Below are 57,671 nucleotides of genomic sequence, written 5' to 3' on the forward strand. Positions count from 1 at the left end.
ATCTTGCCGACATTCAATACTATAACATCTGTTTTTTGCTTTGTCAAATTTTTTTATTAAAAAATTTAAAAAAGCCCATTTTTGGGCTTTTGTTATAGTTTGTAATGATGTTTTATTATTTTTAGGTTTTCTTTTATTTCCTCTGTTAGGTCATCATAGGTTAGTAGCTCTTCAATGTCTTCCTTGGCTTTTTCTGTGTTTCCTACTACCAGATTTATTTGTATCTTGTTGTAGGTCATTCTGGGATCTTGAGGATATTTTTTTAGTCCCTCTCCTATGACTTTTAATGCTTCAAACTCGTTTTTATTTAGGTATAGGCTTATAGCATAGTCATTATAAAGTTCTCTAAAGTCTGCATTTAATTCAAGAGATTGTTCAAATGCCATGATCGAATTTTCATAGTTGCCAAGATTTTGATAGGCCACTCCTAAATAGTAATAGGCGTCTGCTCTTTTTGTTTTTGATAAAAGTTTGGTTAAGGTTCTTACAGCTTCATTATAATTGCTTTTTCCTATATAATATAGGGCTTGTTCAATTTCTGCATTATCATCTATTGATATTAGCTTATTTCTTATATCATTTTTCGCTATTTCATCATCTGTCAGTCTTAATGCATTGTTATAGTAAGACCTTGCTTTGATGTATTCGCCTAGGTTTGAGTATATATTTCCAAGTTCGTAGTAAGATAATTTAAATTTTTCATCATTCTTTAGGATTTCTTGGAGTATCCTTAGGGCTTCCTTTACAAAGTCATTTTGATATTGGCCATCATCTTCATAGGCTAAGGGCCAAAGTAGTCTGGCGTATAAATAGGCGTTGTATTTATTTGCTGAATCTAAAATATAACCAGCTCTTGCTAGTAAGAGTGCCTTAGTTTTATCACTTTCTTCGCAGTATACAGACTTATTTGCTGTGTAATCACCTATATTTTTCAAATATTTTTTGAGTACTTTTTCATATTCTTTTCTATATAAAAAGTTCGGATCAATTGCTAAGTTTATTAGCATGGCTTCTAGAATAATTTCTAAATTTATCTCATTTTTAAAGTCACCTGTCTTGATTCCTTCTTTCATATCTTCCACATATATAGGTAGGGATATGCCTTTGAGTTCCTCGTTCAGACTATCTTCCCTTAGCTCAATATAAGCAAGCCTATCAGTGTATTTTATGAAATAACCATCTAAGCTACCCATTAGCACCACCCCATGAATTTTCTTTGCCTGTAGGAATGTTTATTTAGATGTTTAAATAAGATTCCCCTAAAGAGCATGAAACCAGTATGGACAAGGGCAATTATTAGACAAGCTATTATTTTTTCCCTTCCCATTGGTTGGCCTATGGCAAATTTCAAACTTAGATAAAACTCCACTCCAATGAAAATCAAACTATAAAGTCCGTAGTGAAGCGGATTATTTTTTACAAAGTTTACTGATTCAATGATTGCATTTACACCACTTCTACCATTTAGATATATTTGTTCATATATTGATGATAGAAGAATTTGTATAAGAACAACAACAAAAATCCTCGCTTGGACTGGGAAATTTACCAAAAGTAGGTTGGTAAACATCTCTAATAGGTAAACCCAAAACATGGTTTCTATCATTGGTCCAAAAAAATTCCCCACCGAATTTTCAAGAGAAGATTTGCCAGTATTTCCGAATTTTACAACAGATACCAAGCTTTGAACAACAAAACAAGATATGATTACCCCGATAAAATAATTAATAATGCCACCTATGGTGCCAGCGATGACACCAAGGTTGAATTCATTATTTTCAAAAATTGTATTTATGAGGACGAAGATAAAGACCATATAAGACTTGTTAATCTTTTTTATAGTTTCCTTGAAAGCTATTTTAGATACACCTAAGAAGTCTTTAAATTTGTTCATTTACATCTTCTCCACAGTTTTTATTCCTAATAGTCCTAGTCCTGTTTTTATTACTACTGATGTTGCGTAGGCAAGAGCTAATCTTTCTTCCTTTAATTTTTCGTCTTCTACCATAATCTTAGAAGAATTGTAGAATTTATTAAAACTCTTTGCTATATCTGTTAGGTGTCTAGTAACTAAGGATGGCTCGTATTTTTCTTTAGCCTTTACAACTACATCTTCAAAACCAGCTAGCTTTTTAACAAGGCTAAATTCTTCATCACTGGTTATTTTTTCAATTGCCAATGGTTTGATTTCACCTAGCCCTGCTTTTCTTAGGACAGATTTTGCTCTAGCATAGGTGTATTGAACATAAGGGCCTGTTTCCCCGTCAAAGTTTAGGACTTCATCCCAATCAAAAACATAGTCTTTTATCCTGTTGTTATATAATTCTTGGAATTTAACGGCGCCGATACCAACTATTCTTGATACCTCGCCAATATCATCTACTGTGTCCTCACGATTTTCCATGATTTCACGAGTTTTTTCAATTGCCTTATTTAACACATCTTCAAGAAATACTACCTGGCCCTTCCTTGTAGATAGGGTTTGGTCTTTTAGACTTACCATACCGAAGGAGATGTGCTTGCATCCTTTATAGAGGTCGTAGCCCATTAGTTCAAGTATTCTCCATAGTTGTTGGAAGTGGAGATTTTGTTGGGTAGCTACAACATAGAGGTTTTCGTCAAAATTGTATTCTTTTTTCCTATTTATGGCTGTAGCTATATCTCTTGTGATATAGGCAGATGAGCCGTTTGATTTTATTATTATTGATGGTGGTAGGTCAAATTGAGCAAGGTCTATAATTTGTGCCCCATCAGATTCTACTAGGAGTTTTTTTTCTTTTAATTCCTCTAAAATCTCTGGCATATATTTTGAATAATAGGCTTCACCCTTGTAATTATCAAATTCTATATCAAGAAGTTTATAAACCCTGTCAAATTCATTGAAGGAAATTTCCTTAAACCAAGACCAAAGTCTAGTTGCTTCTTCTTCGCCTTCCTCTAGATTTTTAAATTCCTTACGAGCTACTTCCATCATTTCTTCATTCTCACTTGCTTCAGTATTATATCTTACATAAAGATTTAAAAGCTCTTTGATTGGATTGGCATTTAATTTCTCATCATCACCCCAAAGTTTGTAGGCTGCAATCATGGTTCCAAACTGAGTGCCATAGTCACCGATATAGTTGGTAGCTATTGTATTGTAACCTAAAAATTCGTGGATATTTCTTAGAGCATCACCGATTACGGTTGATCTTATGTGACCAATATGGAATGGTTTAGCTATATTTACAGAAGAAAATTCTACTATGGCAGTTTTGCCCTTGCCCATGTCGGATTTGCCGTAATTTTCTTTTTTGTCAATAATTGCGTTTATAACGTCATTTTCAAATTTTTTCCTATCTAAGAAAAAGTTTATATAAGGTCCAACATTTTTTATTTCAGAAAAATCATCAATGACCAAAGTAGAAGCCAATTCTGCTGCTATTTGAGCTGGATTTTTTCTTAATGTTTTTGCTAGTTGAAAGCATGGGAAAGAATAATCCCCCATGTTTTCTTGAGGTGGAATTTCAATAAGCTGGTATATATCTTCACTTGATATACCTATACCTTGGCTGTCTAATTTTTTAGCAATAATTTCTTTATAATCTTTCATTTTTCCTCCTTAGGAAAACTTAACAATGGTAACTCCGTAACCACCTTCTTCATCATCTCCAAACCTGTAAGATTTAACTCTCTTATCGGTTTTTAAATTTTCACTTACACCCTTAATTAAGGCGCCAGTGCCCTTACCGTGGATGATTTTTGCTTGGTCAAGTCCTGCGAGCATAGCATCGTCTAGATATTTATCAAGATTTCTCATGGCTTCGTCATATCTTTGCCCTCTTAAATCTAAGCTTGCAGAAATATTCATAGCCTTTTTTACACTATACACCTTCTTGATGTTTTTCTCAGTTTGGTTCACGCCTTCAATTTTCTTTACATTCTTGATATTTGAATCCATCTTAAGGATTCCCATCTGAACTTTTATGTTGCCCTTTGAATCTGGCCCTTCTATTACTTCTGCCTTTTCATTTAAGCCTGCAACTATGATCATATCTCCAACTTTCAACTCATCTGGTGCATCCTTTGCCCTCGTTTGCCCAAACCTGTCTTCTTCTCTTTCTATATAAGAATCCTTAAATTTATTCCTAATCTTATTTAAGGACCTATCAATGTCGCGAGTGTTGGCGTTTTTAGACCTCTTAGCTTCTTTAAGCATAGCTTGGCTTTCCTTGTTGGCCTTATCGAGAATTTCATTCGCTCTCTCTTCTGCCTTTTTTATAATTTCCGCTTTAGCCTCATCTATTTCCTTGGACTTATTCCTTAGTTTGTCCTTGATAGACTGGATTTCTCGCCTATAAGCTTCAATTTCCTTATTTTTGGCTTCCATCTGATACTTGTCATCTTCGATTTGCTCTAAGATTTTATTGAAATTTTTAGTATCGTCACTAATTAAGTCTTTGGCTTTTTTCAAAATTTCTTCTGACAAACCGAGTCTTTTAGAAATTTCGAAGGCATTTGACTTACCAGGTGTGCCTATCTCTAGCTTGTAAGTTGGGGAAAGAGTGTTGACATTAAACTCAACAGATGCATTCATCACCCTATTATTTTCCATAGCATAATATTTTAGCTCGCTATAATGGGTTGTAGCAAAGGTCATCACCTCCTTCTCAGTCAAATGAGATAGAATTGAAATCGCAAGAGCTGCTCCTTCTATAGGATCAGTTCCCGATCCAATTTCATCAAGCAAAACTAAAGAATTACTAGTCACCCTGTTTAAGATATCAACGATATTGGTTAGAGATGCAGAAAAAGTCGAAAGGCTCATTTCAATTGACTGCTTATCACCTATGTCTAAAAATACATCATCAAAAACATTTACAGTAGATCCTTCATCTGCTGGTATGAAAAGAGCAGTCTGAGCCATAAGGGTAATAAGTCCTACAGTTTTTAAGGAAACTGTCTTGCCACCTGTGTTGGGTCCTGTGATGATTAAAGTTGTGTAATCGCCTCCAATCGCCACATCTATTGGCACAACCTTACCTGGCAATAGTGGGTGGATGGCTGACTTTATATTAATAATTTTTTGCTGGTTGAGTTTTGGCAGAGAATAGTCATTTTCAAGGCCAAATTTCGCCTTAGCTTGGAGAAAATCAATCCTTGCTATTATTTTTTGGTTTTCTAAGATTTCTACATCAAATTTTTGTGCCAGCCTTGATAACCTATCAAGAATCCTTCTAATCTCGGCATCTTCTTTTAATTCCAAGTCCTTGTATTGGTTGTTTAACTCAACTATGGCTGAGGGTTCGATAAATAAAGTATTCCCTGAGGCAGACTTGTCGTGGACAATACCGTTTATCACTGAGCGCTTGTTAGTTTTTATCGGCACAACATACCTGCCGTCTCTTACAGAAACTACCTTGTCTTGGAGGGCATCCTCATATTTTGAAGAAGTCACGTAGGAATTAAGTTTATTTTTGATTTCTTCTTCCTTACGTCTAAGGCTCCTTCTGATTGCCAAAAGTTCCCTTGAGGCATTATCAGCAATATCTTCTTCATTTAAAATCGACCTATCAATTTCTTCTTTAAGAAAATCATTGGTAGTAATCCTGTCAAAAAGATCTGCAATATAAGAATCGTCAATATTTTTGCTATAGTCTTTTAAATATTCTGAAACTCTTAAGAGACCTAAAATTTTCAAAAGATCGGAAGGCTCGAGAATCCCGTTTCTCCTGATATAGCCAACAATCTCTTTAAAATCATAAAGCCCAAATATATCAATGTTGCCATTTCTAGCAATAACCTTAGCCATGGCCCCTGTTTTTTCCAGTTCATCTTCCAAATAACCTACATCTGTGGATGGCTTTAGGTCTAAGATTTGTTTTTTGACCAGGCTCGAGCGTGCCATTTTTGAAAGCTTTTCTAATATTTTATTGTATTCTAAAACTTCTAGGCTTTTTGCCTGCATTAAATAACTCCTCTTTCGTAATTTAGCTTATCTTTATAAGATTTTTTTTGATAAATCCTTAGGTCCTCATCGGAAAAAACCGAAACTAACCTTGAAACATTCTCATTAAATAGCTTTTCATCAAAGCCAGCTGGATATGCCGGGTAAATTTTTGTTAAGGAATTTCTTCTAACAAGTTTCATCCTATCTCCATTTACAGATACGAATTCACTTTCCCTAAATTTACAAGTTTCACATCCCTTAAGCCCACAATTTTTGATGGTTGAAAAAGGACAATGGACCATATTCATTAGTTCAATCCTTCCGAAACTTAGGGCTTCAACTTCGTATCTATCCGAATTTTCATTTATATTTTCAAGCGTATTTTCAACTGAAGACTCGATTTTTTCTGCAAAGGTAGAGTAAAAATCAAAGGCATAGGAATTCATTACATTTAAGTACCTGCCAATCCTAATTTTTATACCAGCATTTTTAAAATCATCTATAAAGTCTAAGTCCCTATAATTATTAAAAATCACTCCCTTAATTTCATTGATCTTCAGATAGGCAATCAAGTCCTTAATTTCATAATCCATATGACTATCAAGGTTTAAATACAAATCGAAACCCCTATATTTTATGTCGTAGTCTTTTATGTAGACCTTATCAAAACCTCGAAGAAGGTCCGGATTGATATTATTAGTCATAAGTTCAATATTTTTCTCTGAACTTTTTGCGCTTGGGTCAGCAAGCTTTGGTTTGACGATTTTTACAGGTTTTCTTTTGTATTTACCAGCAATTTTTTCTTTCAATAGGTTAATAGCATCTCGCCTTAATTTGTTTATAGTTTTTTTGCTTAGGAAAATCCCCTCATCAATTTTTATTTCAATGTCAACTGGCTTAAAAATTTCATCTTTAAACCTATCAAGATTATCCCTAATGCTAAGCTCATCAAGTGAAACCTTTAAAGCAGGCTCTATTGGATTTTCGTCATAAGCTGAGGCTTCTATATCTTTGTAGGTTATTTTTAGCCTTGGCTTTTGCCAAATTCTTCCCTCAAAGTAAAGGTTAACTGGTAAAGATTTATAAGAAGCTAGACCATTTTCCAAATCATCTTTGATATTTTCTGCGTTTAGCATGAGGATTTGAGAATTTATTTTTGCGTCCCTATACTTATCTAAAAAAATTAACTCACCTTTTTTGAAATCTTTAGTCAAAGTTAAAGGCAACTTCTTGCACCTGTCTGTTATAACTTCAAGATTATCTCCCTTGTGAAGGTCAGAATTGGCTCTAAAGGCTTTTTTGTTGTCAATTAACTCAACAATCCCAACAGTCCTATGTTTAGTATCGCCTTCTTTTATAATATAGTCTCTTTTTTGACCGAAAATGAAACCCTTAGTATAGCCCCTATTTGAAATATCTCTGAGTTTTTCTCTGTCATAAAAATTAGCATTCACTTTTTTCTTATAGGCTACAACTGAGTTATAAACATATTCGGCACTCTTCATCCTGCCTTCTATTTTTAGGCAGTCAATACCGAGATTTATAAGCTCGTCAAGATTATCGATGACATTTAAGTCCTTCATATTTAGGTAATAATCATCACCATAAATTTTCCCATCATTAATCAATTGATATTTTTGCCTACAAGGTCCAGCACACCTGCCCCTATTGGCAGACCTTCCACCGAAATAGGAACTCATCAAACATTCCCCAGAATAAGAAACGCAAAGTGACCCATGGACAAAAACTTCCTTTTCACAAGGAAATTTGGCTATTTTTCTTATTTCTTCTATTGGTGTCTCACGTGCGATGACAATTCTTTTAAAACCTAAGTCCATAAGAGCCTTAGCCCCATGATAATCTCTTACTGCCATCTGGGTGGAAGCGTGGAAGTCAAGGCCTGGCATTTGGTCCTTGACAATAGAATAAAAACCCATATCCTGGATCAAAATCCCATCTACTCCATACTTGTAAAGCCTTTCTAAATAGGAAATAGCCTTGTCTATTTCAGAATCTTTGATTAGGGTATTCATAGTTATAAAAACTTTCCTATCAAAATAATGGATATAAGCTATGACTTCCTCAATATTATCGAGGGTGAAATTTTCCGCATAGGCTCTAGCGCCGAAATCATCAAGGGCCAGATAAAAAGCATCTGCCCCTGCAGCGATTCCCGCATAAAGCATATCCATATTGCCCACTGGAGCTAGAATTTCAGGATTATTCATCAATTTTTCCCTTCAAAATTTCATTCTCCTTAGTTAGATCCATAACTTGTTTTTGGAGGGCCTTGATTTTTTCCCTTAGTTTATTGGCATCATTTTCTGCTTTTGAAAGATTTAAAATCTCTGCATCCTTTTCTTGGAGGAGAATTTTTAAATCCTTAAGCTCTGCCTTCTTATCTTCAAGGTCTTCTTTATAAGTCCCATACTCGCTTTTAAAAGTTTCTAACTCATTTTTTACAGCCGGATAAGCTTCTATAGCTTCTTTGTTTTCCTCGCAATATTCTTTGAAAGATTCCTTATCTTTAAAATATTCGTCAGCTATATTTAGGCTTGCCAAAATTAGCTGCCTATCAAAAGTGAGCTTATCAGATTTCACATCTTTAATCTTGCCGTCAACATAAGCTGCTATTTTTTCTATACTCTCTTTTGATTCTTTGCTAACAAGAGGATATTTCACACCGTCAATTTTAACTTCAAGTCTAATTTCGCTCACTTTTATCTCCTATCCACGTAATACTATGTTTTTCGCCTTTAATTCTTCAAGGATACTAGCTTCTACTCCCTTGATATCTTCTTCTTTTAGGGTCCTATCAGCTTTTCTATACCAAACCCTGTAAGAAAGTGATTTTTGATCGCAAGCTATGCCCTTACCTGTATAGATGTCAAATAATTCTATCTTATAAAGGAGGTCGCCAGCCTTTGCCTTTATTATTTCTTCAATAAAAGCTGATTCTAAATCCCTATCTGCTACAAAAGAATAATCACGTTCTATAGCAGGGAATTTCGGAATTTGCTTGTATTTTTTATCGGTAATTCTAAATTCTGCAATCTTGCTTAAATTAATTTCTAAGATGATTGCTCCCTTGTTTATATTATACTCTTCACGAACTTCATAAGAAATCTCACCTATCACACCGATTTTTTCGCCAGCAAAATAGATATCTGCGCACCTGCCTGCGTGGAAGGCGTATAGATTTTCATTAGCCTTATAAGAAAAACCAGTAAAACCTGTATTTCTCATTGCTTCTGTGAAGAAATCCTTCATATCATAGAAGGAATAATCGCCATAGAGTCCCATGGTTAGGGTGAGATTTTCTTTTGGAAGCTGGTCTGTTGTTTTCTCAAAAGTCCTGTCTAGTTCGAAAAATCTCATGTCTTTTTGACCGTACTTGATATTTTTTGCTATAACATCAAGCATATTAGCAATTTGAGTTGTCCTCATTACAGAGAAATCTTCGCCAAGTGGATTTATCAAACTGATATAGTCCCTAAGTTTCGAATCTTTAGCAATGCCAAGCCTGTCATATTCTCTTGGTGAGATGAAAGAGTAGGTGGCAAGTTCAGAGAATTTTTGGCCAACAAGTTTAGCCTTAAGATCATCTTTTAGAAGTCTTAATGGAGATCTTTCGCCCTTCTTAAGTGAAGATACAAGTGGCTTTGATTCGATCTTACCCATACCGTAAAGCCTTACCACTTCTTCTATTAGGTCTGCTTCTATCCCTATGTCATTTCTAAAATATGGGGCCTTTACCTCAAGAGTATCTTCGTCTATATCCGTAACTTCAAATTCCAAAAGCTCTAGGTTTCTGATTGCTTCTTCCTTGGTAAAATCTACACCTGTTAGCATATTAAGTCTTGATATTCTAAGCTTAACGATAGGATTATTGGTTTCTTTTTGGCCCTCATCATAAGAGTTTCCTACAATTTCGCCAATCTTTAGATCTTCTATGAGTTTCATAACCCTTTTTGAAGCAACATCTGCCATTTCAATAGCAACACCCTTTTCAAATCTTGAGCTTGCTTCACTTCTTAGGTTTAATTTCTTAGAAGTATCTCTAATATTATCAGCATCAAAACTTGCAGCTTCTAGGAGGATATTTGTAGTTTCATCTGTTATTTCAGAATCAAAACCTCCCATTATACCTGCTATACCAATAGCTTCCTTGCCATCAGCTATAACTAGCATTGAAGGAGTAAGTTTTCTTTCTGTGTCATCAAGGGTCTTGATAACTTCGCCCTCTTTTGCATCTCTAACTATAATTTTTTTATCAGCTAGCTTGTCAAGATCATAGGCATGAAGTGGTTGACCAGTTTCAAGCATTACAAAATTTGTTATATCTACTATATTATTTATAGGTCTAATTCCTGCAAGCATTAGGCAATTTTGTAGCCATTGAGGAGATTTACCAATTTTTACATTTTTTACAACCCTAGCTGTGTATCTTAGACAAGAATCACTTTCTATACTAATTCCATTTGCATAGGCTTTTATATCTTCGCCGTTATCCTTATAAGCTAGGCTAGGATAGGTGATTTTTTCGCCAAAACTTGCTGCTGTTTCTCTTGCCATACCCATGATAGATAGACAGTCAGACCTGTTTGGAGTAATTTCGTATTCTATAACAGGCGTATTTGAAAAAAGAACTTCAGAAGCTGGTGTACCTGGTTTGAATTCTCCAGCTAGGACAATTACTCCTTCTCTTAATTCTTTAGGAATTACAGAATCATCATAACCAAGCTCAGAGTAAGCAGTGAGCATACCTTGAGATATAATACCAAAAAAGTCGTGGTCTTCGATTACCATCCCATTATCTAGCTTGGTGCCAGATGTGATTACTGGTAGGTAATCTCCCTCTTTGGTATTTTTTGCATTAGTTATTATTGTAATTGGTGCATCTTTTCCCACGTCAATTGTTAAAACCCTTAGCCTATCAGCATCTGGGTGGTCTTTTTGTTCTAGGACATGGCCTACAACTATGCCCTCTAAGCCGGAAGTATGAATTTCAACTTCTTCTACGTGAGATCCAGTTTCAGAAAGCCTATCTGTGATAGTTTTTAAATCTTTATCTATATCTATATATTCTTTTTGCCAAATTAAAGGTACTAACATACTTCCTCCTAAAACTGTTCTATAAATCTCTTGTCATTATCGTAAAGTAGTCTGATGTCATCAAGGCCATATTTAACCATAGCAATCCTGTCAACTCCAAGACCAAAGGCAAAACCTGTGTACTTTTCGCTATCAATTCCACAAGCTTCAAGGACATTAGGATGAACCATACCACCACCTAATAATTCCATAGACCAGCCAGTATTACCACAAGCTGGGCAACCTTCTCCCATACATACTGGGCAAGTTACATCCACTTCTAGGGATGGCTCGGTAAATGGGAAGTGGTGAGGTCTATATCTTAAGCTCATCTTATCGCCAAACATTTCTTTAATAAAGGTCTCAAGGGTAGCTTTTAGATTTGCAATTGACACATTTTCATCCACAACTAAGCACTCTAATTGGTGGAACATTGGTGAATGGGTTGAGTCAACTTCATCATTTCTAAAAACTCTTCCGGCAGATACCATCTTAATTGGAAGTTTGCCTTCATTCATCACCCTAATTTGCATACTAGAAGTGTGAGGTCTTAATAAAACTTCATCGTTGATATAGAAAGTGTCAGATGTAGACCTAGCTGGGTGGTTTTTGGGACTGTTTAGGTCATCAAAAACATATTTAACTGTGTCAACTTCTGGGCCTGCAACAACGTCAAAGCCCATATTTTGGAAAATTGTTTCAAGCTCTTCCATAGTTTGGTTGATAACAGCAAGATGACCTGAATCATACTTGTCAAAATGAGCTGTCACATCTATTTTTTCTTCTTTTATCTTTTCTTTTAGAAGTTCTTTTTTAATATTTTCGTTTTTATCTGCAAGAAGGCTTTCGATTTCCTTGCTAGTTTGGTTTATTAGTTTTCCTGCGCTAGGTTTTTCTTCATTAGGTAAGTTAGCTATTGACTTTTTAAGGTCGGTTATAGTTCCCTTTTTACCTAAAAATTTTATCCTAAGATCTTCTAGGACCTCTAAGCTATTTGCTTTTTCGATTTCACTCTTAGCTGTTTCTAGGGCCAGTTTTAAATTCTCTTCCATTTTTCCTCCAAATAAAAAAATCCGTCCTCTACAAAGGACAGATATAGCTCTGCGGTACCACCTTAATTGATTTATAAATAAATCCGCTCATTACTTTAACGAAAAGTTTACGTATCGACTACTTAATTCATCTCAAAGTTCATCGGTGAATAACCCTAATCGTGACTTAAAAGGCTCTCAACATCCCTTTCTTGCTGTATAAGAATAATTAAAGTCTTTCCGAATCATCACATAAGTCTATTCATAATTATGCTCGCAGCTATGGCTGCATTTAAAGATTCGATTTCGCCTTCCATAGGAATTTTTATAAATTCATCAGTGATTTCTCTCATTTCCTGACTAAGGCCATTTGCCTCATTTCCTATAGCGATAATTATTTTAGAATCTTTCTTATAATTTCTAATATCTAGCCCATCCATATCAGCTGATAGGATTCTGTAGCAAGATTTTAGCTTTTTTATATCATCATAGGTCTTATTTAAAATATTTAGCCTAAAGATTGATCCCATAGATGCCCTGAGAGTTTTCTCATTGTAGACATCGGCTGTCCCTGGCATTAAAATCACATCTTTGAAACCAAAAGCTTCTGCTGAGCGAATCATAGTGCCAAGATTTCCTGGATCATTTGTTCCATCCAAGAGCAAAATCTTAGATGATGAAATTTCCACAGGATCTTTCTTCTTTATGACAGCCCCAATCCCGTCAGGACTTGTCATTGATGATATTTTGGTAAAAAGGCTTTCGCAAAAGATTAAAGTCTTATGACTTGTTTCATAACTAACGCCTTCTTTTAAAAAAATAAAATCCACCTTAGCAGATGAAGCTATTGCCTCATCTACTAATTTTTTAGATTCTATAATAAATGAATTTTCTTTATCTCGATACTTTTTCATTTTAAGCTTGTTTAAGAACTTAAAATTTTGATTTGATACCGATTCTATTATCATTAAGCTTCTTTTTTAGCTGCTTCTACTAATTTTGCAAATTCTTCTGGGCTATTTACTGCAAGTTCAGCTAACATCTTTCTATTGATATCGATGTTTGCTTTTTTAAGACCACCCATAAGTTTTGAGTAGCTTGTACCATTAAGTCTTGCTGCTGCATTGATTCTTGCAATCCAAAGTTTTCTAAAGTCTCTTTTTCTATGTTTTCTACCAATATAAGCATAAGATAGAGATTTCATTACAGCTTGGTTAGCTGTTCTAAATAGAAGGCTTTTGGAACCGTAATAACCCTTTGCTTGTTTTAATACTTTTTTATGTCTTTTTTTTGCGTTAACTGCTCTTTTAATTCTTGCCATCTATATCCTCCTATGCACCAATTAGTTTCTTAACGTTTTTGTATACAGTTTGTGAAACTTCTGCTGGTTTTCTTAATCTTCTTTTTCTGTTTGGTGATTTTTTAGCTGTTAAGTGTCCCTTGTAAGCTTTTCTTCTCATGATTTTGCCAGAGCCTGTTACTTTGAATCTCTTAGCAGCTGCTCTTTTAGTTTTAATCTTATTTTTTGCCATCTTATTCTCCTTTTTCATCATTTGGTTCTAGAAACATAACAAGAGATCTGCCTTCCATCTTAGGCTTTTTTTCAATCTTGCCACAGCCATCTAGCATACCGTTGAACTTATCCATCAATTCGTAGCCAGGTTCTTTTCTACCAAGTTCCCTACCACGGAATCTTATAGATACTTTGACTTTATCCCCGTTGTTTAAGAATTTTTTAGTTTGATTTGCCTTGGTTTGTAAGTCATTATCTTCGATATTTAAAGAAAATCTTGTCTCTTTTAATTGAGCATTCTTTTGTTTTTTCTTATTCTCTTTTTCCTTTTTCTCTTGATCATATTTGAACTTACCATAGTCCATTATCCTTGTTACAGGTGGTTTTGCGTTTGGACTCATAAGTACCAGGTCAAGATTTCTATCATCAGCCATATCTTGGGCTTCTTTTAGAGAAGTGATACCAACTTGGTTACCTTGCTCATCTATTAGTCTTACCTGACTAGCTCTAATTTCATCGTTGATTCTTAAATCTTTTATAGTTATACCTCCAATGTATTGTATAAAAAAAGCGGGCACAAAGTACCCACAAATAATCTATCAAAATAAATCTTATTAACCTAAAAGCTTATGCCGGTAGGTGAGTTTGGGTACTTCTTTGTTGTTTACATGTATGATAATACTAGTTTATCCTAATTTTGTCAAATTATTTAAGCTATTTTTTTACCTGATACAAAATCCAATTAATCTAGGATAAAAAATCCAACGCCAACTAGACCAGGTCCAGTATTTGCTCCTAGAGTTGGTGATATTTGTCCTTCCCTATAGATTTGAGCATTTTCTATAATATCTTTTAAGCTTTCCTTTAATTTTTCATGGCCTTCTTTGTAATCGCCCTCAGATATGAAAAAGTAATAGTCTTTTACTCCTTCAAGTTTTTTTCTTATTATCTTTTCTAATTGACTTAGGGTTTTCTTTTCTCCTCTGACGATTTTTTCTATAGCAAATCCACCTTCTGGTGGGACTGTTTTAATAATTGGCTTTACAGACAAAGCATCGCCAATCTTGCCAAAAGTTTTTGGTACCCTGCCACCTTCTACTATGTATTTGAAAGTAGCAATTGTAAAAAATACCTTGGAATCTTCTATTTTTTCTTCGAGTTTTTTTGTTATCTCCTCAAAAGCAAAACCGTCATCTATTAATTTTTTAGCATAGGTTGCAAAAAATCCTTGGGCCAAGGTGAGATTTCCTGTATTGAAGGCATAAACTTCAATCCCTTCAACTTCTGCAAGCTTGCAAGCATTATAGGTGCCAGAAAATTTACTTCCTATATTTATACAAATCACCCTATCATAACCATCATCTCTAATTTTTTCCAAAAGCTCATTGATGTCTCCTGGAGAAGGCATAGATGTCTTTGGTAATTTGTTATTAGTTTTTATCCATTCATAAAAATCTTCAGGACTTATGTCAATCCTATCTTTGAGGAACTTACCATCTAAGTTTACATATAGGGGCAAATAATAAAAACCCTCTTTGCCTATGTAGTCAAGACTTAAATCGCTTCCTGAATCTACTAATATAGCTATCTTTTCCATAACATCTCCTTGTGATCATCTATCACTAATTGGGTATATAATTTTGTAAATAAGGATATTGATAAATAAGAAAGAACCTTATCATGGTGGTCAGAAAAATTGTAAGATATATTTATATTTAAGTTTTCATCACTTGTTAAAATATCTTTTCTGGCTTGGTTAAATATCCTTTCGAAATTTTCGTAAACGTCTTGTAGACCAAAAGTTGACATTTCTATATCAATCCCCTTGGCCACATCTTCTATAGTAATCACCTGCTTAAAAATAGATATTACTATTAGCTGGGCTATGGCTGGTCTAAAATACTTTTTATTCTTAGGTTTCTCTATGTAGCCCAGTTTGACATAATTATTTACCATAGAAGGGCTGATCACATTCTCATCTACAACATAAAGTGGTTTTAAAACATCTTTAAGATAGGTTAGTAACTCTTCCTTATAAATGCCTTCGTCAGGTAGCTTATCCCAGCTTGGTAAGCTTATATTTTCTAATTCATTAATTTTTCTTATCATATTCTTCCATATTATACCTTATCTAGTTAATAATACTAGATTAGTCATCACTATTTAATTCTATTTCAAGAGTCTCATTCGCCTTATCTATAGCCCTTATATCTGTGGCTTTCGACTTGTAATAATTTTTAAATTCCAGACTCTTTTCTTCCCTAGATCCAATCCTTGTAGGAAAGAAAATTTGACTATTGGCCACGTCTAAAATTTCTTCTAAGTAGGAAAGAGATTCTTTTGTCAAATCTGTTATCGGCAAGAAGATTATATCTGGATTTTCGATTTCTACCTCATCAAGCAAGTCTAGGTACCTATCACCATATATTTTATTAAAATCCATTGACCCACCATAAAAAATTAAAAGTGAGTCGATTTCTATAAAAAATCCTAGCCTATCTCCATCTACAGAAAAAGTTCTTACTAGAAAATCATCAATCCCAAAATTAAGCCTTAAAAAATCATTTTCTCCCAAAAGATAAACATTCTCCTTCTTATAAAGATTTTTCAAATCTTTCATGCCGAGCTCATCCTTATTAAGATAGATAATATTATCTTGGTAGGCTAGGTTACTTACATTTTTATTTAAAATATAAGCTATAGACTTTAACTTGCTCAAATTTAAAATCTCTTCTGTATAAGAATTCCCTCCCTTATCCGTCGCAAAAAATATGATGTGTTTTGATTCCGGAATCTCAAGAAGTCCCTTAGCATAATCAAAAACCAAAAAATAATCCCCGTAAGAAAGGCTATAGCAGGAATCATAAATATAATTTACAAATACTTTCTCACTCATCGTCACTCCTTATAATTTAATATACCCAATATTACATTTTTTATTATTGCCGTATAATCTTTTTGAGGTGATTTTATGAAAAAAGAAATTAAAACAAATGCAATGAGATTTCTCGATACTTTAAATATAGAATATGAACACGTAGATTATGGTTTAGACCACGAATTTGTCTCTGCTGTAGACTTAGCTAATGAAGGACACACTGACATCCATACAATTTTTAAGACCCTTGCTACTGAATCCAAGGATGGCGATGTTTATATCCTTGTTATAAATGGTGAAGATGAAATAGATTTTAAAAAAGCAGCCAAGGCTATTGGAGTGAAGAGCCTTTCAATGCTAGCCTTAAAGGATCTTAGAAAAACTGTTGGCTACGAAAGAGGAGCCACAACTCCCCTTGCTCTAAAAAAAGATTTTCCAGTTTTCATCGACGAAAAAGCCAAAGATATGGATTATATCAAGGTATCTGCTGGCAAGGTTGGTCATAGCTTAAAGATTAAACCAGCCGACTTACAAAAAGCCACCAAGGCAACCTTTGCTGATCTGATAAAATGATTTTAACCAAGTTTGAAAAAGGCAAGAAAACTTCTTTTGAAATAAGCGATGGATATGATTTTAAAAAAATTTCTGAAAGCGAAAGTCAAATTGAGGATGTTTTTTCATTGAGCCTAACAAATGATGTTGATGATGAAAAGTTACGACTTTTAGTAATTCTCTCGCCAATTTTTATAGCAGCCTTTGACAATGGTTCCTATGAATTAGAGTTTCTTAAAAAAACCATAGAAAATTCAGCATATCCCTATGGGCTTTATCCAAATTTTTTCGAAAATTTTGATAAAATTCAATATTTGAAAGCCTATGAGGATTCAAATAAACAAATAGTTACTGAAGATATAAGACTTAGAGAAGATAACACCATTGATTTTTATTTTAATCCTATAAAGGATTCCTACCTTAAATCCCTAGTAGTTATGGTCGATTCTTTGATTGAAGATGATAAAAATAGGAAAACTCTTCTGAAATTTTTTGCAAAAATGCGCAATGACATAGTTATAAATGGCAGGAGGTCAATTTTAGCAAACGGCATCCAAGCCTTTTACCTCAATAAATATGTGGTTGTCTGGGCTCTAGAACTTTTTGATTTTATAAAAGAAAATAAGACTGACACGAGTAAATTTTTAGAACCTATTTATGATTTAACTAATAATTTAAAGACCCCAAGACTTGCCTAAAAATTAGAAAAGCCTTAAAGTGAAACCACTTTAAGGCTTATTTTTATATTCTCTTGTTGGTATTTCTCCAAATACCTATTTCTTCTGCTGCCTTGATGAGCTCATCCCTGTTATCTGGGTGGGCTAGGCTTACAAGGGCTTCTGCTGCTTGCCAGGTTGTTAGACCCTTGAAGTTTACAATACCTTGTTCAGTTGCTATATAGTGGGTATTGCTTCTTACAGCTGTGGCTTGAGTGCCTGGTGCGAAAGTTGGTACGATGTTAGAAATTCTCTTGCCATCCTTGTCTACTCTTGATGAGTTAAGGGCGATTATTGACCTACCTCCCTTTGACCTATAAGCACCAAGAACAAAGTCTAGGGCCCCGCCTGCTCCTGAAATATGTTTAGTTCCAATAGATTCAGCAGAGATTTGTCCCCAAAGGTCTACTTGTAAAACTGTATTGATTGATACAAAGTTATCAAGGGATGCTATTACATCAATATCATTTACATAGTCAACAGGAGCTGCCATTAGTTCTTCGTTATCATCTATATAATCATATAGTTCTTGGCTACCTGCTGCAAAGGCATAGGTTTGACGACCAACATCTATATTTTTCTTGCGTCCTGTGATCCTACCTGCTAGAGCCATTTCCCTAAAGGCGTCTACATACATTTCTGAGTGAACTCCGAGGTCTTTTAGGTCTGATTTTGCAATTTCTGATCCTATAGCGTTTGGTAATCCACCAATACCAATTTGAATAGTATCTCCATCACGGAGCATATCTACTACGTAGCTTGCTGCCTTAAGTTCCTCTTCACCAAAGCTTGCTTTTGGAAGGGTTAACATTGGATAATTTGTTGATTGGTAAACATAGTCAACATCTTTGATATTTATAAAGTTATCATATCCACCTAGGGCTCTTGGAACATTTTCATTTATTTCAAGTATTACCTTATCAGCTGTTTCAAACGATGCCATAGCGTGACTTACAGACACACCAAAGTTGAAGTTTCCATGCTTATCCATTGGACTAACTTGGAAAACTGAAACTGCAGCTTTTGGAGCATTTTCTCTTATATATCTTGGTAGCTCACTATATTTGATTGGAATAAAGAAAGCGTTGTGGTCTTTTGAGTTGATTAACTTTCTTTCTATGCCTGATGAGTGCCAAGAATGATAGGTAATGTGTTCTCCTGTTGGGTCAGCTGAAGCTGTAGGTGAATTATAAGCAAGGATTCCTCCCCTGACCTTTACATCTTTTAATTCATTTACTCTATCAGCTAAGGCCTTGTCAAAGTCAACTGGTGTTAGAGCACACCATCCCATTTCCACCCAGTCGCCGTCCTTTACCATCGCTGCCGCTTCTTTTACGGTGATCAATTTTTCTTCATACATTTTTTTGAAATCCATATATTCCCCTTTATAGTATCGTTTTCTTAATATATTTTATATATACCCATAATTACAAATTATTATCAATCTATTCTATGTATTTTAAATTTTTTTGCTAAATAGACAAAAAAAGGCATGCAGATAAGAATTACCTGCACACCTTAAAATTTATCTTATCTTTCTACTATAACTGCAGTACCCATACCGCCACCTATACAAAGTGTTGCGATACCTTTTTTAGAATCTCTCTTTTGCATTTCATAAAGAAGTGTAGTTAGGATTCTTGCACCTGATGCACCAACTGGGTGACCGATTGCAATAGCTCCACCATTTACGTTTACGATATCTGTGTTTAATCCAAGTTCTTTGATTACTGAAAGAGCTTGAGCAGCGAATGCTTCGTTAGCTTCGATTAAGTCGATATCTTCTAGAGTTAGGTTTGCTTTTTCTAGAGCTTTTCTAACTGTTGGGATTGGGCCAGTACCCATGATTTTTGGATCAACACCTTCTGTTGCGTAGCTTACGATTGTAGCAAGAGGTTTAACGCCAAGTTCTTTAGCTTTTTCTTCGCTCATTACTACTAGGCAAGCAGCACCATCATTGATACCAGAAGCGTTAGCAGCTGTAACTGTACCGTCTTTGATGAAAGCTGGTTTTAATCCAGAAATACTTTCTTTTGTAACGCCTTCTTTGATATACTCATCAGTATCAACAACTGTTACTTTTCCTTTTCTGCCTTTAACTTCCACTGGTACGATTTCGTCTTTAAATCTTCCTTCAGCTCTAGCTTTAGCAGCTTTTTGTTGGCTATCTGCAGCAAGTGCGTCTTGTTCTTCTCTTGTTAGGCCGAATTTTTCAGCTATATTTTCTGCAGTAACACCCATGTGATAGTTGTTGAATGCATCCCAAAGACCATCTTTGATCATTTCATCTACAACTTTTTTATCACCCATTCTAGCTCCCCATCTTTCATCTGTTAATAGGTATGGAGCGTTAGACATTGATTCTGTACCACCAGCTAAAACTACATCGCAGTCACCAGCAAGAATCATTTGAGCTGCTAGGGAAACTGATCTTAGACCTGAACCACAAACGATGTTTAGGGTCATTGCTGGTTTTTCTATTGGAATACCAGCATCTAAAGCGATTTGTCTAGCTATATTTTGACCGTTACCTGCTTGAAGTACACAACCAAGGATTGATTCATCTATATCTTCTGGTTTGATACCAGCTCTTTCGATTGCTGCTTTAGCTGCTACTGCACCTAATTCTCTTGCTGAAACTGTTTTGAATGCACCACCGTAAGCACCAACTGGTGTTCTTGCTGCACTTGCTATAACTACTTTTTTTGTCATAATTTCTCCTTTATGTTCTCTAAAATCTATTTATCTTATTTGCTATAATCGTAGAAGCCTTTGCCTGTTTTTCTACCAAGGTCTCCAGCTCTTACCATTTGTCTTAATAGTGGGCATGGTCTATATTTGCTATCACCAAATTCTGTATAAAGAACTTCCATGATTGCTAAGCATGTATCAAGACCTATAAGATCTCCTAGAGCAAGAGGTCCCATTGGGTGATTTGCACCAAGTTGCATACCCTTATCAATATCTTCAACGCTTGCAAGTCCGTCAGCAAGTACGCCAACAGCTTCGTTAATCATTGGGATAAGAAGTCTATTAACAACAAAGCCTGGGCCTTCTTTAACTTCGATAGGTTGTTTGCCAAGTTTTTCAGCAAGTTCAAAAATAGCTTTGTTTGTTTCATCAGATGTGTGAAGACCTCTGATAACTTCAACAAGTTTCATAACTGGAACTGGATTGAAGAAGTGCATACCAATTACATTTTCTGGTCTTTTTGTAACTGCAGCAATGTCTGTGATTGAAAGAGATGATGTGTTAGAAGCAAGGATTGCACCTTCTTTAACAACTTCGTCTAATTCTTTGAAAATTTCTTTTTTGAGTTTTGGATTTTCTGTTGCAGCTTCGATAACTACGTCACAATCAGCTAAATCTTTAACTTCTGTTGTGTAAGAAATATTTTTAAGAGCAGCTTCTTTAGCTTCTTCTGTCATTCTTTCTTTAGAAACTTGTTTAGCATAAGATTTTTCTATTCTAGCTTTTGCTTTTTCTAAGAATTCATCTTTGATATCTCTAACTACAACTTCATAACTTTTAGCAGCAGTTTCTACGATACCGCCACCCATGATTCCTGATCCGATTACACCTATTTTCATAATTTATCTCCTTTATTTATTTTTAAATTCAGCTTGACCTTTGTTTATGAAGGCTTGCATTCCAGATTTTTGATCTTCTGTTGAGAAGGTTAGGGCAAATAAGTTTTCTTCAACCTTAATTGCGCTATCTATATCTACTTGTCCACCAACATTTATAGCTTCTTTTGAAGCTCTAACTGCAACTGGTGCGTTGTTAGCGATTTTTTCTGCTAATTTTTGTACTGTTTCATCAAGCTTGTCAGCTTCTACGACTTCTTGAACTAAGCCAATTTCGTAAGCCTTGTCAGCTTTGATGTTTTTAGCTGTATAGATTAAATATTTTGCATATCCAGGACCTACAAGTCTTTGAAGTCTTTGGGTACCAGCAAAACCTGGAGTAATTCCAAGACCTACTTCTGGTTGACCAAATAAAGCCTTATCACTTGCTATTCTAAAATCACAGCTCATTGCGATTTCACATCCACCACCTAAGGCAAATCCGTTGATAGCAGCTATAACTGGAATTGGTAGGCTTTCAAGTTTTCTAAATACGTGAAGTCCCTTATAACCAAATTCTTTAGCTTCTACTGGTGTAAGAGTTGACATTTCTTTAATGTCTGCTCCTGCAACAAAGCTTCTTCCTTCACCTGTAAGTATTGCTACTCTAAGATCCTTGTTAGCTCTTACTTCATCAAGAAGTGTGTTTAATTCGTCTAATACTTCTGAGTTAAGTGCGTTTAAAGCCTCTGGTCTATTGATAGTAATCTTTGCAATGTGACCATTAACTTCATATTTTACAGTTTTGTAAGTCATCCATCCCCCTTAGAATAAATCGTTTACATAGTTTTTATTAGCATAAAGTCACAATTAACTTTATAACCAACATCCGTCTTATACTTCTATTATAACAGTTGATATTTTTTTGTCAATCTTTTTTGTATAAATTTTAACAATTTTCAAAAAACGATTTTCAATCAACTAATGGGCTTATTCCCCCACTATGTATAAAAGAAAAACCACTATTTATATAAATAGTGGTTTAATTTTTTATCTCAGCCTTTTCTTGCTTTAATCTTTTCTGTTAAAGCAGGAACAATTTCAAATAGGTCACCAACAATACCATAGTCAGCTACATCGAAAATAGGTGCATCTGGGTCCTTGTTGATAGCAATAATTGTATCTGATGCGTTAATACCAGCTATATGTTGGATAGCTCCAGAAATACCTACTGCTATATATACCTTTGGTGCAACAGTTTTACCTGATTGACCAACTTGGTGAGAGTGAGAAATCCATCCAGAATCTACTAATGGACGAGATGAACCTACAGTTGCTCCTAAGGCTTCAGCTAAGTCTTCTACTAGCTTTAAGTTACTTGGATCTCCAAGTCCACGTCCACCTGATACGATAAATTCTGCACCAACTAAATCAACATCATCACCTTCATCTCTTGCGATAAAATCAATAATCTTGGTTCTGATATCACCAGTATATTCAATATTGTCTTCGATTTCTTCTATATTATCTTTTCTACCAAAAGCTTCTTTAGGGAATACGCCTGGACGTACAGTACCCATTTGTGGTCTTGAATCTGGGCATAGAATTTGTGCCATTAAGTTACCACCAAAGGCAGGTCTTGTCCATTGAACATTTCCTGTTTCAGCATCAACATCAAGTTCTGTACAGTCAGCTGTTAGACCTGTGTGAAGTCTTGAAGATACTCTTGGTCCTAAGTCTCTACCTTGGTTAGTAGCACCGATTAGGATAGTATTTGGGTTGTGTTTTTCAACAAGCTTGCATACTGCATTTGCATATACATCAGTGTTATATTCTTTATAAATATCGCCTTCGCAAGTGATGATTGCATCAACACCGTGGTCTTTTACTTCTTCTTTAGCTTTTGATACTTCTTTTCCGATTATTACAGCAACTAAATTTCCACCAAGAACATCAGCCATTCTTCTGCCTGGATTTAATAATTCTAGGCCTACATTAACTGCTGATCCATCTTCTTTAGTTTCAACTAATACCCATAGGTTTTTATTTTCTGACATAGTCCCTCCTTAAATAAGCTTCTTATCAACTAAAGCTGCTATAAGCTTATCTGCCGCTTCGCCAGCTTCCATATTTTCGAATATTTCGCCAACTTTTTCAACTGTTGGAGTATAAGATTTATTAACTCTTGTTGGTGAACCTTTTAGACCTATAGCTGTTTCATCTATGCTATCTTTAAGTTCTTCAAAAGTAATTTGTCCAATAGAAGCTTTTTTAGCTTTTAATTTATTTTTGATTTTTGGATATCTTAATTCTTCATCGCCATATTTTGTAAATGTTACTAGGGCTGGAAGAACAGATTGGATGACTTGAGCTCCACCTTCAACTTCTTTAAGAACTTTAAGTCCTTCTTCATTTAACTCTGCTGTATAAGCATAAGTTACTTGTGGAAGTCCTAAGTGTTCAGCAAGTTCTGGTCCTACTTGTGCTGTATCACCGTCGATAGCTTGTAGGCCACAGAATACCATGTCAGGATTTCCTTCAGTTTCAGCTACTTTTTTGATAGCTTCTGATAGGATATAAGATGTTGCGAGAGTATCTGAACCACCAAATTTTTTGTCAGTTACAAGGTAAGCATTGTCAGCACCAACTGCTAGACAATCTCTTAGCATTTGATCTGCTTGTGGAGGTCCCATTGAGATTACTGTAATCTTAACTTCTGGGTCTTTATCTTTGATTCTTAGAGCTTGCTCTAAAGCGAAAGCATCGTAAGTATTAAGGATACTTGGAACGCCCTTTCTAATAAGTGTGTTTGTAACCGGATCAATTTTGATTTCGTTTGTATCCGGAACTTGTTTAGCACATACGAATATATTCATATATATCTCCCTTCGATATTATCTTAAAAGTGAACCGCCAACTACCATTAACATAACCTCTGAAGTACCTTCGTAGATTTCTGTTATTTTAGCGTCTCTCATCATTCTTTCAACTTCATATTCTTTTGAATAGCCGTAGCCACCAAATAATTGAACAGCCTTTGTAGTAACATCCATAGCTACTCTTGCTGCTTTAAGTTTAGCTTCTGCTGCTGCAACTGTGTAGCTTTCGCCAGCATCTTTTAGTGTTGCTGCTTTATAAACTAAGTGACGAGCAGATTCTATATCTATAGCCATTTCAGCTAATTTGAATTGTGTATTTTGGAATTTAGCAATTGGTCTACCAAATTGTTGACGTTCTTTAACGTATTTGATTGCTTTGTTTAATGCACCTTCAGCTATACCAAGTGCTTGAGCAGCTATACCAATTCTACCACCGTCAAGTGTTTGCATAGCATATTTAAAGCCCTTACCTTCTTCGCCTAATAGGTTAGCTGCAGGTATTCTACAATCTTGGAATACTAATTCCATTGTTGAAGAAGCTTTGATACCCATCTTGTCTTCTTTTGCACCAAAGTTAAAGCCAGGAGTTCCTTTTTCTACGATGAATGCAGAAATTCCTTTTGTACCTTGAGATTTATCTGTCATTGCAAATACTACATAAGTATCAGCATGACCTGCGTTTGTGATAAAGATTTTTGAACCATTAAGAACATATTCATCACCATCTTTAACTGCTACAGTTTTTTGACCTGAAGCATCTGTACCAGCATCTGGTTCTGTTAGAGCAAAGGCACCAAGTTTTTCACCTGAAGCAAGTGGTGTAAGGAATTTTTCTTTTTGTTCTTCATTACCAAATTTATTAATGCAGTCAGCGCATAGAGATGTGTGAGCAGAAACAATAACACCTGTAGATGCGCACGCTTTAGAAAGCTCTTCTACACATAAAATATATGTAAGTGTATCTAGACCGATTCCACCGTATTCTTCATCAAATGGAATACCAAAGAAACCTAGCTCTTGCATTTTGGCTACGTTTTCTTCTGGGAATCTGTGATTTTCGTCAATTTCGATAGCTATAGGAGCTACTTCTTTTTCAGCGAAATCTCTAAACATTTTTTGCATTTCTAATTGTTCTTCAGTTAATTTATACATTTTCTCTCCTTATAATTTTGACTTTGGATACATTATCCTAACAATTATTATCCTACTGTTATTATCTTAACAATCAATTGCTCAATTGTCAAATAAAAATCAAAGTCTTTTTTGAAATGACCTTGCAGCTACTATTTCAGAAGATAATTTCTTTATTTCAAGAATGTAATTAATACTAAAAATCAATATTTAATATTAATATTACTAAACAAAAACCTCTTCTCCTACTAGCATTCAACGTGATTATACCTTAAAAAAAGACCTTGTTCAATCGTTTTCTTACAATTTCACATAATTAAGTTTATTGCCAATAATCATTATTTTTGCACTTTGTTAATTTATTTGTTATAATCTAATTACAAGTAAATGAAAATGTTATTTTATAGGAGGTAATATGACAGTTTACAACAAAGTTAATGATGAATTCATTAACAAGCTTAGTGAGAGTGTAGAGGGAAAAGTTTTTACAGCAGACCAAATTAACGAAGACTTTTCTCATGATGAGATGCCAATTTATGGTTCTTACCAACCAGATGTTCTAGTTGCAGCTAAATCTACAGAAGATGTTTCAAAAATTCTGAAACTATGTAATGAGTACAAGATTCCAGTTCTTGCTCGTGGTGCTGGTTCTGGCCTTGTAGGTTCTGGCGTTGCTATAAACGGTGGAGTTATGATCGATATGCAAGGAATGAACAAAATTCTTGAATACGATCTTGATAACCTAGTTGTTAGAGTTCAACCTGGCGTTTACTTACACGACCTTGCTGAGGATTGCCTAACTAAAGGATATATGTATCCACCTGATCCAGGTGAAAAATTTGCTACCCTTGGTGGTAACGTGTCAACAAACGCAGGCGGTATGAGAGCTGTTAAATACGGTACAACAAGAGATTACGTAAGGGCTATGGAAGTTGTTCTTCCAACAGGTGAAATCACAAGATTTGGTGCTGTTGTTTCTAAAACATCAACAGGTTATTCCCTAAAAGACCTTATGGTAGGTTCTGAAGGAACCCTTGGTATCATCACAGAATTAACTCTTAAGATAGTTCCTCAAGCAAAACATACTATCTCTCTTATAGTTCCTTTTGAATCATTAGATGAATGTATAGCTACAGTTCCAGTATTATTCAGAGCTAATCTAAAACCACAAGCTATCGAATTTATGGAAAGAAAGATAATTCTTGCTTCTGAAAAATACATTGGTAAGGAAACTTTCCCTAAGAATATAGAAGGTACAGACGTTAATGCTTACCTACTAATCACCTTTGATGGCGATAATGAAGATGAAATTGATGTTCTTATGGAACAAGCTGCTGAATTATTAGTAGAAAACGGAGCAATAGATGTACTTGTTGCTGATACACCAAGTGCAATCAAAGATGCTTGGGCAGCAAGAAGCTCCTTCCTTGAGGCTATCAACAGCCAATACAAACTCATCGACGAATGTGACGTAGTTGTTCCAATCAACAAAATCGCACCATTCATTAACTTTGTAAATGAAATCGGCGAAAAATATGACTTTGACGTTCAATCTTTCGGTCACGCTGGTGATGGTAACCTTCATATTTACACAGTATCAAACGACGAAGATAAACTTGATGAATTTAACAAACAAGTTCATGAATTCATGGAAGAAATCTATGCTAAGGCTTATGAATTTGGTGGACAATTATCAGGTGAACACGGTGTAGGTCACGGTAAACTTAAATACCTAAAAGAATACGAAGGCCAACTAAATACAGACCTAATGAGAGGCATAAAGAAAGTATTCGATCCAAACATGATCCTAAACCCAGGAAAAGTTGTTTCTGCTGAATAAAAAAACTATTTAAAATTATAAACAAAACAAAAGAGCTTAAGTCCTAGGACCTAAGCTCTTTTAATTTCCTTAAAGATTTGCAAAATCTACGAGTTCTTGCTCACCAGTTTGCATATTTCTAATAGTTACTTTTCCTTCTTCCCTCTCACTTTGACCTATGATATAGGCATATTTCACGCCAACCTTGTCAGCATAGGAGAATTTCTTTTTAAGTTTACCTCCTTCAAGGTAAATATCAGCTCTCTTGCCTTCTTCGTGGAGCTTATTTAAAATATCTATAGCGTAGAAATTTTCTTCATCACTCATTGGAATGATTAAAATATCTGTAAGTCTTGATTCATTAGTATTAACAAGGCCAATTTCTTTAAGTTGGTAAAATAAACGGGTAAGGCCTATTGACATACCAACACCTGGTAGGGCTTGCTTAGAGAAATTTTCTGCAAGTTTTTCATACCTACCACCCGAAGAAACAGATCCAATATTTTCATAGCCATTAACAAAAGTTTCGTAGACAGTACCTGTATAATAATCAAGACCCCTAGTAATTGATGGGTCTATTTTTATATTCTTATCTGGAATACCAAGGTGGATCATGTAAGAATAGACTGTTTTTAATTCGCAAAGACCTTCCCTATATAAGTTATTATCCACAAAATCATCTAAACTCGCCAAAAGTTCTTCATTTTTAAGGTCTGATGCGATAAAGGCTAAAATTTTATCGGCTTTTTGGTTATCAACCAATTCCAAAAGCTCATTTTTTGTATTTTCCATCCCTATCTTATCTTTTTTATCAATAAGTCTAAGAACATCAGTGGTATCGGTGATATCCAAGGCATTTAAAAATCCATTTAAAAGCTTTCTATTATTAATCTTGAAAGTGACATCTGGTGTATCAAGCTTATTAAAAATTTCATAAATAACTCTTGGTGGGATAGCATCGTTGGCTATAGCGAGGCTATTGTGGCCAATAATATCTATGTCGCACTGGTAAAATTCTCTGTAGCGGCCTTTTTGATTTCTCTCACCCCTATATACTTTAGCTATGTGATAGCGTTTGAAGGGGAAATTTAGGTCTGCAAAGTGCTCAGCTACATACCTAGCGAGTGGAACTGTTAGGTCAAATCTCAAACTCATATCACGAGTCTCCGATGCTATTTCATAGATTTGTTTTTCAGTTTCTCCCCCACCCTTAGCAAAAAGTATTTCATTTTTTTCTATGACTGGGGTATCAATTGGCAAAAATTGAAATTTTTTAAAAGTTTCTTCTATAATATTTTTCATCCTATCAAAAGCCAACTGGTCTTCTGGCAAAAGTTCCATAACACCAGCAATGGTTGATGGTTTTACAATCTTCATATCTTGCTCCTATATCTTATTAGTTAGCTACATTATACGATATTTTAGCCAATAAAAAAGCCCCCATCTGGCAAGCTATATTTCAATAACAGAACCAAGGTCTACTAAAGCTGTTTTTGGATAAGTTATTTCAATGTTTTCCCTTTGACAGATGTCTTTTATTTTTTGATAAGCCTTATGCTCGCTTATATCTCCAGTGAAAATTAATTTATTACCTACTAAACCACAAGTGCCACCCAAAAATCCCTTGTCAAAGCCGTCTAGGTAGACATAATCTTCATCTACAAGCTCTATTGCTACCTTATCCTTAAGGACCTTATAAATTCCAAAATCACTTGTGATTAAAAAATTTTTAAGTGGTATTATAGAACACCTACTATAGCCTTGGTTAACTTTCAAAAATGAAATCTTCTTAGCCCTAAAAAAATTTTCTATATTTTTTTCTGTAAAATCATTGTGGATATAAAAATCCTTAAAGCCAACCACATTATAAAGGGAATCTTTCGGATAATTCTGGCCTACCCTTGCTCCCCTTATTAGTTTATAACCAGGCAATTTCTCCTCATAATAAGAAAATACACCCTCATCTATAACAATAGTATTATTATCAAGTTTAAACAAAGATAAGTCCGGATGATCACATATCCTAGGGTCTAAATTTGGATTTGCTATTGTTTGTATAAATGAATAGTCATTAGCTCTTAGAAAATTTTTAAACTCTTCGCTTGCCTTGTAGGAAATAACTAACATAAATATCCTCCCAATAAAAAAATCCCCGGCTGGGGATAAATTTGGAGGCGCCACCCAGATTTGAACTGGGGGTAAAGGTGTTGCAGACCTCTGCCTTACCACTTGGCTATGGCGCCTTAATAAAAAATGGAGCGGATGACGAGATTCGAACTCGCGACCCTCGCCTTGGCAAGGCGATGCTCTACCACTGAGCCACATCCGCATAAGTTTATTATAACATTTTTTATATTTTTGTAAAGATAAAATTTATGTTTTTTAATTTTTTTATAAGCTAGGAAGCTCTTTACCCTTAAGCTTACTTTTATATTATAAGCGAGAAGACCAAACTTGTCAAGTTTTATTTAAGCTAAACATATAAAAACCCGCCCTTGGTTTTTGGCAATTATTAGCAAAGATTAAATTTTCAAAACCTAAAAGCAAGGCCAAATCCTAGTGGACCTGCCTTGCCTTTTTCAATTCATTTAATTCTTCTTTTATCAAGAAAATAGATATGACCATGGTTAGGAAGTCTGAGCCTATTAAAACATACCATATCATTTCTTTTGGCATAAAAATTGTAACAAGGTAAGCAAAAATAGTTACAAACAAGTAGCCCCTAAGGATGGTGATTATAAAATCAAACCTTGGTTTACCAACAGATGTGAGATAACCACCATTTGTAATATTAAAGCCTAGGATTAAAAAACTAATAGCAAAAATCCTGAGCGACTTTGATGCAAAGATCATGAAATCAGCTGATACATCAGTCAAAAATATATTTATAAAAAATTCCGGCCAAAATTCTATGGCGCCCACCATCAGTAAGGATAGGACGGCAACAGACCTTATCATATATTTTCTAATTATCGGTATCTTATCGTATTCTTTTGCCCCATAATAAAAACCCAAAAGTGGTTGGCTAGACTGGTTTATGGCAAGCATAGTGTTTACGACAAAAGTCATGACATAGGCGATTACAGAAAAGGCTGCAAGCCCAACTTCTCCGTAGAGTCTTCCAATAGCAAGGTTAAAAACCAAAATACAAAAGCCTGTCGAAAGCTCTGATAAAGATGCAGGAAAGCCATAGGAAAAAATTTCCTTAAACATAAAGTCCTTTATCCTAAATTTTCTAAATTTCAAATAAGACTTAGGCGATAAAAAATAAATCAAATAGCCAATAGTAGGTATAGTCTGGGCCAAACCTGTCGCCACAGCCGCTCCCCACAATCCCCAATGAAATTTAAAAATAAAAATATAGTCAAGAACTACATTTGTAAGAGCAGACATCAGCATAAGAATAGTCGTAAGGGATGGCCTCCCATCTGCCTTTACCATAATTTCAAACACATAGGAAGTAAGATAAAAAGGCAAAAAGAAAATTATAATAGAGAGGTATTCCTTTACCATTTCTACCATGTGGCCTTCTGCGCCCAAAAATCTTACAAGGGGATTTATAAAAATAAAACCTACAAGCGAAAGACCCAGGGCAAAGATTACTGAAATAGCAACGCCTAAACTAAAAAATTCATCGGCACCTTCCTTGTTTTGCCTACCCTTTTCGTGGGCAATGAGGTTTAAAGACCCAATCGAAATTAAAATTGCAAAGGCAAAGGAAAGGGTCACAAAGGGCATAGAAATATTTACAGCTGCCAAGCCCTCGCTGCCAACGCCCCTCCCAACAAAAATACCATCCACCATGGTGTAGGTTGAAAACAAGGTCATGGTCGTGATGGTCGGGATTAAATATTTTAAATAACTCTTTAATAACGATTTTTCTTTCATTAACACTCCTTAAGATACATATAATATAACTCTAAGCCCCTATTTGGTCAAGAAAATACTTAAAAATAAACATTATAATAAAAAATCGACTCAAGAGAGTCGAAATTTTATGATATTATTTTATAGTATTGCCTGCTACTTAATTTGTAATAAATGAGATACAAAAGGGCAAACATTACAAATCCTATTATAAAGGAAGTTATCTTTATAGATTCATTTACGCATCCTAACATGACAAAGATTTTTGAAATCATCTTAAAGGCAAAGCCTACATGGATGCCTGCAACTATCAAAGGTAGGAAGAAAAATACCAGAACTTGCTTGTCTATAGTTTTTTTGATTTTTCCTTCTCCAATTCCTAATTTCCTTAGACTTTGGTATTTATTTCTATCGGCAAAACCCTCTTGGATTTGCTTATAATAAATTATCAATCCTGTTGCAACCATAAAAATTAAGCCAAGAAAGATTCCTACGAAAAATATTGCACCGTATAGTTTGTAGCCTTCTAAGACACAATAATCATGAAAGCCTATGCCAAATTCATTTTGGACATCCTTAGTTTTCTCCCTAAAAATCGCCATATCCTCATCGTTCAAATCGAAATTATATACATGAACTATTTTATTATCATCTATACTTAGGTTTTTATCCAATTTTTTAACTATTAGATAATAAAAATCAAACATGTAGGACAATAACGAATTCTTTCCAGAATTTTTATATGGATAGTCTTTAATATCTGCCTTTTTCTTTAATTTTTTGCCGTTAAGTTCAAGGTCTGAAATATCAGCCAACTTAGGATTTTTATAAAGCAAAAACTCCCCATCTTTTAAATCCAAAGCTTCTGGTATTGATCCATCATTGACTTCCACAAGTATTCCCATAGCCTTATCGTCAAGAGAGTTTGCATTGTCAAAGACATAAGATTCTTTGCTTGTATTAAAATTTTTGCCATCTTTTTCAAAGGCAAAGACCGCCTTGTAATCTTGAATATTTTTTGCCTCTAAATCATTTTCTTTGATAATTTTTTTAACCTGGTCTATTGAATATTCATCAACAGAAGCAAGGCCCACAGCTCTTGGATATTGCCTGTTTGCTACATCTTCAACACTCCTATAAAGAGCTATGGCTGATGATAATAAAATAATGGCAGCTGTAGACATGATTGTAATTGAAGCAAGGCCCTTGGCATTTGATCTTAATCTAAAAATTAGGCTTGAAACTGAGATAAATTTTTCAGTCTTGTAATAAGATTTGGAAGCCTTCATCAATTTTAAAATCACTATTGAAAGTGATGAGAAAAGGAAGAATGTTCCTATCATTACAAGGACAACTGCCAAGAAAAAGTAGCTAAGGGCCTTTAAAGGATTGTTTATAGTTTGGGCTAAGTAATATCCATACCCAAGCAGAATTAATGATACAAACGCACTTAAAACCATACCCCTAGGCCTTTTAAAGGTCTTTTCTTCCTTAAATAAATCTAGGATTGATTTTCTTTTTATTTTTATAATCCTAGTCAATAAAATTAGTAGGGAAATTCCTGCAAAAACCAAGAAGCTAATTATATAGGCATCTTTTGCAAAACTTAGGTAGAAATTTCCTTCCATTAGCATAAGCTTCAAAAAAATTGTTTCTAGCAATTTATATATAACTGTTGCAGAGATTATACCAATTAAATATCCCAAAGCTGATATTATCAAAGATTCTAAGGCCAAGATTTTTGATAGATGTTTTTTATCAAGGCCCAAAATCGCATAGAGGGATATTTCCTTTAGTCTTTTGTTTAAAAGATAGCCATCTGAATAGTATAAAAATATCAGAGAAAATATTCCCATAACATATTTAGCAATTTCAAGCACTAATCTAAGGCTGGTCATGCTATAAAACTGCCTTAAAGAATCTGCATTTATCAAAAGTAAAATCGAAGAAAAGCTAAAAACCATAAAGGCATAAATCAAAATATATGGCAGATAGACTTCCTTATTTTTTCTAATCCCATCTAGGGCAAGGCGCTTAGTGAGTTTCATTCTTTGCCGCCCTTAAAAAGTTTAGTGAGTCTGAAATTCTTTTATAAAACTGATCTCTGCTGTCATCTGCCTTATAAATTTCATTGAAAATCTTGCCATCTCTGATAAAAAGGACTCTTTTAGCAAAAGAAGCTGCAATATTTGAGTGGGTCACCATAAGAATTGTGTTTTTCTCGGCGTTTATTTTTTCAAAATACTTTAGCAAATCTTCGCTAGATGAGGAATCGAGTTGGCCTGTAGGTTCATCTGCTAATATTATTTTTGGCCTTATAATTAAGGCCCTCGCTACAGCCACTCTTTGCTTTTGGCCACCAGATATTTCTGCCGGATACTTATTTAAGAGTTCAGCAATTCCAAGCTTATTAACAATAGGCATAAGCTTATCTTCAAAATCTTCTGGATTTTCTTCTCTTAAAACAAGGGGCAAAAGAATATTTTCCCTCACATCAAAATTATCCAAAAGATTAAAATCTTGGAAAATATAGCCAAAATTATCCCTCCTAAAATCTGACTTTTCCTTATCAGATAAGGATAGGATTTCCTTGTCATCAAGTAAAATTTGTCCGCTAGTTTCCTTATCAATAAGGGAAATGATATTCAAAAGTGTAGTCTTTCCTGATCCAGACTCGCCCATGATGGCTAGGAAATCTCCGTTTTGAACTTTCAAATTCACATCCTTTAGGGCAGTCACAGCATTTGCTGTATTTTCCTTATAAATTTTTCTTAAGTTTTTTATTTCTAACATATTTTCACCTCTCATAATATAATTATAAAGGCTTTATAAAAATAAGTCCCTTTGCCTAGCTTACAAAGAGACTTCTTTTCTTACAATTTTGTAAGTTTTGGGAAAGATATCATGATTTTTGTAAATTTCCCCTCTTCTGATTCGATTTTTATATCCAAATTTAAATCCTTACCTATAGATTTTACAAGATAAAGGCCAAGGCCAGTTGAAGAACCAAGTTTCCTGCCATTTTCACCTGTATAACCCATTTCAAAAATCCTAGGTAAGTCGCTGGTCTTAATTCCAATCCCATTATCCTCTATAATGAGGAAATTTTTCTCAAAATATACTTTTATCTTGCCAGCTTCTGGAGTGTATTTCAAAGCATTGTTTAAAAGCTGACCAATAATAAAACCTAGCCATTTTTCATCACTCACAGTCATAAATCCAAGGTCGCCCACACCCAAGCTAATTTTTTTGGAAATAAAATCGTAAGACTTTTCCCTAATAATTTCTTTAACTATAGGCTCAATTCTTACTTCCTTAAATATATAGTCATTGGTTTTTGAATTGTATCTTATAAAGCCAAGGAGAATGTTTAAATAATCTTCAATTCTCTTGTTATTTTTCTTAAGTAGGTCAAGGTCTGGCTGATTATCAGCTAAAATCAGCTTGTTTTCAGCAATAGGAGTTTTTATTTCATGAATCCATAGGCCATAAAAATCCCTAAGGTCGCCTTCAATTTCATTATAGGCAAGTAATAGGTCTTTGTATTTTTTATTGATATTCTCTAATTCATCTAAGATTATCTTTTCCCTCTGGCTTGGATTTTTTGAAATTTCTACAAAGGTTGACTCAGTTTGGTTAAAATACTTATAGAGAAAATAGGCTAAAAAAATAAAAAAGCTTATCAAAAAACCATAAATTATTGGGAATTTTTCTAGGTTGAAACTTATGAAAACCAACAAATAAGTAAGGCTAATAATAAAAAAGAAAATAAAAGATACCTTATTTTCCTTCAAAAAATTTTTAAGCTTCAACATAATAACCGTATCCCTGCTTGGTTTTTATAAAATCTCCTATCCCAAGCCCTGCTAAAGACTTTCTTAGCCTAGAAATATTAACTGTTAGGGTATTATCGTCGATGTAAATATCTGTGGACCAGAGACTTGTCATTAGCTTTTCTCTAGAAACAACATTTCCCTTATTTACCATAAGAGTCTCCAAAATTTTAAATTCATTTTTAGAAAGGTCTAGACTGTTTTCTCCAACGCTAACGGTCATGGACTTTAAATCTAGGATAAGGCCCCTAATTTCAAGTCTTGACAGATTTTCCTTATAATCATAGGCCCTTCTTAAAATCGCCTTTATTTTGGCAAGTAGAAGGTCTATTTCAAAGGGTTTACTCACAAAGTCATCAGCTCCCATTTCCATGGCCATGATTTTATTCATGGTATCTTCCTTTGAGGATAAAAATATTATTGGCACATTTGAGATATCACGAATTTTTCTTGTCCAAAAATACCCATCATAAAAAGGTAGACCAATATCCATGACTACAAGGTCCGGCTTTTCACCTTTAAAGGTGTCAAAAACCCTCTCAAAATCTTCTGCAAGAATAACTTCAAATCCCCATTTCTCAAGTTCATTTTTTAATTTTTCTGAAATTATCTGGCTATCGTCAACCACAAATATCTTAAACATAAAATCTCCTAAAATTATTATAACACAAAAACCTCCCATTCCTAATTTGGATGAGAGGCTGTGAGTTAATCAAGTTCCAACTTACCGGTATATAATTGCCAGTAGGTTCCCTTTTCTTTTATTAATTTGTCATGGTTTCCTCGTTCTATTATCCTTCCGTCTTCCATTACCATAATTACGTCAGAATTTTGGATGGTTGAAAGCCTGTGGGCTATAACTATCGAAGTTGAACCTGTCATTAGCTTATCCATTGCTTCTGTGACATCTTTTTCTGTGGCCGTATCAATAGATGAGGTCGCCTCATCAAGTATAAGCATCGGAGGCTCTGCGATAGCTGCCCTTGAGATTGAGATTAGCTGGTTTTGACCGTCTGATAGGCTGGATCCGTCACCTTTTATTTCGGTGTCATATTTTTCTGGAAGCCTTTTTATAAAGGAGTCTGCACCAGATAGTCTCGCCGCAGCCTTGACTTCTTCATCGCTTGCCCTTAGCCTACCATACTTGATATTGCCCTCAATGGTGTCTGTAAAGAGGTTTACTTCTTGGAGGACCATACCAAAGGCACGTCTTAGGGAATCTTTTTTGATATCCCTAATATCAATACCGTCTACCATAATTGATCCATTATCAATTTCATAAAACCTAGTGATGACATTGGTAATAGTTGTCTTTCCCGCTCCGGTTGAGCCGACAAAGGCAATCTTTTCTCCTGGTTCTGCATAAAATGAAATATCCTTAAGAATTTGATTTTTGCCGTCATAGGAAAAGTCAACGTGCTTAAACTCCAGTCTGCCTTCGAGCATCTTGTAGTGTTTTCTATCGCCATCATCCCACATCCAGGCGTAGCTACCTGTTAGGTCATTACACTCTGTCACAGAGCCGTCGGCATTTTCCACAGCGTGGACAAGTTCGATAAAACCTGTATCTTTCTCTATTGGCATATCAATTATTTCAAAAATCCTATCAGCCCCTGCCATAGCTTGGAAAACTGCGTTGGCCTGTTGGCTAACATTCACAATAGGATTTTGAATTTGCCTTATATTTGATAAAAAGGCTGCCAAAACTCCGACAGTCATATCTCCATTGATAGTGATATAGACCCCGTAAACGGTAATAGCAGCATAAAGAATATTTACCATATTTAGCAAAAATGGCATCATCCTACCAGCATAGGTATTGGCACGGGTAAAAGCAATCCTTACTTCCTCAGTCTTATTTCTAAAAGTGTCGAGGATTTTTTCTTCTCTTGAAAAAACTTTTACAACTTTTTGTCCAGATAGGGTTTCTTCAGAAAATCCTTGAAGGCTTGATATATGCCCCTGGCCTTCTCTAAAGGAGGTCGAAGACTTATAGATAATCCTTGATAAAATTGGAATTAAGATTGTAAGGCCAATGAGCATTGTAAAGGTCAGGTTAAAACTTAATTTAAACATGACAAGAATTGTACCCACAAGCATAATTGCTGCCCTAACTATGGTTGGAACAGTATTTGCCAAGGCCTGACTAAGAACGTCAGTATCATTTGTAAACCTTGACATAATCTCACCGTGCTTGTTGGTATCAAAAAATCCTATTGGCATCTTTTGGACTTTGTCAAAAAGTTCAATCCTGATATTTCTAATTGATCTTTCTCCAACCCTGACCATGAGCCTTGAATATATAAAGGAAGTAAGGGCGGAAACGGCGTAGATAGCTCCCATTTGAAGCGATGCTCTTTTAAGGCCAGCCACGTCTGATTTTAAGATATAAGAATCAATAATTGGCTGGAGCATATTTACTCCCCAAATCTGGGTGAGAGCTGATACTATTACGCAAACTACAATCAAAATCATCTGCCACCTATAAGCAAAAAGATAGGATAAAAGCCTTCCTATAGACGAAAATGAAACTTTTCTCCTATAGGATTTGTCATTCATCTTGTAATCATTAGTCATTATCTCCACCTCCTTGCTCTTGGATATCGACAGTCTCCCTGTAAACTCTGTTGGTCGCATAAAGCTCGTCGTGAGAACCAACTGCTTCGATTTTTCCTTCGTTCATAACTATAATCCTGTCTACATACTTGAATGAAGACACCCTCTGGGAAATAATTATTTTTGTCAAATCCTTGTTATACTTGTTAATTCCATCGATGATTGCTGTTTCGGTCTTAGTATCAACTGCTGAAGTGGAATTGTCCATAATTAGGATTTTTGGTTTTTTAAGAAGGGCACGGGCAATGGTTAGCCTTTGTTTTTGGCCACCAGACACACCTGTTCCACCTTGACCAAGGACTGATTCATAGCCATCGTGGCGATTTCTTACAAAGTCATCGGCCTGAGAAATCTTGGCTGCAAGCTCTATTTCTTCCATAGCCGCCTCATCATCACCCCACCTGAGGTTATCGGCGATAGAGCCTGAAAAGAGGGTGTTTTTTTGAAGGACAATCGCCACATCATCACGCAAAGTTTTAAGGTCATAGGTCTCCACCGGATGACCTCCCACTTTAAGTGCCCCTTTGCTTATATCATAAAGCCTTGGTATCAGCTGGACTAGGGTTGATTTCGATGATCCTGTAGGCCCCAAAATCCCAATAGCCTCCCCACTTTTGATGTGGAGATTTATATTTTCAAGCTGGTAGGAAGCCGAATCTTCTTCATACTTAAAGGAAACATTGTCAAAATCAATTGATCCATCTTCTAATTTAAGACCTTCAATTTTTTCATCATTATCCATTGAAGGCACTCTACTAATCACTTCCACAACCCTTGTAATACCAGGGGAAGCTGACATGAACATAGTAAGAACCATGCTCATTCCGATAAAGGCACCTAAAAGCATTGTTGCATACATATTAAAGGCAACAAGGTCGCCTACTTGTAGTCTTCCTTCGATGATTTCAATCCCACCAAAATAGGTAATGCCCACAAAAGTAGCAAACAAAACTACATTGGCAAGGGGAAAGACAAGAGACATTGGCCCTTGAGATCCGTCTGCGTATTCAAACATCTTTTCGTTTTGGATGCCAAACTTATCAAGCTCATATCTCTTCCTAAAAAATGCCTTGATCACACGCATATTTTTAAGATTTTCCTCTACAACTAGGTTAAGCTTGTCATATTGAAACCTCGCCTTCCTAAATTTAGGAATAGCATAGGTAGTAAGACCCATCAGAAGGGCAAACAAAACTGGAACTGCCACTAAAAATATAAGTGACAATTTTAGGCTAGACTTAAGAGCCAAAACAAAGGCCACTATAGCCATTGCTACAGTCTTAATTACAAACCTGGTTGAAACAAACATTGAAAAAGTCAGCTGCTGAGTGTCAGACGACAACCTTGTCAAAAGCGAAGGCACCCCAAAATAATCCAAGTCCTCAAAAGAAAATCTCTGAATATTTTCAAACTGGGCAAGCCTTGCATTATGACCCATACCAGACGAGGCAATACCAGCATTCTTAGTTGCCTGCATACCACAAAACATAGTAATTAAAGATAAAACAACCATCAAAAGTCCATACTTGATTGCAAGTCCCAAATCTTGACCCTTGACAGCTTCATTAAGGGTCATGCCCATAATAGCTGGAATAGCAAGCTCTAAGATGGTTTCAAGGCTGGTATAAATCCTTGAAATATTTCGATTTTTCTTAAATTCTCCCAAATACCTCTTGATATAGGTAAAGGACTTGTAAAATTCTTTTATACTTTCCATTCATCCTCCTTCTCAAAATCTTCCTTGATTGAATCAATCAAAATCTTAAGAGCATCGCTTATCTCCTTCACCTTTTCATCGCCCAATCTCTCGTACATTTTTTTATTGGCTTCAATAATCGGCCTTAACTTTTCATCCCTATTTTTCTTGCCCTTAGTAGTCAACCTCAAAATCCTAATCCTCTTGTCACTTTCATCTTGGATTAGCTCAATAAGACCATCATCTTCAAGGGCCTTGATTACATTGTTGATAGTCTGTTTAGGAGCCCTAAGTTTTTCTGAGATACTTTTTTGGGTTGGATTTTCCAAAAGACCAATGTGGATTAAGATAATAGTCTCCAAGTCATTTAGACCATAAAACTTTGCCCTCTCCCTACTCATACCACTGGCACACCTTAGCAAAGAAAAAATAGAGAATATTGGATCATAATTCATAAACCCTCTTTCTCTAAAATAAATAAACAAATATTTGTTAACTCTTATAAGTATTATAGTACTATTTAGGACTATGTCAAGAAAATTTCATTACATCTCCGTCCCGAACGACGACGAAGTCGGAGGAGGGACCTTATAAAAAAGGACCTCTCATTCATGGGATATTTATTTTTCATCCATCTTCTCAAGTCATTCCGAACACAGTGAGGAACCTCACGAAGATAGGACCCCTCATTCATGGGATATTTATTTTTCGTCAATCATCTCCAGTCATTCCGAACGGAGTGAGGAATCTCACAAAGACAGGACCCCTCTTCATAAGATGTCTCGCATGCGCTCGACATGGCGGTGGGCTTGTTATGTTTACGAGGTTTCCATTTCCAAATTTTCGACAAAAAAAGACCGCAAGCTCTTGCTTACGATCTTTTGATTTTATTCTTCGTCCTTATTCTTTTTTTCTCTTGTAAAGAATAGTCCGACACTTGATGCTGCCATCAATCCTAGGTAGAATTCGTAGTTTGTTATTATTCCTGTGCGTGGATTTAATACCTTGGCTAGGGCTTTCTTTGTACCGGCTACTCCGCTATTTACAGTTGCTGATACACTTCCTGCTATTTTGCCTGCAGCATTTCCTACTGTTTTCACAGTTTGGTCTACCTTCGCTTGGATTTCAACTATTTCATTACCACCCTTTTGACTTGGATTATTTCCTTTGTCTTTTGGATTTTCCCCTGGCTTGTCACCTGTTTTGTCCCCTGGTTTGTCGACTGGCTTATCTCCTGGATTTCCTCCATCAGGATCGCTAGGATTTGGTGTACCAGTGTCATCACTTGGTGTATCATCTCCACCTTTGTTATCACTTGGTTTGTCTCCATCTGGGTTTGGGTCTGTGCCTCCACCTGAAGTATCTCCTCCAGAATTTTCATCATCTGAACCCTTGCCTACTGGACCTCCTCCCACGTTTGGACCAACGCCAAATTTACTGTACTTAGCTGTGATTACTGTCAAAGCCTTGTCGAATTTGTGGCTTACTTGCCCACTTTGATCAGAGAATTTAAAGTTTTTATTCGCATCTTCCTTAAGATTATTTTCATCATCTCCATCCTGGTACTTCCAGCCATCAAATACATAGTCTTGTGCAGTTGATTCGTCCACCTCATTAATCATAACGTCTGTATCTTTCTTAACCCAGTAGATGGTCTTTTTAGGCTTTAAGGTATCCTTATCTCTTTTTACAATGACTTTTACAAAGTCAGCTGGCACATCAGGTCTAGTTTCATCTGGATTTCCTAGGACAACATTATCAACAAATTTCGCTACTATATAATTAGTTTCTGAATTAAACTGGTAATTCCCATCCACAAATGCCTTCCAATTTGTATTTAATCCTTGCTGAATAGTCCATCTTAAGAAAGACTTTCCACTTACTGGACTAATCTCAGGCAAATTGATATCTGCCTTTTGATTTCCACTTGCTGATATACTTATATCAACATTTGGATGAACCTTATAAGCTCTTTGAGCCTTATCTTGATTATCATCAGTTGGTATTATATAGAGGTTTACATAACCTTCAGGAATAGGATCTGTGGTATTTTCAGGATATACCTTATCAACAACCCTAACTATAAGGTCTGTAAGGACGCTTGTTCCATCTTCAAGAGCTATCTTAACTGGTACTTTCTTATCTCCAAGAGTACTTACATCAACATTATCTGGGTTGACTTCTCCGATAAATTCTAATGTATCTTTTGCTCCTAGAGTCTTCTCAACTTTTTCTCCATTAACTTCTATGGTATATTTAACATTCTTCCTATAATCGTCTATATTTGGTCTAACACCCCTAAAGGTTTCTATTACGCCACCATTTGCTTCTGGAATAGGCTTTATAGGTGTCCAAGGGACTTGATGGCTATAAATAGCTTTAATGGTAGTGTTATCATTAAAGCTATAGGTCAAATCCTTATCCCATTTAACAAAAGTATAGCCTTCTTTACCAGTTGGAGAATTTACAGGGATAGTAACTTCAATATTTTTCCTAACCCTATAATAAGACTTAGATCGATCTGTTGCATTTTCAGTAGGGTCCACTGTTACCAAGAGGTAATCTTCATAACCTTTTGGTATATCAGTTTCACTATCCACTGGTTTTACCTTTTCTAATACCTTAACAGGTATATCAACATAGTAGATTTCCCCAGACTTATAGATAACCTTAACAGTTGCATAATTTTTGTACACTTCTTTGTTTTCGTTATTTGTTACCTTGGTTTCAGGATCTAGAACTTCTGCGCTTACATCAGGTTCTTTAGTTATTTCATAAGCTTCTATTTCTGTAAAATCTTTTTTATCAGCAAGTTTGCCTGCCTTTATAGCTTGCTTATAGCTCTCAAGCTCTGGATTATTTCCAATATAGGTCACAACCGTTTCTGCGCTTACTCCTTGTGGTATTGGTTTAGATTTTGTAGAATACTTGGCTACAATAACAATTTCGCTAGCAATTTTATGATGCTTAGTCATATCAAAGTCGGTTTCTTTATTATTAGACATAACAGTCCATTTCTCAAAAATATAAGGTTTTATTCCTACTGGTTTATTCGCTTCTGGAATTTTGACATAAGCTTTTTGATTTACATAATAAGTTTTTGTTTGCTTATCAACAGCCTTATCAGTTGGGTCAACTGTAACTTTTACAAAACCCTCCAAGAACTTATCTTTTTTAAGAATATTTACCTTGCCCTTGTCATCCAAGGCCCTGTAAATATTTTTATAAACTAAGACTGGTATATCAAATTCTTTACTTGTCTTATCCTTAAAAGAAATTTTAACTTTTATACTTGTTTTGATTGGCTCTGGATCGGAGACTTTACTATTATAAACATCATCTTCTTTTAGCTTCTCATAAATCGCCTTCTCATCATCAAGTATTTCATAAGACTTGTAATTATCCATCTTAATAAACTCTGCTAGGGCCTTATCATAATCAGCTTTCTTTGGTCTAAAGTCATTAATATATCCATTTTCATTTTTTGATGATTCAAAGACCTTAATAGGCTCTATTTCTGGGTACTTTTTATCTATGAAACTAATCTCGAAGGTGTAATCCCTAGTAATGACTGTGTGAGGATCAAGCAAGCCATTTGCAGGATTATCTTTTTGCGACCAGCTACCGATTTGATAACCTGGATCTGCTAGAAGGTCTGCGTCATTTTTATCTTTTTTCCCATTATTTGTAGGAACATGAACTTTTGAGAAATACAAACCATCAATAACATCATAATGAACTTCCTTGATTTCTTTTCCATTCTCATCCTTGCCGAATGATCCATGGTCTTTTGCTACAAAGCTTATCCTATGATAGCCTTTAGGTGGCTTATCGTACTTGTCTTTTATAAGCCTAATATCCTTATAGTAGAAGTTGACTTGAGCATTCTCTAAATTATCTCCTACATCTACTCCATTTATACTTAGGAGTTTGTTATTTTCCTCATTTACCGTAAAAACAAGCTGAGTTTGAGGCTTGCTTACAAGTTTAAAACCTGGGATTAGTCTATAGTTTCTTGCATCAAAGTGCCTATTTCCATTTGATATTTCATCCTGGTCTATTATTTGCTTGGTCAAATTAGAATTTGGTTTGCCGACAGTCGGATATTTTTTTGTATCCTTAAGATCAGCATCATTATCTACGAGTAGGTAATTTACCTTATATTCCCTCTTACGATATGGCTTATAGAAAAATTGCAATTGGTTATAAGCCATAGGGCATTCTACTCTATCGACCTTGACGTTTTGGTAGTAGGTATTTATCTCATTAGTAATATCACTACTATCAGTCGGACTTTCAGATTCTTCTTTTATCTTATCCCTATATTGTATAAATGCTTCCCTAACTTTTTCTGGTGCTCGTTCAAGATCCTTGTCAGGTACTAGAGTCCGATTTTCGCCTTGAAGTTTCGCAAAGTAGTAAGCAAAAGTGCCCTCTCTTTGGTTTTCCAAAATATTAATTTTAGTTTCGGTCTTATCTTCATTTAGGTCTTTATCCAATATGTGGTCTGTTATCTTGACATCATAGAGGTTGTTTTTTGCCCAAATAGCCTTTAGGTAAACATCCGAATAGATTTCACTTTCGAAAGTATATTGGCGAGCTGGACCGTATTTTTCTTTGAAAGAATCATCAACTTCGCCAGTATTGTTTCCTTCATCATCTTTTTTAAATATGACATGCTCCCAGCCCATAAAATCATAACCCGGTCTTCTAGGAACGGATGGAGCTTTTATAGCTAATCCATTCTCTACAATAAAGACTTGCTTGCCAGAAGTCGAAGTCTCATCTTCTATTGGAAGTTTGTACTTCTTATTTTCCTTAATACTTGTCCTTACATCATCACCAACTTCATACTTACTGCTCTTTAGGTCCATAGGCTTTATCATGTACTTGCTAGTTTCACCAGCATCCAAACCTAAATCGAAAGTAACTTTACTATCGGTATCGCATCCCCATTTAGCATAAAGGGTTATATTATGGGCAGGCATGGTATAATTTCCATCCTTAACTAGGGTAGTTCCTTCAGGATTCAAAGACCAGCCCAAAAACTTCCAAGACTCTGGCACCCATTTAGGCTTTTCGGGAACCCTTTTTTTGTCTATGATATGCTCTTGATCATATTCTTCCCTTGCCTTTTTGTTTTCTTCATCAGACTTTTCATAGTCGAAGTTGTACACTCCGTCTAGCCACCTTAGTGGATGATGGTAAGGCACTGACACTTTTTCTGAATCTTTGTAGGAAGTATCATCCCTAACCTTTCTTGGGTCATTGTTAAAGTTTATTGTGTAGGACTTGCGTAAATACTCAAATACCAAATAGGAATTTTCATCAAATTCTATCGGTTGAACATTTTCTTTTTCTTGATTATTTTCTTCCTTGTTTTTATCTTCTTGATTGCCCTCTTGATTATTCTCTTCATTATTTTCTTCTTGATTCTCTTCTTCTTGATCATTCTCAACTTTTTCAGGAAACTGACCTAAGAATCTTATCTTATATTTTTTCTCATAGAGGTTTTTATAGTTTTTTACATCTTCTCTTGGGGCTCCTATAAATTTTAGGTAGGTCTTAAATTCCTCTAACCTATCACTATCCTCTTCATTTAGCTCATTAAAATCATACTTATCCTTTTTATACATTATTCTTGTTTTCTTATGTTTTGGCTCAAAGCCTTCTATATCAGGCGGAGTGAAATCATAATCAGCTATAGGGGTATCAAATTTCCTATATTGTAGGGGATAGTCACGGATTTTTTCTACAGTTTCGCCTTCTACTTCAAAACCAGGGTAGGTTTCCATTATAAACTCAACTTGGTAAGGTTCGCTTTGATTACTTGAATCTATACCAAAGCACATCTCCCTTTCTCCTAATGGCCTTTCGCCATTATCGCCAAGGGGAAGTGTCTTTGAGTAACCACCCTTTTTTTTATCTTTAATATCGCTAGAATCTAGGAAGTCATCTGCTGTTAGCCTATAGGGTGGGGTATCCCTATAAGAATATGCTTTATTCTTGGTCGAAGCTACCCAACCCAAACTACGATAACCTTCAGGGTAGCCTTTGACATTTTCGATTGGATCTGGCCACAAGCCTTGCAAGTTTTGGTTAAAACGAGCCTTGAAGCTATAAGGATTGCCTTTTTTAGAGTCATAGACCTCGCCATCCTTTGTAATAATAGGCCAAAAATGACCTTCACTATCATTTTCCGTAATTAACTTTGAAAAGTAGAGGGTGTAGACTTGCCTATCGAAGTAGATTTTGTAGCTGGTATTTCCCGTAGCGTCTATGGTTCTAGAGACTTTTTTGTAGACCGATTCGCCAGAATCATCTTCCACCTTTTCATTGGATACATCTTGATTTTGACTGTCGGTTAGGGCCTTGTTATACTTAAAATATTTATCAAACTCAGCACTATCCTTATAAATTTTGTTTAGCCTAGCCTTGTCTAGATCAGGAAAGGCAATTCCGTCTATAGATATATTGGCTATATCTGGAACTGTTCCTGTTTTACCTGTAAGAACTCGGTTTCCCACAAATTCATACTTATCTTTGAGGTCAAGCTTTGGATTTTTGTCATCATAATCTGCTTTTTCTACCCAAAATTCCACCGAATACTCAGCCTTATCATTTTCCTTATAAATGGCCTTGAAGGTGATATCTTCTGCTGGCATAGCATTTTGGAAGCCTTCTTGATATTTTGTCATATCAATAGGGCGCTTGGCTGGAATTGTTGTTATTTCTCCACTCTTATCTTTTATACAAATATCCTTATCTGCTACCCAATGGTCGAATACTGCACCGTCTTTTTTAGGTATCTCTGTTACTGATGGGATGGTTTGACCATAAAAGAGGGTCATATCAGGGATATAAGTTCCCCCATCGGTATTTATTTTTACTTGGAAACTCTTTCTGTTGTAGTAGATTACGAAGGGACTGTTTGTAGCTTCTGGTACAATTATTTCCAAATTGTCGGCATTTCTCTCTGGTTCGAATCCCTTAATTTTTTCTTTCAACTTCACAAAATCCATTTCAGAATAGTCTATTGGCCATCCGAACTTTAAATTGAAAAGATTATCAAGCTTCAATCTTTGTCCCGTCTTAGGAAATTCTCCAAATGCATTTTTTTGTATGGTTATGATTTCTTTTTCACCTTCAAGGTTTTCATATAGGTCTCTATCTTTCAAACTTTGAAATAAGTGTTTTACCTTGATACCGTTATTAATAGTAGGCTCGTAGTTTATATCTGTTGTGCTATTATGTAGCAAGCCTTCTTTTTTGCTAGCATTTTTTCTTATGAAGTCATAGCTTGCTATATATTCTCCATCTGGCTTTTTGTAGCCCTTAAGTGTTGGTGGATTAACCTTGTAATTTACCTTAGCTTTTTCTTCATCGCTCGCATTTTCCCCAACACTTGCTACATAGGGTTGACTAGCAAGCTCCATTTCCTCGAGATTGGTTAGTTTTCCAGTTACCGGTCTTTTGTAAGACCACATGTATGTATATACACTAGGCTCGTCAGGATTGGTGATGGTATCCCCTTCTTTTAGAACATAAATTTCTTCATTAGGAAGATCATTAATAATCCTCTTATCCACTAGGGGATACCTCTTGTCTTTATTTATATCATTGTATTCGCTCTCAAATTTTCCTGCGAAAACTGGTGTAATATTTGATGCAACTATAGTTAGTGAAGTTACAAATGCCAAAATTCTTTTCGCTACTTTCATTCTTTATCCTTCTTGCATTATAGATTTTTTATTTTTTTATTATACACCCATTTTTTAGGAAAATATAGATTTTTCATAAAGTTTTTTTGATTTTTTTGTTATTTATCTCGTTTTTTTAGAAAAATATGGTTTTTTTATAAATATTTCTTGGTTTCTCATTAAAAAATGCTTATTATTCTAAATATATAGTGGGCAATCCTACAAAGACATGCCCCCTCATTCATGAGATATTTATTTTTCGTCAATCATCTCCAGTCATTCTGAACGGAGTGAGGAATCTCATGAAGGAAGGCCCCTTAGTTCATGAGATGTCTCGTTTGCGCTTACCATGGCGGTGGGCTTGTTATGTTTACGAGGTTTCCATTTCCAAATTTTCGACAAAAAAAGACCGCAAGCTCTTGCTTACGATCTTTTGATTTTATTCTTCGTCCTTATTCTTTTTATCTCTTGTAAAGAATAGTCCGACACTTGATGCTGCCATCAATCCTAGGTAGAGTTCATAGCTAGTTATGATACCAGTGTGTGGGTTTAATACCTTGGCTAGGGCTTTCTTTGTACCGGCTACTCCGCTATTAACAGTTGCTGATACACTTCCTGCAATCTTGCCTGCAGCATTACCTACTGTCTTCACAGTCTGGTCTATCTTCGCTTGGATTTCAACTATTTCATTACCACCCTTTTGATTTGGATTCTTTCCTTTGTCTTTTGGATTATCCTTGTTATTTGGATTGTCCTTATCTTTCGGATTGTCCTTGTTGTCTGGATTGTCCTTATCTTCTGGCTTGTCGCCTGGTTTGTCCCCTGGTTTATCGCCTGGATTTCCTCCATCAGGATTTTCAGGATTTGGTGTAACAACTCCTGGGTTGTCACCATCTCCACCTGGAGTAGGTCCTGGAGTTGGGCCTGGTGGTATTATGCAGACATCACATCTAACATACTTAGCACTTATTACAGTCACTTTTTTGCTAAATGTATGGCCTACTTGTTTGTCATCTTTAAAGAAGCTAAAGTCTTTATCAGGAACTTCTGTCAATTGATTATCAGTTCCTTCTTCATACTTCCATCCAACAAACATGTAGTCTTTTCTGCTAGCCCCGTCTGTTTCTGGTAAGAAGACATCAGCCTTAGGATTTACCCAATAGATGCTTTCCTTATTATAAACATCATCTTCACGTTTTACTACTACCTTCACATAGGTATTTGGCCTAGCAATCTCAGTTGTCTTATCAACTTGTCTAATAACACTTGGATAATAAGATGCTTTTATAGTAGTCACGTTGTTAGTGAACTGCCTTGGTCCGAATGGGCTTTCAGCTTCATCACTAGCAGTCCATCCCTTTAAGAATCCTCCATCTTTTGGTGTAACATTCATTTCTGGAATTGTTACGTTAACTTTTGGATTTACATAATATACTTTAATTTCTGGATTTTCAGCATTTTCTGTAGGGTCGACTATGACTTTCTTATAATCTTCTGGTGCATCAACCTTGTCAGTAGACTTTGGATCTACAGGAATCAAGTTTTTGTAAATCTTAACTGGGACTTTAACTTCATATTCCCTACCATCAGTTAACTTTATTTTAACCTTTGCATTTACTATAGTAGATGTCTGGCCAGCTGGAACTTTTGTTTCAGCAGTAGGACCACCTTCTACACCTGTAACTTCAAATTTATCAGGAGTGATTTCCTCTTTTTCTTCTCCACCAGCTTCATTTTTCTTTGTAATGGTTAGTACAGTTATGCTGTTCTTGTAATCATCATAAGTAAGGGTACTACCCTCATAAGTCACGATAGTGTTTGCATCTCTCTTAGGTTCTGGCTTAATATACGTATCATATTGAGCTTTTATTATAGTTTTTACTACAAATCTGCCACTTAGTGGCCTATCCCAATGGCTGAAGTTATACTTATCGCCTTTATCATTAATAGCCTTACCTGTTGGGTTTTCTACCGTAATTGTAACATCCTTCTCAGGATTTACCCAATATGTTTCTGTTTTTGGAATTTTATTTCCTGCTCCATCAACCAAGACAGCATTATCTGTCCTATCGATAACTACCTCAACATAGTTTTCAGGAACTTTTGGTTTATCTTCCCCTTCTTTTTGAGGAACAATATTTTCAACCACTGTCACATTTACTGTCACAGTTGTAGTCTTGCCATTTGGATAGGTGATTTTTAGCTTGGCTTTTGTTTCACCAGTAGTAGATGTATCTGGTCGTCCATCACCATCAAACTCAATCTTTGTTCCTGGTGGCAAGTTTTCCTTTGATGATGGGTCCTCATCCTTGTAGATATTATTTATGAAATCTCTTGGATTTGGAACTGAGTCCTTTGGTATAATCTTTTCACCTGCTTTAATGGCTGGTGTTAGAGGTTGTTGGTTTAGTTTGAATTTAGCTTTTATAGTTGTCTTAGCAGCAGTAAAGATATCAGAAATACCATCTTGATATTGTTTGCTTCCATCTTCTACTTTCCAATATTCAAACTCATAAGTTATATCACTACCTTTAACCTTAGCTCCACTTGGCTTAGCAACTGGTAGGCTTACTTTCTTCTTAGGATTTACATAGAAAGTTTTTACTTGCTTATCATTTGCTCCTAGTTTTGCCTTATCAGTAGAGTCAACAACTACTTCCACAAATCCAGTTGGTTTTGTAGTTTTTTCATCGATTTTTTCTACATAATCTTTGCTTACTATAACAGGTACATCAACCACATAGCTAGATCCGTCTGTGTAGTGAACTTTTACTTTTTCAGTAAATGAACCAGCCTTGTTTGTGTTCACCCTCTTATCTGGATCTTGTTCAATGATAACAACACTATCAACAGTCTTTCCTTCTGGTGGTGTGATTGCCTTCTTGTAGTCAATGTCTGATAGGCTATCGCCAATGTTTTTGATAATTGTATTAACAGTTGGCTCAAGAGGAGTAATCACCCCAATGTCCTTACTATATGAAGCAAATATCTTAGTTTCTTTAGTAAAGTTATTTCTATCTCCAGGTTTGATTTCTACCTTTTCATTTTGAGCATCTAGGTAATACCATTTCACAAAAGTATATTTGTTATCTGCTGGTGTTGGGTCCTTTTCAGGAATAGCTACTTTCGCATTTGGATTTACATAGTAGACTTTTTCTTGGCTATCTTTTGCCAAATTTGTTGGCACTAGGGTTACCTTTACAAACTCTTTTAAATAATCGTCGTTATTGACAATATTAGGTTTGTCACCGTTGTTTAGTCCCCTATAAATATTCTTATAAAGCTTGATTGGCACATCTACTATAACTTTGCTGCCATCTTCTAGACTTAGCTTAGCTTTAATCTTTAATTCTTTTGGACCAGAATCTCCAACAGGACTTCCGTCTTCTTTTAGCTTATCGTATAGGGCGTCTTTTAGATTAGTAAACTTGTTCCAGTTATCAAGATTTCCTTTGCCAAATTCTATCTTAGTTGGATCTAATTTTTCGCCAGCAACTTTAATTTTACCTTTCAAGTCATCTTCTGTTGGCAAGAAATTATTAACAAGAGTTTCACCATCTTTGAATGATTCAAAGGCCTTTGTTTCTTCAACCTCTATCTTATATCCTTTGATTTCGGTTAGCTTATATGAGTACTTGGCTTTTATTTCTGTATCTACAGTAAATTTAGCTCTGATTGGTTTGCCTGTTTTCCACTCATCAGTGTTTGTCTTTGGGCTTGTTACTGCCCATTTTTCAAAGCTTATTTGGTATTCATTTTTACCAAATGTTACTTTTTTGCCTTCTGGCTCTGTAACAGGGATTGTTACTTCTTCCTTGTTTGTTACCCAGAAAGTCTTTTTGAATGATTCAGTAGCATACTTGTCTGTATCCACTACGACCTTGACATACCAGCTTGGAACTCCGTCAGGTTTTTTATCGCCAGTTTGTGGAATCACATTTGCTGTCACATTTTTTTCAGTGTATTGGGCAAATATTTGTGTGCCATCAGCAAATACTCCACTAACATCAGCATCCTTACCCCAGCTTGTTGAATTAAGCTTCCAACCTGTAAAGGTGTACTGAGTTTCTAGTCCATCAACTACTTCTTTCTTACCACTTGGCTGAGCTGGCGTGATTGTGACATTGGTGTTTGGTTTTACATAGAAAACTTCTTCTTTATTTGTCTCATCAGTCGCCTTGTCTGTTGGCACGAATGTCACTTTGTGATAGCCTACTGGTCTATCATTTAAACTACCATCGGTATTTTTAGCAGGGATTAGGTTATCAAGCTCTTTAAATTTGTAAACATACAATTTATCTTTTGTAAAGAATGATGAAAGGAAGCTTGACTTATCTTCCCACTTGCCACCATCAGCTGTGTAACCAGGATTTGGTAGTTTTTCAATTCCATTTGTTAATGTCTTTACAAAGTCTTTATCAATATTAACATTTGGATTTACATAGAATACCTTATCGCCTTCTTTTAACTTACCATTGTCATCTGCCTTAAAGACTACTTTTATATAGCCTTCTGGCTTTTGGTTTTCTGCACCGCTTTTATCCTTGGCTGGGATGTAATCAGGTAATTTTTTGAAAGTTCCCTTGACAGTGGTGTCTTCGGTGTATTGTTTTTGTGTAGTTGTATCCTTATCCCATTTCTCAAACTCATAGCCTACATTAGCCTTGGTAGTAGGTTGTGGGATTGTTACATCTGTGTTTGGTTTTACGTAGTAGGTTGTGGTTTCTCCCTTAAGGATTTGACCACCATCACCAACTTCAAAATTAACTGCTACATAGCCTGCTGGCTTTGGGGTTGAGTCGTTTACTTTTGGAATCACAGCTTTTAATTCATTAAAGCTTGCAGTAATCTCTGTATCCTCGTTATATTGGGTTGGGATTGTTGCATCTTGGCTCCAAGTACCAAACTCATAACCAGTATTTCCTCTGGCATCTGCAGGTGGAACTAATTTTACATACTTCTTTGGATTTACAAAGTAAGTTTTTTCTGTAACAGTACCATTTCCACTATTATCAGCCTTAAAGGTTACTGTAACATACTTATCATCTGGTTTATCTGGATTTTGATTTGTTTTTTCAACGAAGTCTGGGAGGGTTTTTGCGCTAGCAGTTACAACTATGTCTTGATCTCCAATTACAGTTGTATCAACCTTATCCCACTTATCAAACTTATAACCAGTTTCTTCTTTGACTGATGGGTAACCATATTTTGTAGCATTATCCTTAATTGCCTTTAATGTGAGAACATGTCCACTCGCATCTTTTGCATTTTTCTTAACGTAGTAATACTTAACATTTTCTAGGCTCAAGCCTTCTTTTGCTTCAAAGCTTACTCTTACATAACCTTCTGGTCTTGTCATTGGTTCTTTAGGGTCATATGAGATTATATTTTCATCATTTGTCCATTGGGCTATGGCTTTCTCATCTTTTGTTAATGTGATAGTTTCGCCTGGTTGATATGTTCTTTCTCCAACCTTCCAACCAATAAACTTGGCATCTGCCTTTGTTATACCACTAGCTGAGGCTAGTTTTGTGCTTTCACCATGAGTTACCTTCTCATCATTAGGCTTAATTCCAGTACCACCATTGAGGTCATAGGTCAATGTAACTTTCTTTTTCTCAAATTTAGCTACAAATTCCTTATCACCTTTGATTGGTTTATTTTGATCTAAGTCTTCAACCCATTCTTTAAATGTATAATCTTTATCAGCTATGGTTGCTGGTACTGCAAGTTCTTTTTCTCCTGCTGTTTGGCCATCTGCTAAGACTTTTAGTTTTATATTAGCGTCTGGATTTACATAGTAGACTTTTTTATCTGCCTTTCCAAATAATTTACCATTTTCAGCTGTCCTAAAGGTTACTGTTACATAGCCGGCTGGCTTTTCTTGGTTTTCTTTGGTTTTTTCTACTATATCATCTGACTTATCAAAGTTAAATACAAATTCTGTTTTGTCAGCAAATGTGCCTTTTAATTTTTTGTCCGCTTCATTAGTCCAATTTTCTCCATTTACTATATAGCCTGTATTTGGGGTCTTTTTAATAGCTTTTGCAGTATCTGTCAAGTCGACTTCTACTTCTGGGCTTACGTAGTAGACAAAGTTTCCGGTTAGTGTTTGTTCAAATTTTCCACCTTCGCCTGGTTTGAAGGTTACTTTGACATAATTATCCATAGCATCTCTTGGTTTTGATCCATCAGAGTTTGCTGGGATTATGTTTTTGTGAACTTCTACTGGGATTATGACTGGGTTGTCATTTGTTCCTTCGGTTGAGCCGTCTTTGTATTTAATAGTTACTTTGGCTTCTGACTTACCAACTGTCTTTCCATCTGGTTTTGAAATTACTGTTATAGATTCAATTACCTTACCAGTTGGTGGTGTAATTTTTTCTTTTAATATATCTTCAGTTATCTCTTTGCCCTCAGGTGTGTCGAGCTTAGTTGTATCTGCTGGCTTAGTTGCACCAAATTCTTCATCGTATGCTGCTTCGATTACAGTTACCTTGTCTGTGTATTTGTTTTTAGCTAGGTCAATTTTTGTTGGTGGGTTTACAGCTGTTAAGGTGTTATCGTCTACACCAGTCTTAACCTTTTGCCATTCTTTGAATTTGTAAGTTACTTTCTTTTTACCAGCGTTTGGAACGTCAATTTCTTGGTTAGCCTTACCTGTTGGGGTTGCGACTATTATTTCTACATTCTTACTAGGGTTTACCCAGAAAGTTCTTTCAAAAACTTCAGTCGCCTTGTCTGTTGTCCTTACAATTACTTTGACAAAGGTGTCTGGCACGTCTGGCTTATCTTTTCCTTTTTCTTGCTCAACCACATCATCAGATTTCCTTGGGCTTATTACTGTTTCTTCTGTGAACATATGACGTTTTTCAAAGTCAAATTTACCATTTTCTGCCTTGTTTTCGTTTTGTTTAACTATATCAGCTGTCCAATTTATAAATGTTGAAGAGCCGTCTGGATTAACTTTTGGGATATTTACCCAAGCATTTGGATTGACGTAGTAGACCTTGTTGTCCTTGGCTGTCATGTCGCCTGTTGGAGCAACTGTGACTTTTACATAGTTACCTGTAATCTCTTTTAGGTCGCCTTCTTCTGCTTGGCTTAGGTATATAGGCTTATCTCCATTACCGTTTAGGGCTTCGTAGACGTTTTTGTAGACCTTGATTGGGATTTCAAGGTCCATGTCTTTTTTATTGCCCTTAAATTTGACTTTTGCCTTGACAGTCACTTTACGAACAACTTCTTTAGCATCTGCGTTGCCAGCTTCTTCTACTAATTTGAAAACTTGCTCATCACTTGTTAATTCATTTCCAGCTTCGTCGTATAGCTTTATTTCAGTTCCTTCTGGAAGAGCTTTTTTCTCACCATTTTTATAGTAAACTATTTTTTCCTTTAACTTTTCTATAGTTGGAGCAAAATCATTTGTCCAAGTATTGTTAGGGTCTTTGAAGGATTCTGTAGTTACTAATTCCTTAGCCACTACGTCTTCCCAATTAAAATAGGCAGTGAATACGTAATAATCTTTATCTTCCTTATCGATAGTGGTGTTTTCATTTAACAATTGTTTATTATCCCATTTCACAAACATCTTGCCACTATCTGGGGTGATGTAGTACTTGTCGGCTTCCTTTGTTTCTCCATCTTTTAATTCTTTTGGTACTGGAAGGTGGTCTGATTTTAGTCCCTTGATTACATCGTAATTAAGTTCTGTAATATCATTGCCCTTATCATCCTTACCAAAAGAGCCACCCTTGTCTGCCTTGAAGGTCACTCTTACATAACCATCTGGAACTGGGTCGTCTTTTGGCACTTCGATTATCCTTACGTCCTTATAATAGAAGAATATTTGGTCTAATCTTGTGCCGTTTATGCCCAAAAGTTCATTTGTTTCTTCATCTACATCAAAGAAGAGTTGCTGTTGTGGGTCGCTTGTTAGCTTCCAACCAGCGATTGGTCTGTAGTTTCTAGCATCGTAGTAGCGATTACCATTTGTAACAGGTTCTGGTTTTACAATCTGATAATCTTTAATAATGGATTCTAATTCTAATTTCTTAGCTTCTAATTTCTCTTTGTTCTTCTTGTTTGCTTCAAGGAGCTCATCTCCTGTTAATCCTTCAGTAGAAATAAGTTCCAAGCCTTTCAAGTCTTTAAGGAAGTTTTCAACTTTTTCCTTACCCCTTTCATCTATATAGTTGACCTTGTACTCACGTTGTCTAAATGGTCTATAGAAGAATTTGAAGACATTATTATCTTTTGCTTTAGGGTTATCTATCATTTGGCTTGGCTTGCCAGGGGCTGGAATCTTTTCTGGTTCTACCCTAAAGGTCTGGAAGTAGGAGTTGTTTAATTTTACTCTTCCATTGTATTCTTCGTACTCTGTTTTTAGTTTTTCAGGCAATTTTTTAAGTTCGTCATTAGTTGCTAGGATATATTGACCGTTTTTGTTATTAGCTGTTGCTGAAACTAGGTAGCCTGATCTCTGATCTTCGAGTGTGCCTTCCCCTTTCCTATCTAATTTAAAGTCCTTGTCCAAATAATAGTGATTGATAGCTACATCCACTCTTTGGTTTGGCACCCAAATTGCCTTTAGATATACTGGTGCTACAACGTCGTTACCGAAGGAGTATAATTCTGGAACCTTATAAGTTTCTCTGTAAGAGTTGTCTATTTCGTCTGTGTAATCACCTTTTGCATTTTTCTTATAGTGAACTACTTCCCAACCCATAAAGTCGTAGCCTTTTCTTGTAGGCTTCTTAGGTTCTACAAGTTTTTGCCTTTGAATAACTGTAAAGACTTGATTGTCTCCATCATTGGCTTCTTTTTTCGCATAGGTGTTTATTTCTTCTTGACCTATGTCACCTTCTTGAATCTTTTTGCGGCTTGTAGTTAAATTTTCTTCCTTAATATTTCTTAAATTTCCACCATTAGGGTCGAAAGTTACCTTCCACTTGTAGTCAGGTTCGCCCCATTTTGCGTATAGATTAAGTGGGTGAGTTGGCATTGTTTCTTTTGGATTTTCCCAAATAAGCTTATTTCCAGCAGGGTCTAGGGCCCAACCCTTAAATACCATTTGATCGGAAAGGTCATCCGGTCTCTTAACTTTTAACTTGCCATCTTTTGGATCTTTAAAGACAAGGTCAGTAAGGCCTAACTTTTTTAAATTTTCTGGATCATCCAATAAGTTTTTTGGGTCTTCTTTAAAATATTCTTTATCATCTCTATCTAGATTTGAATCTACCAAATCAGGGCTTAAAACCTTTAGTGGAAATTCGTAGAAGGTTTCTAATGAGTTAGTAGGCTTAAAATAACTATCATCTCTAGTTATTGATGGGTCGTAGTTGAACCTTAGTGGGTACTTGTTACGTTTGTAATGGAATTGAAGGTAGCCATTTTCTGTAAATGCTTGGCCACCTTCCTTTACGTCGTCCCATTCGTCGGAATCGCTAAAAAAGTGTTGTATAAAGTCCAGCTGGCCGATGGGAAGTTTGATTCCATTGTTGTTATAGTATGTCCCACAATTGTTTTGTGTGATTTCATCACGCTCATCGTTTAGTTCACCTATTCTATCTTCGTCAACACGTCCATCTTCCTCACTACCCTCTTTGATTACTGGCCATGCTTTCATAGGTTCATATCCATAAGGAGTAAAGCCTGTAACTAAAGGGTATTTGTGGCCATAGCCTGGTTCAGCCGTATCTGCCTTGGTTCTAACAAGGTCATAGCGTATTATGGTTTCGCCATCCTTAAAGCCGTCCATCCAAAAGTCCATGTGGTGAGGAATAGAAGGATGATCCTGTTTTATACCAAAGGAAAGGGTTGTAAAATCGAATCTATCTAGATCGATTTTTGTGCCATCGCCCTTGTCTATATGTTTAGTATAGCCGCCCCATTTAGTGTAGTTTTCCATGTCTAGGAACTCTTCTGCATTTAGCCTATAAGGTGGTGTGTCTAAATGACGTGGAAAATTCGGTTCAGCGTAGTTTGGTCCCCAGCCAAAGCTTTGGTAGCCAGGTGTGAAGCCCTTGGTTTGCTTGGCGTCATTTGGCCACTTATACATCATCTCATTGAATCTTGCCTTGTAGTGGTATGGATTGCCAGGTCCGCCCTTCATTACTGCCTCTCCCTTTGCAGGGTCCCATCCCCAAATCTCTGGGTAGATGGTGTTTTTTTTAGGTTGTGCATTGGACTTAGTGAAGTAGAGGTCGTAGACTTGTCTGTCGTAGTAGATGTTGTAGACTGTTTTGCCTGTTGGAGATACAGTCTTTGTCATAGTAGGTGCGTTAGGGTCTTTGTTTTGCTCATCTGTCAAATCTTTGTTGTAGACAAAGAACTTGTTTAGATAAAGATTATGGTTACGATTAAATTTTTCGCCGGCCCATATCTTATTTAGACGAGCTTGGTCTAGGTCTGGGAATTTTAATCCCTTTACAGGTTCCTCATCTAAGTTTGGTGTAAATCCTTTATCAGCATCTTTATAAACACGGGTACTCATGTAGTCGTACTTATTCATGATAGAAGCATTATCTGCATGGTCTGATTTTTCTACCCAAAATTGAACAGCGTAGTCTGCTTTTTCCTTGTCCTTCCATACGGCTGTGAAGGTAACTTTGCTAGCAGGCATCTCTAGTTTGACTGTATCACTTGATTTTTTACTTATTTGCTTTTTATCAGAATCTAACACAAATTCATCTTGTGATTTTTTTTCGTAGATAGTATTATTGAGGTCAACTAGGGCGTTGCCTGCACTATCTTTAATTATTTCACCTACTTTAAATGTTTTTTCACTATCATTTATTGTTCCCTTTATGTCAACAGATGGCTTCCAACCTAGGAAGAGACTTCCTAACT

General features: G+C 35.6%; 37 protein-coding genes, 2 tRNA genes and 1 pseudogene (1 of these 40 running past the window's edge). 3 read left to right on the top strand and 37 right to left on the bottom strand.

Going from position 1 to position 57,671, the window contains the following annotated elements:
• Positions 1-92 precede the first annotated feature (92 nt).
• From HMPREF0072_RS00005 to HMPREF0072_RS11015, 15 genes are all read right to left on the bottom strand, one after another.
• Positions 93-1,193 carry a tetratricopeptide repeat protein gene (locus HMPREF0072_RS00005; RefSeq protein WP_004826501.1) on the bottom strand — a complete coding sequence of 367 codons (1,101 nt, stop codon included), beginning with the start codon at positions 1,191-1,193 and terminating at the stop codon, positions 93-95.
• The gene (locus HMPREF0072_RS00010; protein ID WP_004826504.1) at positions 1,193-1,894 is read right to left on the bottom strand and encodes a hypothetical protein; all 702 of its coding nucleotides are present in this window, start codon (positions 1,892-1,894) and stop codon (positions 1,193-1,195) included. Before HMPREF0072_RS00010 ends, HMPREF0072_RS00005 begins: the two co-directional genes overlap by 1 nt.
• Positions 1,895-3,592, bottom strand: a complete 1,698-nt coding sequence (argS, locus tag HMPREF0072_RS00015) for an arginine--tRNA ligase (RefSeq protein WP_004826505.1) — start codon at positions 3,590-3,592, stop codon at positions 1,895-1,897.
• 9 nt (positions 3,593-3,601) lie between these two features.
• Positions 3,602-5,947: an endonuclease MutS2 gene (locus HMPREF0072_RS00020; RefSeq protein ID WP_004826507.1), complete on the bottom strand. Its 2,346-nt coding sequence runs from the start codon at positions 5,945-5,947 to the stop codon at positions 3,602-3,604.
• Positions 5,947-8,157 (bottom strand): peptidase U32 family protein, encoded by a 2,211-nt coding sequence (locus HMPREF0072_RS00025; protein ID WP_004826508.1) that lies wholly within the window; start codon positions 8,155-8,157, stop codon positions 5,947-5,949. The genes HMPREF0072_RS00020 and HMPREF0072_RS00025 overlap by 1 nt, the downstream gene beginning before the upstream one ends.
• On the bottom strand, positions 8,150-8,647 hold the full coding sequence (locus tag HMPREF0072_RS00030; protein WP_004826511.1) for a cell division protein ZapA: 498 nt from the start codon (positions 8,645-8,647) through the stop codon (positions 8,150-8,152). The genes HMPREF0072_RS00025 and HMPREF0072_RS00030 overlap by 8 nt, the downstream gene beginning before the upstream one ends.
• 9 nt (positions 8,648-8,656) lie before the next feature.
• Positions 8,657-11,044 (bottom strand): phenylalanine--tRNA ligase subunit beta, encoded by a 2,388-nt coding sequence (gene pheT / locus HMPREF0072_RS00035; protein WP_004826513.1) that lies wholly within the window; start codon positions 11,042-11,044, stop codon positions 8,657-8,659.
• 8 nt (positions 11,045-11,052) lie between these two features.
• Entirely contained in the window at positions 11,053-12,075 is a 1,023-nt protein-coding gene (pheS, locus tag HMPREF0072_RS00040) for a phenylalanine--tRNA ligase subunit alpha (protein WP_004826515.1), read from the bottom strand.
• Positions 12,076-12,302: 227 nt separating this feature from the next.
• Complete coding sequence (locus HMPREF0072_RS00045) at positions 12,303-13,022, bottom strand: TrmH family RNA methyltransferase (protein WP_004826517.1); 720 nt, start codon at positions 13,020-13,022, stop codon at positions 12,303-12,305.
• Entirely contained in the window at positions 13,022-13,375 is a 354-nt protein-coding gene (gene rplT / locus HMPREF0072_RS00050) for a 50S ribosomal protein L20 (protein WP_004826519.1), read from the bottom strand. The genes HMPREF0072_RS00045 and rplT overlap by 1 nt, the downstream gene beginning before the upstream one ends.
• Before the next feature lie 10 nt (positions 13,376-13,385).
• On the bottom strand, positions 13,386-13,586 hold the full coding sequence (gene rpmI, locus HMPREF0072_RS00055) for a 50S ribosomal protein L35 (protein WP_037328888.1): 201 nt from the start codon (positions 13,584-13,586) through the stop codon (positions 13,386-13,388).
• A 1-nt stretch (position 13,587) separates the two neighbouring features.
• Positions 13,588-14,145, bottom strand: a complete 558-nt coding sequence (infC, locus tag HMPREF0072_RS00060) for a translation initiation factor IF-3 (RefSeq protein WP_004826522.1) — start codon at positions 14,143-14,145, stop codon at positions 13,588-13,590.
• A gap of 164 nt (positions 14,146-14,309) precedes the next feature.
• A complete protein-coding gene (locus HMPREF0072_RS00065) occupies positions 14,310-15,164 on the bottom strand; it encodes a DegV family protein (RefSeq protein ID WP_004826524.1) in 855 nt (284 codons plus the stop codon).
• Positions 15,152-15,676 carry a DUF1836 domain-containing protein gene (locus HMPREF0072_RS00070; RefSeq protein ID WP_004826526.1) on the bottom strand — a complete coding sequence of 175 codons (525 nt, stop codon included), beginning with the start codon at positions 15,674-15,676 and terminating at the stop codon, positions 15,152-15,154. Before HMPREF0072_RS00070 ends, HMPREF0072_RS00065 begins: the two co-directional genes overlap by 13 nt.
• A 40-nt stretch (positions 15,677-15,716) precedes the next feature.
• On the bottom strand, positions 15,717-16,463 hold the full coding sequence (locus HMPREF0072_RS11015) for a hypothetical protein (protein ID WP_004826528.1): 747 nt from the start codon (positions 16,461-16,463) through the stop codon (positions 15,717-15,719).
• Positions 16,464-16,538: 75 nt separating this feature from the next.
• Between HMPREF0072_RS11015 and HMPREF0072_RS00080 the strand changes: the two genes are divergently transcribed.
• Together HMPREF0072_RS00080 and HMPREF0072_RS00085 are read left to right on the top strand one after the other, a co-directional pair.
• Positions 16,539-17,018 (top strand): aminoacyl-tRNA deacylase, encoded by a 480-nt coding sequence (locus HMPREF0072_RS00080; RefSeq protein ID WP_004826530.1) that lies wholly within the window; start codon positions 16,539-16,541, stop codon positions 17,016-17,018.
• On the top strand, positions 17,015-17,695 hold the full coding sequence (locus HMPREF0072_RS00085) for a hypothetical protein (protein WP_004826532.1): 681 nt from the start codon (positions 17,015-17,017) through the stop codon (positions 17,693-17,695). The genes HMPREF0072_RS00080 and HMPREF0072_RS00085 overlap by 4 nt, the downstream gene beginning before the upstream one ends.
• 43 nt (positions 17,696-17,738) lie before the next feature.
• On the opposite strand, the gene HMPREF0072_RS00090 is transcribed toward HMPREF0072_RS00085, so the two are convergent.
• From HMPREF0072_RS00090 to HMPREF0072_RS00120, 7 genes are all read right to left on the bottom strand, one after another.
• Positions 17,739-19,088, bottom strand: a complete 1,350-nt coding sequence (locus tag HMPREF0072_RS00090; protein WP_004826535.1) for an acetyl-CoA hydrolase/transferase C-terminal domain-containing protein — start codon at positions 19,086-19,088, stop codon at positions 17,739-17,741.
• A 155-nt stretch (positions 19,089-19,243) separates the two neighbouring features.
• Positions 19,244-20,425, bottom strand: a complete 1,182-nt coding sequence (locus HMPREF0072_RS00095) for an acetyl-CoA C-acetyltransferase (protein ID WP_004826537.1) — start codon at positions 20,423-20,425, stop codon at positions 19,244-19,246.
• Positions 20,426-20,460: 35 nt separating this feature from the next.
• Complete coding sequence (locus HMPREF0072_RS00100; RefSeq protein WP_004826539.1) at positions 20,461-21,303, bottom strand: 3-hydroxybutyryl-CoA dehydrogenase; 843 nt, start codon at positions 21,301-21,303, stop codon at positions 20,461-20,463.
• Positions 21,304-21,315: 12 nt separating this feature from the next.
• Positions 21,316-22,095: an enoyl-CoA hydratase-related protein gene (locus tag HMPREF0072_RS00105; protein ID WP_004826540.1), complete on the bottom strand. Its 780-nt coding sequence runs from the start codon at positions 22,093-22,095 to the stop codon at positions 21,316-21,318.
• Between the two features lie 239 nt (positions 22,096-22,334).
• Positions 22,335-23,336, bottom strand: a complete 1,002-nt coding sequence (locus tag HMPREF0072_RS00110; RefSeq protein WP_004826543.1) for an electron transfer flavoprotein subunit alpha/FixB family protein — start codon at positions 23,334-23,336, stop codon at positions 22,335-22,337.
• Between the two features lie 9 nt (positions 23,337-23,345).
• Positions 23,346-24,155: an electron transfer flavoprotein subunit beta/FixA family protein gene (locus HMPREF0072_RS00115; RefSeq protein WP_004826544.1), complete on the bottom strand. Its 810-nt coding sequence runs from the start codon at positions 24,153-24,155 to the stop codon at positions 23,346-23,348.
• 18 nt (positions 24,156-24,173) lie between these two features.
• Positions 24,174-25,310 (bottom strand): acyl-CoA dehydrogenase, encoded by a 1,137-nt coding sequence (locus HMPREF0072_RS00120; protein WP_004826546.1) that lies wholly within the window; start codon positions 25,308-25,310, stop codon positions 24,174-24,176.
• A gap of 394 nt (positions 25,311-25,704) precedes the next feature.
• Here HMPREF0072_RS00120 and HMPREF0072_RS00125 point away from each other — a divergent pair, with 394 nt between their 5' ends.
• Positions 25,705-27,129, top strand: a complete 1,425-nt coding sequence (locus HMPREF0072_RS00125; RefSeq protein WP_004826548.1) for a D-lactate dehydrogenase — start codon at positions 25,705-25,707, stop codon at positions 27,127-27,129.
• 69 nt (positions 27,130-27,198) lie between these two features.
• Here HMPREF0072_RS00125 and hisS read toward each other — a convergent pair whose 3' ends face one another.
• From hisS to HMPREF0072_RS12275, 15 genes and pseudogenes are all read right to left on the bottom strand, one after another.
• On the bottom strand, positions 27,199-28,485 hold the full coding sequence (gene hisS / locus HMPREF0072_RS00130; protein WP_004826550.1) for a histidine--tRNA ligase: 1,287 nt from the start codon (positions 28,483-28,485) through the stop codon (positions 27,199-27,201).
• Between the two features lie 75 nt (positions 28,486-28,560).
• Positions 28,561-29,235, bottom strand: coding sequence for a DUF6873 family GME fold protein (locus tag HMPREF0072_RS00135; protein WP_004826552.1), 675 nt, complete (start codon positions 29,233-29,235; stop codon positions 28,561-28,563).
• Positions 29,236-29,277: 42 nt separating this feature from the next.
• A tRNA-Cys gene (locus HMPREF0072_RS00140) sits at positions 29,278-29,351 on the bottom strand.
• A gap of 11 nt (positions 29,352-29,362) precedes the next feature.
• A tRNA-Gly gene (locus tag HMPREF0072_RS00145) sits at positions 29,363-29,437 on the bottom strand.
• A gap of 227 nt (positions 29,438-29,664) precedes the next feature.
• Positions 29,665-30,996 (bottom strand): MATE family efflux transporter, encoded by a 1,332-nt coding sequence (locus HMPREF0072_RS00150; protein ID WP_004826554.1) that lies wholly within the window; start codon positions 30,994-30,996, stop codon positions 29,665-29,667.
• Between the two features lie 107 nt (positions 30,997-31,103).
• Positions 31,104-33,023 carry an FtsX-like permease family protein gene (locus tag HMPREF0072_RS00155; RefSeq protein ID WP_004826557.1) on the bottom strand — a complete coding sequence of 640 codons (1,920 nt, stop codon included), beginning with the start codon at positions 33,021-33,023 and terminating at the stop codon, positions 31,104-31,106.
• Positions 33,010-33,768 (bottom strand): ABC transporter ATP-binding protein, encoded by a 759-nt coding sequence (locus HMPREF0072_RS00160; protein ID WP_211204214.1) that lies wholly within the window; start codon positions 33,766-33,768, stop codon positions 33,010-33,012. The genes HMPREF0072_RS00155 and HMPREF0072_RS00160 overlap by 14 nt, the downstream gene beginning before the upstream one ends.
• Before the next feature lie 80 nt (positions 33,769-33,848).
• On the bottom strand, positions 33,849-34,790 hold the full coding sequence (locus HMPREF0072_RS00165; RefSeq protein WP_004826560.1) for a sensor histidine kinase: 942 nt from the start codon (positions 34,788-34,790) through the stop codon (positions 33,849-33,851).
• Positions 34,777-35,451 (bottom strand): response regulator transcription factor, encoded by a 675-nt coding sequence (locus HMPREF0072_RS00170; RefSeq protein WP_039930900.1) that lies wholly within the window; start codon positions 35,449-35,451, stop codon positions 34,777-34,779. The genes HMPREF0072_RS00165 and HMPREF0072_RS00170 overlap by 14 nt, the downstream gene beginning before the upstream one ends.
• Before the next feature lie 65 nt (positions 35,452-35,516).
• Entirely contained in the window at positions 35,517-37,385 is a 1,869-nt protein-coding gene (locus HMPREF0072_RS00175) for an ABC transporter ATP-binding protein (protein ID WP_004826564.1), read from the bottom strand.
• Entirely contained in the window at positions 37,378-39,141 is a 1,764-nt protein-coding gene (locus HMPREF0072_RS00180) for an ABC transporter ATP-binding protein (RefSeq protein ID WP_004826567.1), read from the bottom strand. The genes HMPREF0072_RS00175 and HMPREF0072_RS00180 overlap by 8 nt, the downstream gene beginning before the upstream one ends.
• Positions 39,129-39,575: a MarR family winged helix-turn-helix transcriptional regulator gene (locus HMPREF0072_RS00185; protein ID WP_004826570.1), complete on the bottom strand. Its 447-nt coding sequence runs from the start codon at positions 39,573-39,575 to the stop codon at positions 39,129-39,131. Before HMPREF0072_RS00185 ends, HMPREF0072_RS00180 begins: the two co-directional genes overlap by 13 nt.
• 432 nt (positions 39,576-40,007) lie before the next feature.
• On the bottom strand, positions 40,008-46,841 hold the full coding sequence (locus tag HMPREF0072_RS00190) for an InlB B-repeat-containing protein (protein WP_004826572.1): 6,834 nt from the start codon (positions 46,839-46,841) through the stop codon (positions 40,008-40,010).
• A gap of 418 nt (positions 46,842-47,259) precedes the next feature.
• Complete coding sequence (locus HMPREF0072_RS12395) at positions 47,260-52,179, bottom strand: Rib/alpha-like domain-containing protein (RefSeq protein ID WP_248601158.1); 4,920 nt, start codon at positions 52,177-52,179, stop codon at positions 47,260-47,262.
• 12 nt (positions 52,180-52,191) lie between these two features.
• Positions 52,192-57,671 (bottom strand): annotated as a pseudogene (locus HMPREF0072_RS12275) (InlB B-repeat-containing protein); its annotated part runs 945 nt beyond the window's last position; the annotation flags it as partial.

Origin of the sequence: Anaerococcus lactolyticus ATCC 51172 (genome assembly GCF_000156575.1) — a bacterium.
In the GTDB taxonomy this organism is placed as follows: Bacteria; Bacillota; Clostridia; order Tissierellales; family Peptoniphilaceae; genus Anaerococcus; species Anaerococcus lactolyticus.

What these genes read in the sequence shown, in the direction of transcription:
- HMPREF0072_RS12395 (WP_248601158.1), bottom strand. Translation starts at nt 52,179, where the DNA reads ATGACAAGACCAGAAGGTTATGTAAGAGTAAGCTTTGAAGCAAAAGAA.
- HMPREF0072_RS00005 (WP_004826501.1), bottom strand. Translation starts at nt 1,193, where the DNA reads ATGGGTAGCTTAGATGGTTATTTCATAAAATACACTGATAGGCTTGCT.
- HMPREF0072_RS00045 (WP_004826517.1), bottom strand. Translation starts at nt 13,022, where the DNA reads ATGATAATAGAATCGGTATCAAATCAAAATTTTAAGTTCTTAAACAAG.
- HMPREF0072_RS00080 (WP_004826530.1), top strand. Translation starts at nt 16,539, where the DNA reads ATGAAAAAAGAAATTAAAACAAATGCAATGAGATTTCTCGATACTTTA.
- HMPREF0072_RS00150 (WP_004826554.1), bottom strand. Translation starts at nt 30,996, where the DNA reads ATGAAAGAAAAATCGTTATTAAAGAGTTATTTAAAATATTTAATCCCG.
- HMPREF0072_RS11015 (WP_004826528.1), bottom strand. Translation starts at nt 16,463, where the DNA reads ATGAGTGAGAAAGTATTTGTAAATTATATTTATGATTCCTGCTATAGC.
- HMPREF0072_RS00025 (WP_004826508.1), bottom strand. Translation starts at nt 8,157, where the DNA reads ATGAATAATCCTGAAATTCTAGCTCCAGTGGGCAATATGGATATGCTT.
- HMPREF0072_RS00090 (WP_004826535.1), bottom strand. Translation starts at nt 19,088, where the DNA reads ATGGATTTCAAAAAAATGTATGAAGAAAAATTGATCACCGTAAAAGAA.
- HMPREF0072_RS00105 (WP_004826540.1), bottom strand. Translation starts at nt 22,095, where the DNA reads ATGACTTACAAAACTGTAAAATATGAAGTTAATGGTCACATTGCAAAG.
- HMPREF0072_RS00185 (WP_004826570.1), bottom strand. Translation starts at nt 39,575, where the DNA reads ATGAATTATGATCCAATATTCTCTATTTTTTCTTTGCTAAGGTGTGCC.
- HMPREF0072_RS00010 (WP_004826504.1), bottom strand. Translation starts at nt 1,894, where the DNA reads ATGAACAAATTTAAAGACTTCTTAGGTGTATCTAAAATAGCTTTCAAG.
- HMPREF0072_RS00095 (WP_004826537.1), bottom strand. Translation starts at nt 20,425, where the DNA reads ATGACAAAAAAAGTAGTTATAGCAAGTGCAGCAAGAACACCAGTTGGT.
- HMPREF0072_RS00135 (WP_004826552.1), bottom strand. Translation starts at nt 29,235, where the DNA reads ATGTTAGTTATTTCCTACAAGGCAAGCGAAGAGTTTAAAAATTTTCTA.
- HMPREF0072_RS00100 (WP_004826539.1), bottom strand. Translation starts at nt 21,303, where the DNA reads ATGAAAATAGGTGTAATCGGATCAGGAATCATGGGTGGCGGTATCGTA.
- HMPREF0072_RS00115 (WP_004826544.1), bottom strand. Translation starts at nt 24,155, where the DNA reads ATGAATATATTCGTATGTGCTAAACAAGTTCCGGATACAAACGAAATC.
- pheS (WP_004826515.1), bottom strand. Translation starts at nt 12,075, where the DNA reads ATGGAAGAGAATTTAAAACTGGCCCTAGAAACAGCTAAGAGTGAAATC.
- HMPREF0072_RS00165 (WP_004826560.1), bottom strand. Translation starts at nt 34,790, where the DNA reads ATGTTGAAGCTTAAAAATTTTTTGAAGGAAAATAAGGTATCTTTTATT.
- HMPREF0072_RS00180 (WP_004826567.1), bottom strand. Translation starts at nt 39,141, where the DNA reads ATGGAAAGTATAAAAGAATTTTACAAGTCCTTTACCTATATCAAGAGG.
- HMPREF0072_RS00190 (WP_004826572.1), bottom strand. Translation starts at nt 46,841, where the DNA reads ATGAAAGTAGCGAAAAGAATTTTGGCATTTGTAACTTCACTAACTATA.
- HMPREF0072_RS00155 (WP_004826557.1), bottom strand. Translation starts at nt 33,023, where the DNA reads ATGAAACTCACTAAGCGCCTTGCCCTAGATGGGATTAGAAAAAATAAG.
- HMPREF0072_RS00085 (WP_004826532.1), top strand. Translation starts at nt 17,015, where the DNA reads ATGATTTTAACCAAGTTTGAAAAAGGCAAGAAAACTTCTTTTGAAATA.
- HMPREF0072_RS00125 (WP_004826548.1), top strand. Translation starts at nt 25,705, where the DNA reads ATGACAGTTTACAACAAAGTTAATGATGAATTCATTAACAAGCTTAGT.
- pheT (WP_004826513.1), bottom strand. Translation starts at nt 11,044, where the DNA reads ATGTTAGTACCTTTAATTTGGCAAAAAGAATATATAGATATAGATAAA.
- HMPREF0072_RS00160 (WP_211204214.1), bottom strand. Translation starts at nt 33,768, where the DNA reads ATGTTAGAAATAAAAAACTTAAGAAAAATTTATAAGGAAAATACAGCA.
- HMPREF0072_RS00065 (WP_004826524.1), bottom strand. Translation starts at nt 15,164, where the DNA reads ATGGAAAAGATAGCTATATTAGTAGATTCAGGAAGCGATTTAAGTCTT.
- HMPREF0072_RS00020 (WP_004826507.1), bottom strand. Translation starts at nt 5,947, where the DNA reads ATGCAGGCAAAAAGCCTAGAAGTTTTAGAATACAATAAAATATTAGAA.
- HMPREF0072_RS00120 (WP_004826546.1), bottom strand. Translation starts at nt 25,310, where the DNA reads ATGTATAAATTAACTGAAGAACAATTAGAAATGCAAAAAATGTTTAGA.
- HMPREF0072_RS00175 (WP_004826564.1), bottom strand. Translation starts at nt 37,385, where the DNA reads ATGACTAATGATTACAAGATGAATGACAAATCCTATAGGAGAAAAGTT.
- hisS (WP_004826550.1), bottom strand. Translation starts at nt 28,485, where the DNA reads ATGAAGATTGTAAAACCATCAACCATTGCTGGTGTTATGGAACTTTTG.
- rpmI (WP_037328888.1), bottom strand. Translation starts at nt 13,586, where the DNA reads ATGGCAAAAAATAAGATTAAAACTAAAAGAGCAGCTGCTAAGAGATTC.
- argS (WP_004826505.1), bottom strand. Translation starts at nt 3,592, where the DNA reads ATGAAAGATTATAAAGAAATTATTGCTAAAAAATTAGACAGCCAAGGT.
- rplT (WP_004826519.1), bottom strand. Translation starts at nt 13,375, where the DNA reads ATGGCAAGAATTAAAAGAGCAGTTAACGCAAAAAAAAGACATAAAAAA.
- HMPREF0072_RS00110 (WP_004826543.1), bottom strand. Translation starts at nt 23,336, where the DNA reads ATGTCAGAAAATAAAAACCTATGGGTATTAGTTGAAACTAAAGAAGAT.
- HMPREF0072_RS00170 (WP_039930900.1), bottom strand. Translation starts at nt 35,451, where the DNA reads ATGTTTAAGATATTTGTGGTTGACGATAGCCAGATAATTTCAGAAAAA.
- HMPREF0072_RS00070 (WP_004826526.1), bottom strand. Translation starts at nt 15,676, where the DNA reads ATGATAAGAAAAATTAATGAATTAGAAAATATAAGCTTACCAAGCTGG.